Origin of the sequence: Robertkochia solimangrovi, from assembly GCF_007279655.1 — a bacterium.
GTDB classification, from domain to species: Bacteria; Bacteroidota; Bacteroidia; order Flavobacteriales; family Flavobacteriaceae; genus Robertkochia; species Robertkochia solimangrovi.
On the sequence record NZ_QKWN01000012.1, the window covers coordinates 115,343 to 156,729 of the forward strand.

30 protein-coding genes (1 of these 30 cut by a window edge) are annotated in these 41,387 nt (G+C 40.4%); 16 read left to right on the forward strand and 14 right to left on the reverse strand.

The genetic code is table 11. The features are described from left to right. Both DMZ48_RS15970 and DMZ48_RS15975 read left to right on the forward strand, forming a co-directional pair. Positions 1-846, forward strand: partial view of a glycoside hydrolase family 2 TIM barrel-domain containing protein gene (locus DMZ48_RS15970; RefSeq protein WP_143956172.1) — the end only. The gene continues 2,490 nt to the left of window position 1, outside the view; the window shows 846 of its 3,336 coding nt (coding positions 2,491-3,336); the start codon falls outside the window, past its left edge; its stop codon occupies positions 844-846. 165 nt (positions 847-1,011) lie between these two features. After that, entirely contained in the window at positions 1,012-2,373 is a 1,362-nt protein-coding gene (locus DMZ48_RS15975; RefSeq protein ID WP_143956173.1) for a Gfo/Idh/MocA family protein, read from the forward strand. Positions 2,374-2,544: 171 nt separating this feature from the next. Here DMZ48_RS15975 and bamG read toward each other — a convergent pair whose 3' ends face one another. Together bamG and DMZ48_RS15985 are read right to left on the reverse strand one after the other, a co-directional pair. Continuing rightward, on the reverse strand, positions 2,545-3,786 hold the full coding sequence (gene bamG / locus DMZ48_RS15980; RefSeq protein ID WP_143956174.1) for a BamG family beta-barrel-assembly machinery protein: 1,242 nt from the start codon (positions 3,784-3,786) through the stop codon (positions 2,545-2,547). Beyond that, on the reverse strand, positions 3,779-5,065 hold the full coding sequence (locus DMZ48_RS15985; RefSeq protein ID WP_162558743.1) for a DUF4270 family protein: 1,287 nt from the start codon (positions 5,063-5,065) through the stop codon (positions 3,779-3,781). The genes bamG and DMZ48_RS15985 overlap by 8 nt, the downstream gene beginning before the upstream one ends. A 286-nt stretch (positions 5,066-5,351) precedes the next feature. Here DMZ48_RS15985 and DMZ48_RS15990 point away from each other — a divergent pair, with 286 nt between their 5' ends. Genes DMZ48_RS15990 through DMZ48_RS16000 form a run of 3 tightly spaced genes read left to right on the forward strand, consistent with a single transcriptional unit; the run spans position 5,352 to position 7,512 of the window. After that, positions 5,352-6,359 carry a Kelch repeat-containing protein gene (locus tag DMZ48_RS15990; RefSeq protein WP_143956176.1) on the forward strand — a complete coding sequence of 336 codons (1,008 nt, stop codon included), beginning with the start codon at positions 5,352-5,354 and terminating at the stop codon, positions 6,357-6,359. 15 nt (positions 6,360-6,374) lie between these two features. Beyond that, on the forward strand, positions 6,375-6,737 hold the full coding sequence (locus DMZ48_RS15995) for a DUF4907 domain-containing protein (RefSeq protein ID WP_143956177.1): 363 nt from the start codon (positions 6,375-6,377) through the stop codon (positions 6,735-6,737). Between the two features lie 49 nt (positions 6,738-6,786). Then, positions 6,787-7,512 (forward strand): LytR/AlgR family response regulator transcription factor, encoded by a 726-nt coding sequence (locus DMZ48_RS16000; RefSeq protein WP_162558744.1) that lies wholly within the window; start codon positions 6,787-6,789, stop codon positions 7,510-7,512. Positions 7,513-7,946: 434 nt separating this feature from the next. Here DMZ48_RS16000 and DMZ48_RS16005 read toward each other — a convergent pair whose 3' ends face one another. From DMZ48_RS16005 to DMZ48_RS16030, 6 genes are all read right to left on the reverse strand, one after another. Continuing rightward, the gene (locus DMZ48_RS16005; RefSeq protein WP_143956179.1) at positions 7,947-8,720 is read right to left on the reverse strand and encodes a zinc-dependent peptidase; all 774 of its coding nucleotides are present in this window, start codon (positions 8,718-8,720) and stop codon (positions 7,947-7,949) included. 371 nt (positions 8,721-9,091) lie between these two features. Further along, positions 9,092-9,382 (reverse strand): GNAT family N-acetyltransferase, encoded by a 291-nt coding sequence (locus DMZ48_RS16010; protein ID WP_143956180.1) that lies wholly within the window; start codon positions 9,380-9,382, stop codon positions 9,092-9,094. Positions 9,383-9,400: 18 nt separating this feature from the next. Further along, positions 9,401-9,625 (reverse strand): (4Fe-4S)-binding protein, encoded by a 225-nt coding sequence (locus DMZ48_RS16015; protein WP_143956181.1) that lies wholly within the window; start codon positions 9,623-9,625, stop codon positions 9,401-9,403. Next, positions 9,622-10,203: a TMEM175 family protein gene (locus tag DMZ48_RS16020; protein ID WP_143956182.1), complete on the reverse strand. Its 582-nt coding sequence runs from the start codon at positions 10,201-10,203 to the stop codon at positions 9,622-9,624. Before DMZ48_RS16020 ends, DMZ48_RS16015 begins: the two co-directional genes overlap by 4 nt. Positions 10,204-10,219: 16 nt before the next feature. After that, on the reverse strand, positions 10,220-10,609 hold the full coding sequence (locus DMZ48_RS16025) for a DUF302 domain-containing protein (RefSeq protein ID WP_143956183.1): 390 nt from the start codon (positions 10,607-10,609) through the stop codon (positions 10,220-10,222). Positions 10,610-10,831: 222 nt separating this feature from the next. Then, on the reverse strand, positions 10,832-11,458 hold the full coding sequence (locus DMZ48_RS16030) for an RNA polymerase sigma factor (RefSeq protein WP_143956184.1): 627 nt from the start codon (positions 11,456-11,458) through the stop codon (positions 10,832-10,834). Between the two features lie 104 nt (positions 11,459-11,562). Between DMZ48_RS16030 and DMZ48_RS16035 the strand changes: the two genes are divergently transcribed. The 4 genes from DMZ48_RS16035 to DMZ48_RS16050 all read left to right on the forward strand — a co-directional run bounded on the left by DMZ48_RS16035 (position 11,563) and on the right by DMZ48_RS16050 (position 19,295). Beyond that, positions 11,563-12,708 (forward strand): FecR family protein, encoded by a 1,146-nt coding sequence (locus DMZ48_RS16035; RefSeq protein ID WP_143956185.1) that lies wholly within the window; start codon positions 11,563-11,565, stop codon positions 12,706-12,708. Between the two features lie 137 nt (positions 12,709-12,845). Continuing rightward, the gene (locus DMZ48_RS16040) at positions 12,846-16,331 is read left to right on the forward strand and encodes a SusC/RagA family TonB-linked outer membrane protein (RefSeq protein ID WP_162558745.1); all 3,486 of its coding nucleotides are present in this window, start codon (positions 12,846-12,848) and stop codon (positions 16,329-16,331) included. A gap of 19 nt (positions 16,332-16,350) precedes the next feature. Continuing rightward, positions 16,351-17,877, forward strand: coding sequence for a RagB/SusD family nutrient uptake outer membrane protein (locus tag DMZ48_RS16045; protein WP_143956187.1), 1,527 nt, complete (start codon positions 16,351-16,353; stop codon positions 17,875-17,877). A gap of 11 nt (positions 17,878-17,888) precedes the next feature. After that, entirely contained in the window at positions 17,889-19,295 is a 1,407-nt protein-coding gene (locus DMZ48_RS16050) for a TlpA family protein disulfide reductase (RefSeq protein ID WP_143956188.1), read from the forward strand. Between the two features lie 98 nt (positions 19,296-19,393). On the opposite strand, the gene DMZ48_RS16055 is transcribed toward DMZ48_RS16050, so the two are convergent. After that, positions 19,394-19,975: a hypothetical protein gene (locus DMZ48_RS16055; RefSeq protein WP_143956189.1), complete on the reverse strand. Its 582-nt coding sequence runs from the start codon at positions 19,973-19,975 to the stop codon at positions 19,394-19,396. A 373-nt stretch (positions 19,976-20,348) separates the two neighbouring features. Here DMZ48_RS16055 and DMZ48_RS16060 point away from each other — a divergent pair, with 373 nt between their 5' ends. Then, positions 20,349-20,792, forward strand: a complete 444-nt coding sequence (locus DMZ48_RS16060) for a toxin-antitoxin system YwqK family antitoxin (RefSeq protein ID WP_143956190.1) — start codon at positions 20,349-20,351, stop codon at positions 20,790-20,792. Between the two features lie 40 nt (positions 20,793-20,832). Here the strand turns inward: DMZ48_RS16060 and DMZ48_RS16065 are convergent, their stop codons facing one another. Both DMZ48_RS16065 and DMZ48_RS16070 read right to left on the reverse strand, forming a co-directional pair. Beyond that, the gene (locus DMZ48_RS16065; RefSeq protein ID WP_143956191.1) at positions 20,833-22,134 is read right to left on the reverse strand and encodes an APC family permease; all 1,302 of its coding nucleotides are present in this window, start codon (positions 22,132-22,134) and stop codon (positions 20,833-20,835) included. 132 nt (positions 22,135-22,266) lie between these two features. Beyond that, the gene (locus DMZ48_RS16070; RefSeq protein ID WP_143956192.1) at positions 22,267-22,536 is read right to left on the reverse strand and encodes a hypothetical protein; all 270 of its coding nucleotides are present in this window, start codon (positions 22,534-22,536) and stop codon (positions 22,267-22,269) included. A gap of 313 nt (positions 22,537-22,849) precedes the next feature. Here DMZ48_RS16070 and DMZ48_RS16075 point away from each other — a divergent pair, with 313 nt between their 5' ends. Beyond that, positions 22,850-25,222: a GAF domain-containing protein gene (locus DMZ48_RS16075; RefSeq protein ID WP_143956193.1), complete on the forward strand. Its 2,373-nt coding sequence runs from the start codon at positions 22,850-22,852 to the stop codon at positions 25,220-25,222. On the opposite strand, the gene DMZ48_RS16080 is transcribed toward DMZ48_RS16075, so the two are convergent. Beyond that, positions 25,223-26,419 carry a Pycsar system effector family protein gene (locus DMZ48_RS16080; protein WP_143956194.1) on the reverse strand — a complete coding sequence of 399 codons (1,197 nt, stop codon included), beginning with the start codon at positions 26,417-26,419 and terminating at the stop codon, positions 25,223-25,225. It lies immediately after the preceding gene. 17 nt (positions 26,420-26,436) lie between these two features. Here DMZ48_RS16080 and DMZ48_RS16085 point away from each other — a divergent pair, with 17 nt between their 5' ends. Next, positions 26,437-30,147: a metallophosphoesterase gene (locus tag DMZ48_RS16085; protein WP_143956195.1), complete on the forward strand. Its 3,711-nt coding sequence runs from the start codon at positions 26,437-26,439 to the stop codon at positions 30,145-30,147. Positions 30,148-30,298: 151 nt separating this feature from the next. Here DMZ48_RS16085 and gloA2 read toward each other — a convergent pair whose 3' ends face one another. Continuing rightward, the gene (gene gloA2, locus DMZ48_RS16090; protein WP_143956196.1) at positions 30,299-30,682 is read right to left on the reverse strand and encodes an SMU1112c/YaeR family gloxylase I-like metalloprotein; all 384 of its coding nucleotides are present in this window, start codon (positions 30,680-30,682) and stop codon (positions 30,299-30,301) included. A 168-nt stretch (positions 30,683-30,850) separates the two neighbouring features. On the opposite strand from gloA2, the gene DMZ48_RS16095 reads away from it, so the two are divergent. Both DMZ48_RS16095 and DMZ48_RS16100 read left to right on the forward strand, forming a co-directional pair. Then, entirely contained in the window at positions 30,851-32,167 is a 1,317-nt protein-coding gene (locus DMZ48_RS16095; RefSeq protein WP_143956197.1) for a sugar porter family MFS transporter, read from the forward strand. A gap of 10 nt (positions 32,168-32,177) precedes the next feature. Beyond that, positions 32,178-33,788: a glycoside hydrolase family 32 protein gene (locus tag DMZ48_RS16100; protein WP_143956198.1), complete on the forward strand. Its 1,611-nt coding sequence runs from the start codon at positions 32,178-32,180 to the stop codon at positions 33,786-33,788. A 45-nt stretch (positions 33,789-33,833) separates the two neighbouring features. Here the strand turns inward: DMZ48_RS16100 and DMZ48_RS16105 are convergent, their stop codons facing one another. Next, positions 33,834-35,039, reverse strand: a complete 1,206-nt coding sequence (locus DMZ48_RS16105) for an MFS transporter (protein ID WP_143956199.1) — start codon at positions 35,037-35,039, stop codon at positions 33,834-33,836. A 451-nt stretch (positions 35,040-35,490) separates the two neighbouring features. Here DMZ48_RS16105 and DMZ48_RS16110 point away from each other — a divergent pair, with 451 nt between their 5' ends. Continuing rightward, positions 35,491-38,439, forward strand: a complete 2,949-nt coding sequence (locus DMZ48_RS16110; RefSeq protein WP_143956200.1) for a M16 family metallopeptidase — start codon at positions 35,491-35,493, stop codon at positions 38,437-38,439. 249 nt (positions 38,440-38,688) lie between these two features. Continuing rightward, positions 38,689-41,238 (forward strand): mechanosensitive ion channel domain-containing protein, encoded by a 2,550-nt coding sequence (locus DMZ48_RS16115; RefSeq protein WP_143956201.1) that lies wholly within the window; start codon positions 38,689-38,691, stop codon positions 41,236-41,238. Positions 41,239-41,387: the final 149 nt, after the last annotated feature.

The following is a 41,387-nucleotide window of genomic DNA, read 5'->3' on the forward strand; positions in this document are numbered from 1 at the left end:
TGGAGAGCTCCTACCGATAACGACCTTGGTAACAGAATGCAGGAAAAGAATCTTGTGTGGAAAGAAGCTTCCCTGAATTACCGATCAAAGATCACCGCAATTGAAGAAAATAAGGATGGATCGGTGTCGATTAAGGTACAATTCGAATTGCCCGGTGTTGAAACTACCCAGCTAACTGCCTATACGGTTTTCGGAAACGGAATGATACAAGTGAGTAATCATTTGAATGCTTCAGAAATGGCCGCTGATATACCCCGTTTTGGAATGCGAATGAAATTACCAAAAGAATACAGCCATGTGAAATATTATGGAAGAGGTCCATGGGAGAACTATGCCGATCGGAGAACCTCCACTTTTGTGGATGTCTTTGAAACTTCTGTAAGCGATATGTATTTCCCTTATATCCGTCCTCAGGAGAATGGTTACAGAACCGATATAAGATGGGCCTTGTTCCAAAATACTATTGGAGAGGGAATCATGGTAGTCGCATCGGCTGACAATCCGGACAATCTGGGTTTTAGTGCACTTTTTATGGCACAGGAGGATTTTGATGTGACTGCCGGACTCAATTATCAAAAGGGGGCGGTAGGGACGAATTTCAGCAAACACACCACCGATATTACAGAACAGGAATTTATTGAATTGAAACTGGATATGCAGCAAAGAGGTGTTGCCGGAATCGACAGCTGGGGAGCACGACCTCTTCAAAAGTATACCATCGATCCGGCTAAGGATCATGCTTATACTTTTTATATAATTCCAGTGGATGCTCAATCAAAACAATCGTTGCTGACCCAGTTTAAGGCTGCCTATTATGCAGCCGGAAATACCAAAGGTGGAGAGTAATGAGTCTGAAAAAGAGAACACAAGCCATAAGGAACACTAATGAAAGCTAAAATGCTATTTAAACCCCTAAATAATTTTGTTTTTTAAATAAAAAAATTATTTTTGGAATATAAAACGAAATAAAAAAACTTTCTTTTACTATTTAAATTATAAAATCGGATAAAAATGAATTCCAGAAGAGACTTTATCAAACGAACTTCCATTGCGGGTGCCGGGTTGGCGTTTGCCCCGAATATTTCTTTCGGATTTAATCCTTTTAAAGGAGAAAAGCTAAAGCTTGCATTTATAGGGGTAGGCTTAAGAGGAACTAACCACCTGAACAATGCGATCAGAAGAAACGATACGGAGATCACCGCTATTTGTGATATCGATTCGGATCGTGTTGATATTGCCTTGAAGCTGCTGGAGAAAGATGGTCGTAAAAAGCCGCAGGTGTTTGGTAAGAATGAAATGGATTATCTGAATTTGCTGGCCTCAAAAGAGGTAGATGCAGTTATAATTTCTACTCCATGGTTATGGCATACCAAGATGGCTGTAGCTGCTATGGAAGCCGGAAAGTTTACGGGAGTGGAGGTGTCGGCTTCTCAGACCATTGAAGAATGCTGGGATCTTGTCAACACTCATGAACGTACAGGAACCCATATGATGTTGCTGGAGAACGTAAATTTTCGAAGAGATGTCATGGCGGTTCTCAATATGGTAAAGCAGGATGTTTTTGGTGAATTACTGCATTTTCGTTGTGGTTACCAGCATGACCTGCGTGGCGTTAAGTTCAATGATGGTAATTCAGCCTATGGTCCGGGAGTGGAATTCGGAGATAAAGGAATCTCTGAGTCAAAATGGAGAACGAAGCATTCGGTTTTCAGAAATGCAGACACCTATCCGACTCATGGAGTTGGTCCTATCGCTGCGATGTGTGACATAAACCGTGGTAATCGTTTTGGAACCATAACTTCTCATGCCACCAAGGCGGTCGGACTTCATAAATACGTTGTTGACAAAGGAGGGGAATCACATCCAAATACCAAGGTTAAGTTTAAACAGGGGGATATCATCACTTCTACGATTGAAACTGCAAACCAGGAGACCATCATCATTACTCATGATACGAACTCTCCACGTCCTTATTCACTTGGTTTCAGAGTGCAGGGCGTTAACGGACTATGGGAAGTCGATGGCAACAGGATTTATGTGGAAGGTAAATCGGAGCCACATCATTGGGATGATGCAACAGAATGGATTAAAAAATATGATCATCCGGTATGGAAAGAATATGAAGCAAAGGCTACCGGAGCCGGTCACGGTGGAATGGATTATTTTGTTATGCAGTCTTTTGTTGAGGCGGCGATGGCGAATGTTGCTCCTCCGATCGATGCGTATGATGCCGCAGCATGGTCGGCGATCACTCCGTTATCTGAAATTTCTATCGAAAATAATGGGGAACCTCAGGAATTCCCTGATTTCACAAGAGGTCAGTGGATCGCCAGAAAACCTTATGACTGGATGACCACTCATTACGGTAAATAAGAATTAGTTGGATTCAGCCATATTCATTTACACAATCAGATTAAGTTAGTTGGTGAAAACACCCGAAGGTAATTTCGGGTGTTTTTTTATGAATATAGGAAACCGGAAGGTATCGAACGTATAAAAAGAAAAAGCCAGGACCTCCTGGTATTTTCTTTAAGTATTCATCTATTAATTGATCCAGCGTTTCTGGAACCAAAGGTCTGTTAGATTCAGATTGATATTGATCGTATTGTAGTTCTCCTGAATCAGGAGGTTACCCGATTCTCCCGACAATCCGTGCGTATAATTGATATTGAGGATGGAACGACCACCGATTGGAATTCCGATACCAAAGGTTGCCGAAGTGTTCGAAATTGATTTATGATCGATCTCGAGATATCCAGTGTCATAATTAAATCCGGCAAGAAGGATAACACTTTCCAGATAATTTCGGGGTTGCGCATTGAAATATTTGAAACTGAAATTGTAGATAGACTGATCTTTGTAGGTTCCGATATCATCGGTTTGATCGGTGACACTCCAAAATCTTTTATTATAGTCGATATCTACGACAAATTTTTTCAGGAAACTGTAATTAAGTCCGAAGCCCATACGCCATGGTAAGGTAAAATCATCGATCTGTGTGCCTTCTTCCGACTCTACCTCTGAGGATACCCCATATTTACTTTTGGTGATGGTTCTGTCCATTCTACCGTTCATGGTAGTTTGGAGGTCTGTTAGTGCGCCAAAGGTTAGGTTCTTGGTGAGCTGATAAGTTGCGCCGAGTCTCAATCCTATTCCGCTATAATAATTTGTTTCATCGATATCGATACTGGCTTCCCAGGTTTCAATGGATTCTTCCTGCTTAATACTTCCGAAAAGATACTGCATGCCAAACCCAAGATTTAATTTATCGGTTAGTTTATAACCATAGCTCAGATTCAGTTCATTGATTCCCCCGGATCCGGAAACACTCGTGATATATTCTTCGGTACTTCCTTCGATATTATCCACTTGTCCGGTCAGAGAATAGCCTACTGTGGAAGAGGGTGTAAGCGAAAGACTTACACCGGAGCGCTGGCCGGTCTTAGTGGCAAAGGAAAGATTGGAGAAGTTGGAAACACTTACCGATTCCGAAGTGTCATTATTGGAGATCTTATTGAGCTCTGTTTTGAGGCCGATATCCATGATAAAGATCTTGTCTTGTAAGGATGAAAGGGTCGCAGGGTTAATACCATTGTAAAAATAAGCACTGTTCCAGGCCGTACCACTGAGGGAAGTACCCGTCGATAATCCTGAATTCGTATAATTTGCAGTTCCAAGTCCGAACAGCGAATAGGGTGATCCGGATAAATTGTTGGATTGTGCACTGATGCTTTGTGCGGAAATAATGGCTACTACCGCAAGCAGAAGCGTAAAATTTTTATTCATCGTAAATTCCGTATTTAACAATTAATTTGGGACGATATTCACCCTGATCGTTAATGATCAGTTGGTCTACCGTTGAATTAAATGAGTTAGGGTGGATAGTGATCGCGTCTTCGGTGATATAGGTTTCGTTCAATTTATCTTCGATATAACCATCGATTGGGAGTGTATAATAATATTGCTGAAATTCTTCGTCATAGAGCAGGGTGGCATAGACCGACCCAACGAAATCATCTGACAATTGAGATTCCACTTCATTGTGATTATTCAATAGTGATACCGTCAGGCTGTCCCGGAATACTTCGGTGTCATGAATCAATGGATAAATGGTAAGACTGGCATTTAGTACCACTCCTTTATTAGGGAGATCGAAAAGGTTTCTGAGAGTGGGGAAACTTATCGAGGTCATATAGCCTGTGCTACCTTGAACATAGCTCATGCTGTCGGTTTCTGAGGATCTAAGTGTGATATCCTGATCAGTAAGTTTGTTGAAAAATGAATTATCTCGTGTTGCCGAAGTTTTGTTATAGGAACTCACATCATTATCCAGGATATACATATCGTAGGTGAGTGATTCGTCCTGGATCTCTGATGGAATAGTGTAGTAAAACCGAAGATAGGTGTCACCTTGATCTTTTGAGTATCCAAGTACTGTTCCATCATCGTCGGTAGTTGGTTGAATGGTAAGACCTTTGAAAACTTCTCTCAAATCTGGCGTTTCATCAACGATACCGGATCGTATCGGGTCAAAGATGTTTTCACCTACTTCCCAGGGAATACGGATATAAAGAGAATCTGAGAAATTAGGTTGAGGATAGAATTCGATACTCGCGATACTGGTAGCATCATAGCCGAATACAGAAGTATTGTAAAGACTGTTGTCATCTGATGTGAGCTCATCCTGAATCAGATGTATATTATAGTGATTGAGTTTCAGGGTGTCTTTATAGTAATAGGTGTCAAATCCAAGGATCAACGCTACACTATCGAGAGTTGCCTGTTTAGGAATATCGAATGAAGAGGGTGAAAGCTCGAAATAGGCTTCCGATCGTACAGTTCCAAAATAGGGGTCCTGATATTGTCCGGCAAGTAATCTGGTAGCGGAGGAGGTTGCCAGACTGTCCAGTTTAAATGTGGAGACCGCAACGCTGAAAGTATCGATATAAATGATTCTTGCGGATGAATCAGTAAAATCTTCCCCGGCTGTGAAGTCGTCGTAGGTATCAGGCGAACAGGCTGTTAACAGCACGATTCCGAAGAGGATGAATATTGCATTTTTCATAGTGACCATGTTAATGAGGCTCAAAGAACCCTATTTGCCTCCGGCTATTAAAAAAGAATATACATATAGGGGTGAACATCCAACGAAGCCCTTAAAATCATCGATAAATCAGCAGGATTCGATTGATATGTGCCAGAATCCGGTTTGTAGACGGAATTCCCGTATTGGTATATCTTATTTATTCAAAAGAGGAATTTCTGATATGTTCGCTTCGTAAATCACAGTTTCGGTGAAATGGAATTCAGGTAAGATCTCACCGGACTTTAAAATTTAACCCCACAATAAAATGAAGGAGCTTTTACATTTAAGATTAAAATTTATTGGGCCATTGTTTGCATTGGCCGCGGTCATTACCTCCTGTTCTTCAGACGATGATGATGACGATTCAGGAAACTGGGTTGAAAAATCGGTTTTCGATGGTGTTCCCCGCAGTAATTCTGCTGCGTTTACCATTGGTAGTACCGGATATATGGGTACTGGTTATGATGGAGATGATTATTTAAAAGATTTTTGGGCGTATCACATGGGCGGTGACTATTGGGAGCAATTGCCGGAATTTCCGGGAGAGGCACGAAGCGCAGCCGTTGGATTTGCGATCGATGGTGCTGGTTATATAGGACTTGGTTATAACGGAGATACCAATAAGGAGCTTGGAGATTGTTATCGTTTCGATACGTCAGCAAATGCCTGGACTCAGGTGGCTGATTTCGGCGGAACGGCGAGAAGAGCTGCTGTTGCATTTTCTTCAGACTCCTATGGATACGTAGGTACCGGTTATGATGGTCAAAATGACAAAAAGGATTTCTGGAAATATGATCCTGCAAATGACACCTGGGAAGAGTTGGTTGGATTCGGAGGAACCAAACGTAGAGATGCTACTTCCTTTAGAATAGCAAATAAGGTCTATATGGGATCCGGAGTTTCAAACGGATTGAATCAGGATGATTTTTGGGTTTTCGACCTTGATGCTGAATCCTGGACCGCATTGAACGATCTCGATGAGGAGGATACTTATGAACTGGTAAGAAACAATGCAGTTGGATTTTCTCTGAACGGAAAAGGGTATTTGGCACTTGGTGTTTACAGTTCTTCCAGTACAAGTTCTGTATGGGAATATGATCCTTCAGATGATACCTGGGAAGAAAAAACTTCCTTCGAAGGAGTGTCAAGACAGGGATCAGTAGCTTTCTATAATGATGAAATGGCATTTATAGCCCTTGGAAGAAGTGGAACACTGTATCTCGATGATACCTATCAGTTCTTTCCAAATGAAGAATATAACGAAGACGATTAATCAGAATCGAGTATCATGAAGAAGTTAAAAAGATCTTCCGGATTCGTAGGGCCCATCGCAGTTTTAATTGCGTCGATCGCAATTCTGTGGGCGTTGGGAATTCTACTCACTAAAGAACCGGGATTCAACCTGAAACTTGATGAGGATCAAAGCGGTTGGTCGTATTCAGTGTTTTTCCATGAGAAACTTATGATCAAACAACGATATGTTCCTGGGGTCTCAGGAACCTACAAATTTGAAAACAAGGAAGGTGCTGAGGCTATAGGAATGCTGGTTATTCACAGACTTCAGGAAAAGACAAATCCCAGAATTACGGCTGCAGACCTAACCGGGATGCGTATTAAGATCAGGAGGGTTGCCTTGCTTGGGACGGACTAAAAGACCGTTCGGGGAATTTATTGGATGATTAATTCGAAAAATGAATGAAATGAAGATAAACTGTATTATTATCGATCCCGATCCGTTGGCGGTTCGGTATTTCAGGACCTATTGTAAATTATTAGATCAAATTTCATTGCAGGGAACCTATTCGAATGCACTGGAAGCGATCGAAAAGATCAATTCGGGAAGGATAGATCTTATCATTGCAGCGATAGATACACCGTTTATTAATGAAAGAGAATTTTCGGAGGCACTTGAATATAAGCCACTGTTCATATGTACGCTTCCCGAGCAAAAATTCATGTCCAAAGGAGTTGCCTGGCATCCGTTGGCCTATTTAAAGAAACCGGTGGAATTTCCGGAATTTGTAAAAGTAGTTTCTAAAGTTCTGGAAGTTTTTAATTCGGAGGGTACGGGTAGTAATCTGGTCTCTTCCGATGGAAAAGCCGTAAACTTCAATCAAATGCTTTATGTTCTTCAGGAAGAAAGCCAGATTCGAATCAATGTGAACGATATCGTTTATATACATGAATTTAAAGGTCAGCGTAGAATATATCTCGATTATGGCAAACCGGTGCTTACCTCCATGAGTTTCGATGAAATTGAAAATAATCTGAATGATTCTAAATTTATACGCGTTCATGATTCATTTATGATCAATACCTGTAAGGTTAAAAAATTCAGGGATACCAGAGTTGTGGTCAATGGCACCTGGATACCCCTGGGTACTACTTATCGCGATATGTTTCTGTCGCGTGTAGGTGTTTTTTAGAGTGTTAGTGAATTATTAAAGGAGTATTATGTTCAAACAAAGTTTTCATAAAGGTGTGGTTTAAAACCTGAAACAATCCCCAACCTTGACCGGATATACCTGACCAATATATTCGGCTTTAAGCACCCTAATGGAACTTCCTCCTTCACCTGAGCCACGCTGGTTACAAATCTTGCAGGCTGAGGTTGAAGGAGTTTTTTTATGATATGATTTCATATGTTTTAGTTAAGATCTTCTGGTCTGTTTGCGCAATGGATATCGACGATCCTGCTTACCGCAGGCAGGATCTATTGGCATTTGAATCTGATCCTATTTAAGGTGATTTTAGAAGTGAGTTAAATTATATGAGGACTTCTCTAAACAGCAATGAACTTCAGGTAGAAGGCAGCGAGAGGAAATAGATTAACTTAAAAAAAGAGAAGTAGTGACAGGGCTTAAAGGGTTCTCAATATTCGGGTTGGATTTTCGGTATGTCTGGGATCCTGTTTGAGCAAAAAGCACATACAGTTGTAGAATTCGGGAGCATCAGCATGAAAATCGAGAGGCCTTTCAAAGAAGGTTTCCAGTGCAACCGCAAACATTTCCATAAGGTTGGTACCACCATATTTTCTGAATACTGTGGTTTGTCCTTGTCGAATCCGGGCGATCTGTTTAATGCCAAGGCGTTCCCATTGCTTTAACTGGCCGGGATGAAGTATACGCTGAAAATAATTTTTCTTTGAATTTTCAAGGATAAGACAATGTGCAAATTCATGCAGAGCCAGATTGATTCCGTCACTACTTGATTTGAATCCACTTTCAATAGCCGGCCAGCTGAGGTTGACCGAACGGGTTAATGGATTTACATCTCCTTTTAAATAGATATTGCTGTTTTTGTAGGTGTAGTTTTTGGAGAACAGTACGATCCTGTTAAAGTATTCCAGTACATCGTGGTTCAAACCAAAAGTGATCTGTACAAAAGCACTTCCCAATAAAAGCTGCATTTCCCGCGTAACCGCAAAACCTTTTTCTGATTCGATTTGTGCAGACCCTAAAAAGCGTAAAGTTCTTATTACAAATTCCTTCTTTTCCCTTTCGCCCAGTCCTTTAAAATAGGAGTTCCACTGCATAAGAACATCATGACATTCCGCTTTGGATGTCTTGCTCAAAAAAAGATCGTATAATCGATACTTCAGATCAATAAATGTATATCTAACAGTGCTTATCATAGGTTGATCAGGGTTGTTGAATGTTGGCGGAACTCCGGGAACATTCCTCTAAAGATAGCACAAATTAATTATGTCGTTTATATTTTTAAATATTCCCGGAAAGGAGGCGACGAATTAACCCATAGCGAGCGTCAATGAACGAAGCTAAAGTGAGCGTCAGCGAACAAATCCAAGTGAGTGTCAGCGAACTAAATTCAGTGATGCGAAAGCGAACAAAGCGTCACCGAATTAACCCATAGCGAGGCGATAGCGAGCATTAAGGTCACTCAAGGGAGTTTTGCGTCAGCAAAACAATCCGCGACACTAGAGAACAGATTGCGGGAGCAATCAGGATCGACACTAAGCACCGTCAGGTGCCGACACTTCTAACGTTAAATTCCATATCTTACATCCGCAATCTCTGGCGTAGTATCAAACACCTTCTTCGCAAAGGGACATAAGGGGAGTATCTTCTGGTCGTTTTCTCTTGCATATTCAACCCCTTTCATCACGAGGTCGTTCCCATATCCATTTCCTGAGAATTTTTCATCGATCTCAGTATGGTCAATAATAAATTTAGAGCTGCCGGCCCTTGTATAGGTCATTTCTCCGGCGTGTTCATCATCGACATAGATGACGAATTTTCCTTTTCTTCCGTTGTCTTCCTGTTCAATTCTTGTCATATTAGTGAGGGGATGTAATTATGATTCTTTTTCAATTTTGGATTTAATGCTCAATGCCCCAGACGGACATTTTGAAACTTGATCGATCAGGGCTTCAGAGCTCGCATTTTCTATCTTGATCCATGGCCGATCCTTCGGATTGTAAACTTCGGGAAGCGTCTTTACGCAGATCCCGGAATGTTGACATAGTTCGGGTTTCCAGAGAATGGTGATCTCACCATTGCTGTATTCCAGTGTTTTCATAGTTCTTCTGATATTATCTTTTCGATTCTTTTGTCCGGGACGATCCAGATGATCGCAACCACTATATAAAGCATTAGGCTTATGATTGGTATCCAGAAAGATATGATCACGCCCAGTGCATAGAAAAGGATACTTATCAATCCTTTAAGATCTTTGCCAAAGGCCTTTTTCAACTTGGAATTGCTGCCTTCATATTTCATTACCTTCCATACCAGGATTCTGTAGGCGATTGCTGCCATCATCAGAACGATGCCGTAAAGAGCAACCGGATTTTTTTCAAAATGGTTTTCGCCCATCCAACCGGTTACAAAGGGAAACAGCGATAGCCAAAACAATAAATGAAGATTTGCCCATAATACATTTCCATTCACTTTACTTACTGCCTGCATCAGATGATGATGGTTGTTCCAGTAAATACCGATATACACAAAACTGCCAAGATACGTCAGGAAAACTGGCAAGACCGGAAGTAAAGTTTCAAATTCGGGTCCTTCCGGAACTTTCATTTCCAATACCATGATAGTAATTATGATGGCTAATACACCATCGCTGAACGCTTCAAGTCTTCCTGTTTTCATCGTAAGCGGCAGGGGGTTATAAGTTTGCGATTACTTTTTTTAGCTTATTCTGTACATCGGTTGCAATTTCACCGAGATCTGGATTTTCAACAGTACTCATTGAAGCGATCGGATCGACTGCGACAACCTCAATCGAGCCATCCTCATTCTCTTCTACGATCACATTACAGGGCAGAAACACACCAATTTTATCTTCACTGCAAAGAGCTTTATGCGCAAAATGAGGATTACATGCTCCCAGAATCGTATATTTTTTAAAATCCACATCAATTTTCTTTTTGAGTGTTTCTTTAACATCGATTGTGGTCAGCACACCGAAGCCTTCCTCCTTCAAGGCTGCTGTGACTTTTATAATGGCATCTTCAAAGGTTGTGCCTTTTAAATTCGTGTTAAAATAATAGCTCATGATTTCTCAAATTTAATAATAGAGGTATGTATTTTAAGAATAGGAAAGATAGTGATTTTAGGGCAGAAACAACAGTAGTCAGATCACGTAGCTCTTTGATTGGGAAGGTGTATAGTTTATGGCTAATAAATTAAAAACTTCCCGTTTTTAAACGGGAAGTTACAGTTGGTTAGGTTTATATAAATATGGTTGTGGTAATTGTTAATAAATAGCAGGATTGCATTACGCTGAGCGTACGGAATCTTTGGGAGGTGTTTGTGAAAATTCAGCCCAGAGAAAGAACAGGAGCTCCATACCGGCACCGTTTGCTCTAAGCACCTTACGTAATTGACGCAAAGCTTTTGACATTTGACCTTCTACCGTCTTAATGGAGATTTTTAAATATTCTGCTATTTCCTGATTCGTGAGTCCTTCTTTTTTACTTAGAACAAATATCTCTTTACATTTATCCGGAAGGGAATCAATCGCCTCATCGACCTGAGTCATTAAGTTTTTGAACTCGTGCTCCTCTACCAATTCAAAAGTGACGGTCTGGATAATTTTGACATGTTCTTCGTCAACTTCGTTAACTGTTGAAGATTTTTTTTTGAAATCCATACATTCATTAAAAACCGACTTGTATAAGTAGCTGTTAAGACTGGATTCTACTTGAATTTTATCTCTTTTTCTCCAGAGACGGAGAAAAACATTTTGAACGATATCTTCTGAGTTTCCTGCATTTCTAAGAATACCCGTAGCATAGGCGCACAGCCTGTGATGGTAGCGATCGATCAGGTATTTATATGCGTTGACATCACCATTACGTAATGCTTCGACAAGTATTTCATTTGTAGGAAAATCTTGACTCATACAGGGTTAGGGGGAATAAAACTTTTTCAATATTATAAAAAATTATAAATAAACGTAAGGGTTGTGAATTTTTATGTCGTCTTATCAATAAATCATGAACAGAAATGAGTAAAGAGCAGGTTTATCATTTAATTTTTAAATATTTATCAGGGGATATATCTGAATCGGAAAAGAATCAGCTTGCTGATTATCTTAAGGATCCTGTCAATAAAAAACGCTTCCGGCAATTGGTAAGAGCAGATTACCTGGCTGATTTAAAACTGGGTAATTATGACAGTGGTTCCCTCATGAAAGAAATACTCAATGCTTCAGAAAAAAGTAATGTACCTGTTAAAAGGATTAAATTTTCATCGATTCTTAAGTATGCCGCGATCCTGATACTTTTTGCTGGTGGAAGTTATCTATTGTATCTCCATAATGAGAATGATAATTTGAGTACTGACATTAATTATAGCAAATACGTAACTATTGAATATGATGATGGTAAGATCGATTCAATAAATACTGATATGACCAGCGATTTAGTGACCAGTAAGGGTCAGGTGATCGGTAAACAGGTAAGTACGAGAATAGCACTTTCAAACTTCGATATGTCAGTACCTCCGGTCACCAATACTTTACGGGTGCCTTATGGGCATATGATGGAACTTGCATTGAGTGATGGTACTTTGGTAATCTTGAACTCAGGTTCAACCCTTACTTTTCCGTCATATTTTAAGAATAGTGGAGCTCGCGAAATAATACTGGAGGGAGAGGCATATCTCGAAGTTTCCAAGGATTCTTTGAGACCCTTTCGTGTTCTTTCAGACAAGATAGATGTACAGGTATTGGGAACCCGATTCAATACTTCTGTTTATGAAGATGATGCGATCACTGCGGTGACACTTGAGGAGGGTAGTGTATTGGTAACTAGAGATGCAGATTCCATCAAGTTAGACCCCTTGGAACAGGCAACTCTGGTAGCAGGTCAAATGTATAAAAGACGTGTGAATGTTGATAGATTTACTTCATGGAAAGAGGGTAAACTGATTTTTTATAATGATCGGTTTTCAGATGTTCAGAAGAAGATCGAACGTTACTATGCGGTTAAGATCATTAATGAATATCCTGAAATAAATGATCTTTTATATACCGGAACCTTTGATGTGGAAACCATTGATGAACTGTTTCAGGCATTCCAACTAACGGTAGCCTTCAACTATGAAAAAGATAATGATGTAATAACCATTAAAAAACCAGCGCCTATGTAGATTACTCAATCAAAAAAAGGAACCGTTGGCACCGATTCCTTTACTATGATTTCAGCAACTAGTTAAATAAACCAAAATCATTCAAATTTATGAAAAAAAAGTATGACATCTCAACATGCCATAAAATAGGCTTTAAGATGAAAATATCCCTACTACTTTGTATTTTATCACTTTTTCAGATCCAGGCCGGATCCGGCGGACAGCTAACACGAATATCGATCGATATTCAGGGAGCTAGTTTACAGCAAATATTTGAGGAAGTTGAAGCAAAGACCGAATATAAGGTCTTGTTCAGAAATGATGATGTAAAGTACTTTGATGATATCACGATTACGGCTGAACAAATCCCCGTAGATGATATAATCATAAGAGCTCTAAATGGTACAGGGCTTGCCTATAAAGTACTGGCAAATCAGATCGTGATTTATAAACCCAGTACCATACACGACCGTAGAAAGGAGAATACCACCGAAAGCAGACAGGAGCAACGCAATATTACTGGTAATGTAACTTCAATGGACGGCGCACCTCTTTTCGGGGTAACTGTGGTTAACCAGAATACCGTTAAAGGGACCGTAACTGATGAACTGGGGCAATATTCGATCAAGGCTTCGATAGGGGATAGCTTGTCATTCAGTTATTTGGGATACGTCACAGAAAAGAGGGTCATTGGAATTGAGGTGCGAATCGATCTGACTCTTGAAGAGGATATCAATGAACTGGAGGAAGTAATGATAGTATCCACCGGTTTTCAGAAAATCGAGAAAGCAAGTGCAACTGGATCCTTCAGCTCAGTGAAGGAAGAACAATTAGGAAAGCCATCAACCAATATTTCTTCCCGTTTAATAGGGGTAGTGCCCGGGGTACAGGCTTTTGTTGATGAGAATGGCGATGCATCCTTTGAAATCCGCGGGCAGAGTAGTTTAAATGCCAATAGAGATCCACTTGTAGTCGTGGATGGTTTCCCGATACAGGGAGGGTTCAATTCCATAAACCCAAATGATGTGGAGACTGTTACCATATTAAAAGATGCGGCAGCGGCATCAATTTGGGGAGCTAAATCCTCTAATGGCGTAATTGTGGTAACCACTAAAAAATCTCATGGAAAATCACCGCTGAAAGTAGAGTTCTCAACCTTCACGCGATTTGCTGACAAACTCGATCTTGATTATGTGAATCCTCTGGCAACGTCTGAAGAGACCGTTGCATATGAAATCGAATCCTTTAATAACTGGAGAGCACCGATACCTGATCCGGTTGCTTTACCCTACTATTTTTTCAATTGGTCTGAAGTGGCGACAACGCTTCAACAGGCCAAATTGGGTAATATCCCGGAAAGCGAGCGGGACAGACTATTACAGCTTTACAGAACATCTTCCAATAAGGAACAGATTAGAAATAATCTGTTAGCAGCTCCTATGAGTAATCAGTATAATTTAAGTCTTTCAGGAGGAGGGGAAAGGATGAGTAATTTTCTTTCATTGATGTATGAGGAAAACCAATCTAATTATAAAGAAACCTATAGCAAAGAATACATGGTGAATTACCGAACCAATGCGGCGGTATTTAAATGGTTGGATCTAAATGTATCTGCGATGCTCCAGAAACAGGAGTTTACTAATAACGGTGTTACCTTAAGCGATATTCAAGGCTTATCACCTTATGAAATGTTGATCGATGAAACTGGGGGATTAAACAGTATAAATAGATATTATAAACCACTGCTGGATACCTATATTCCTCAGGGTGTTTTCCCGTTTGAAGATTGGGGATACAACCCCATTCAGGAAATTAATAATAGATCTGTAACTTCCGATCCCAGCAATATAAGATTGCAGGGAGGACTAACCTTTAAGATTCTGCCAGGTTTTAGCGTTAACACCCGTTTGCAATATGAAAATATAAAGACCAGTGGGAAAGCGTACTATGGAGAAGAGACCTTCTATGTAAGAAATCTACTTAATACAACCTCTTCATGGGATATGGCGACAAATACAGTAACCCCTAATTTGCCTATTGGAGGTGTTTTAAGTCGCAGTAGCAGCGATCTGGAATCCTATAATTTCAGAGCACAGATAAATTATGATCATCTTTTTAACCAAAAACATCGTATCAATTTCATTGGAGGTACCGAAATTATCGATACGAAAATCAAATCTTATGGATATCCGATTACATATGGATATGACCCAGTAGCATTAACCTCGGGAATCTTTCCGAACGGAGCAACAGGCACCAGGAATTTTTTGGGACAATCTCAGACCTTTTCATATGCATCTTCGTTCTCGAAGTCTACGGACCGGTACTTTTCAACCTATGCGAATCTTACCTATACCTTCGATGATAAATATTCCTTATCCGGAAGTTTCAGAACGGATGCTTCGAATTTGATAACGGATGACCCCTCATTTCGATATGACCCATTCTGGTCAGCCGGTTTTTCCTGGCGTGCCGGTCAGGAAAATTTTTTGAAAGACATTAATTGGTTAGCGGATCTTACGTTCAGGGGAAGTTATGGCTATAATGGAAATGTTGATAAATCGACATCCTTTAAACCGTTGATCAGTTATGCTTCAACGCCGAATATTTATACGGGAGATCAAACTGCAAGTATCAGCAATTTTGGAAATCCTTCACTTCGTTGGGAACGAACAAGGACAATAAATTTCGGACTTGATTTTTCTCTTTTTCGCCGTTCTGTGTTTGGCTCTGTGGATGTGTACAATAAGAAGAGTGAAGATCTTGTTGCCAGTATTTCTATTCCGGCTGCAAATGGAACAGATACACAACGCTTCAATAATGCGTCGATGTTGAACAAAGGTATTGAAGTAGCAGTGGGCACCTCTATCCCTGTTATCGGAAATAAGGTCCGCTGGACAGGAAATATAAACTTTTCCTATAATGATAATGAGATCACAGACCTGTATGTGGTGAATTATAACGCCTACACAATGATACGTGGAGGATCCGCTTCCTATGTGGAAGGAAACAATGCACAATCGTTATGGACCATGATCTATGGAGGATTAGACGAAGATGGAAGACCAACACATTTAGGTCCGAATGATGAACAATATAACTTTGTTTTGAGTTCTCTCCCGGGCAACGGACTCGATTACGTTGTAAATAAAGGTACTCTGGTTGCGCCTTATGTATTAGGTTTTACATCGGCTTTTGATATTTATGATTTCAATCTGTCGTTCATCGTAACCGGCAAATTCGGACATGTTTTTAAGAGACAGGCATTTAATTATCCTTCGCTGTTTACTACGAAATCGTTACCCAACAGCAGTCTCTCTGAAATTCGAAATTCAGATCCGTCAGAAGTGATTCCGTTACCTACGACTCCTGATGAATCCATGTACTATTTATGGGATCGTTACTATCCATATATGGATTACCTGGCCACCAATGCCTCCCATATCAGAATGCAGGAGATCAACCTGACCTATAATCTGCCACTTGACAGAATCATGAGATCTAATGCTAAAGTACAGTTCACTTTACAAGCCAACAATGTTTTTACGATTCTGGCTAATAATTATGGTGAAGATCCTGAATATCCGCTGGGTACCATTAACCCACAACCCACGATAACCTTAGGAACAAAATTTACATTCTAACAAATGCAATAAAAAGAAAATGGAAAAATCTATCTACTATATAAGACATGTTGTTGCTATTATCCTGTTTCAGTTCTTACTGGTATCCTGTAATGATTTTCTGGATGAAGCCCCTTCGGTAACACGGAATGCGGCCATTCAAACAGCTGCAGATATTGAGGCTCTGTTAAATAATTATTCGTCTTTTAATGAGGAGTCGAACCTCGCAGCGATCTATGGTCATGATGATTTTGCATTACCGATAAATCTTTATGATCGCAGTCCTAGAATTTTTACAATGAGTTTGATTCAAAATATGACCTGGGATATTGATAATATAGTGCTTCAGAATAATAATTTTTGGAATTCAGAATATACCAAAATTTTCACCGCAAATGTGATTCTCGAGAGTATCGATGAAGTTGATGCCACTGATGCGGAGAGAACACAATTGAGCAGTGAGGCACATTTTATTCGCGCTTACAGTTATTTTCAATTGGTTAATACCTTTTGTATGCCTTATAATTTAGCCAATGCAGGTGAATTAGGTTTGCCGCTGAAAACACTGCCTAACTATGAACAATCACTTGATCGTAATAATTTAGGTCAAACCTATGATTTTATCGAGGATGATATTCAAATAGCTCTGGATCTGGATGTCGACATAGATCCGTCTGATCAAAAAATCTATAGAGCGAATACGGCTGCAGTGAATGCATTGGCTGCAAGATTTTATTTGGCAAAACAGGATTATGAGCAGGCATTGCAATACGCAGAAATCGCCATCGCCAATCATCCCGGGCTACTGGATTATAACACAGACATGCGTTATGGAATGTCTGAAAGCTATGTCCTGGATTCCGGAACCTCCTCGGAACAAACCGTGGAGGTGGAGTATCCTTATACGCATGATAATCAAACCGACCCTTCCGATCGCCTGAACTGGAAGGAATATATGTATTTCAGAACACTTTATAATGGAAGCTGGTGGTTTGTTCCAAGTCAGGAACTGCTCGATCTTTATGATCATGAAAATGATTTGCGCTATCGATATCACATGGTTGAAGGGTATTCCTATAACCGAGGGATGACCAACCCATCGCTGGCCTACCCGGGTTATGTTTTTTTCTATAAATCGCATTTGCCGAACGGACCCACGATTGCAGAAATGTACCTTCTAAAAGCCGAATGTCAGGCAAGAACTGGAGATCTTTCCGGAGCTTTGGAGACCATTAATATTCTATATATGCATCGCACGCTGCCGGGAACACCCTTGCTTTCTGCTTCTGGTGCTGAAGATGTCTTAAGTGTGGTATTGGAAGAACGAAGAAGAGAAATGCCTTTTACACAGCGATTTTTTGATATAAAGAGATTTTCAGTAAATGAAACGACTTCTGATGATGTGGTACTGGAACGAACTTTTTATCCATACACCGCCACGGGGGTTTCCACAGGTGAACCTTTGATGATCTATGAGTTGCCTTTGGGGTCGAGAAGATATGCTGTTCCAATTCCTGCTGAAGAGATTCAGTCGAGTCAGGGACAAATTGAACAGAACCCATATTAAATATTGTAACTATGAAAAATTTTTTATTAGGGATAACTGCATATTTAGGTTTGTTTTCATCCTTATTCGGACAAGATATAAAAGGATCGGTAGGAGAAGGTTATAAATCGCTTCTCCTTACCGGAGGATCAAAGATCATCGAGATCGAAACAAATACGAAAGGGGAATTTTCTTTTACGTATGATAAATCGATAACTGGATTGCGCGAATTTGTAGCAGATCGCTTGGTATTTCCTGTTTACCTGCCTGGCGAAAACGATTTGATTATTGAAATACCCGAGAAGCAAAGTGATGCGCTGAAAACCTTAAAGCTTATTGGGGTTGAAGGAGATAATTCAGGATTGATCAGGCAACTTTTAAATTACCAGATCGAAAGAGATGAGAAATTTCCTTTGATTGAGGCGCAACTTTTCAGGGAAGGACCTAAAAACTTTGAAAGACTCATGAATGAGCGTCTTCAGAATATCCTTGATTTTACAGAAAGTTTTATAAAGGAGCAGAAGATTCGGGATCCGCATACCAGAGAATATTTGAAGCTCAGAGAACTCGTAGATGCACATTATTTGTTCTATTACTACCCCTCTGATCATAAAAGGTTCGTTCCCGAACATAAGGATACAATTCCTTCAAATTTCAGAGATTACTATAAGGGTAAGATCCCGCTCGATGACATAGCGATGTATAAGTCCAGTTCAAAATATGCTATGTATGTTCGCACAATACTTTTGAGAAAAGCAGATGATCGAATGCCGGATTCAATTCAGCCACGTTCCTTAGCTTATTATAAAGCGCAATATGAAGCCATAAAGAGTCTTGAAATTTCTGATTATCTCAACAGAGAACTGATGACTAAATTCTGTATCGATTATGCAAATAATACAGATCCGGAAGTGCGAAAATTTCTCACACAGATTATAGAATCTGAAAATGCATCTGGAATTCTTTATGAAAGATGGTTGGAATTCGTCAAGAATGACACCTCCCTGAAGAAAGGAGAGCAGGCGCCTGATTTTACCTATAATGACGTAAACGGAAATCCGGTATCATTGTCAGATTTTAAAGGGAAAATTGTTTACATAGATCTATGGGCTACATGGTGTGGTCCATGCCTGCGGGAATTACCCGCATTGAAACAAGTAAAGGAGAAATTCAGGGATCGAGAAATTGTGTTTATCGGGATCTCTCTTGATGATGATCACGATGCATGGGTTAAAAAAGTAAATGCAAATGAAGGAGATTTGCTTTCCGGTGTTCAATTAGCTACCGGATCCTTTGAATGTCAATTGAACACAGATTATAATCTAAATGGAATTCCCCATTATATCCTTATCGGAAAAGATGGAGAACTTTTGGAAAAAAAAGCTCCCAGACCTTCCCATCCTGAGCTGATGGACCTGCTTGAATCAAGTTTGCAATAGTATTTTGATACATAAGTTAATTGTGATTTAGTTAGGTGTTTTACATTGAAAAAAGGAGGTGCTATTTCTGGCACCTCCTTTTTGATTTTAACATCTTTTTACGGTACAAAACAAGCTTCAGCCGGTACTTCCGGATTCATGGCCATAAAAATTCCGGAGGGATTTGGCTTTTTGATCCAGCAGTGAAGTGTCCAGAGACTTAAATCTGAATTGTAAGACCAAACATCAGCGTCTCCGGAGAATCCTTCCGGAGGACTCGTTGGATCAGATGATGGGATGAGGTATTCAACTCCTACAGCTACCGGGTCTCCATTAGGAGCACAAGAGATCAGGATGGCTTCAGGTTGGTCGATTACGAACTCTCCGTCCAGCAGGTAGTCCATATTTCCATAATGATATCCCATATTTACCCACCAGTCGGTAAGCTGTGCATTCCAGCCTGCATCCATCACATCTTCAAAAGTTCGGATATTGGCCAGTGTAGTACGTAATAGACTTAATTCTTTGGCCACTTTAGGATTGTCAGCCACAAATCCCAGTCCTTTTAATGAAACCTCATCCTTAGAATCGATGAGTTGAGATGCTTCTGCTGGAATGGGTTCTGCAAGATCAGAAACATCTGTTGAGCAGGAACATAAAAACAGAATCAGGGCCGGCAAAATTAGTTTGGTTGTTTTCATAATGACATTGTTTATTTGGTTTATTTACCGAAGTTACGGCGTGTAATTATCTGATAGTGAAACAAATAACCCAACTACTGTCACATATCGATCATAATCTGTATGCTGGTTAAGATTCAGTTGGATCCCTGACATCTAAATAGGTATCTGACAGGCGGCTGGGACTTCCCGGTTTTGTTTCTTAATTCTTTAAAGTCTTTAAATAGAGAGCGGGATATCTTAAAATTTTACGTTCATCGATTTTATAAGTATCTGTAGTACAATATTTTTAGAGCTTGAAGGTTCTTTTTAGGTTCGTAAGAATTAATAGGGGAGAAATTGACATACCGCCTGGCTGTTCTTTCCTGCAGTAACAAACTTTATACAAGTAATCATGAAGATCTTCTGTTTATTTTTTGTGATGCTGCTTGCCTCTTATTCCTATAGCCAGGATCCGGATCAGCCGGATTGTAATTGTGCTGAGCTTACATTCAAAGGAAAGACCGGTAAGTCGGCATATAAGGGAAATATTCCCTTTTCCGGTATATGTGAAAAAACCCGAAGTGGTGCTATTATTCAGCAATCCGAATTTCAAAATGGTCAACTGGATGGAGAAACTAAGAACTATTATCCGAATGGTATTGTAAAAGAAACCTATACCTACAGTAAGAACCAAAAGCATGGTGTTTATCAACGTTATAATGATGAAGGTAAATTATTGACCGAAGGTTGGTACCTTAATGATCTTAAGCATGGAGAATGGTCTTATTATAACCCGAAGACAGGTATTGTTCTAAAAGTTTTGCATTTTGAATTCGGAAAACAAACCGATGAATAAACGAAACTTACGGGGTGATAATTTAATTTTTTTCAGATGATCATCCGAGATCATCGATCTTTTTTTCATTCTTTTTATAGAACCATTCAATGATCATACAAGCGATGATCAGGCTGACCGCGAAATATACTCCGAATCTGTTTGATTCATATTGCTGAATCAACAATGCGCCGAGAGCTATAAAGCATAGGATGAAGCCGATAAGAGGAATGAACTTTTTTCCCCCTGTCTGTGAATGGAGACGGTATCCTGCAAGATTGACTATAGCAAAGATCAGGAGAAACCCGGCACTTCCTGCCGTTGAGATACTTTCGAGTTTTAAGAAATTCGTCAATGCCAACGTACAGACTGCCGTTATCGCCAATCCAATGGGTTGATTCCATAATTTTCCGGTGATCTGATGTGGTAGTTCATCATCTTCAGCGATCTCAAAACTTACTCTGCTCCCCCCGTAAAGGGAAGCATTTATGGCAGAAAAAGTGGAAATAAGGGCGGCGATGGTGATGATCGTAAATCCGGCTTTCCCTAACATCGGCTTCGCAGCTTCCGCCAGCACATAATCCTGAGCTTTTGCGATCTCATCAAAGGGTAAGGAGCCCACGGTTACACCGGCGATGATGACGTACAACAGAATAACGAAGATCACTGAATAAAAATAAGCTTTTCGAATGTTCTTTTCCGGATCGATGATGTCGGGTGCAGCATTCGCGATTAGTTCAAAACCCTCGTAAGCAACAAAGATAACCATTCCTCCGGTGATCAGGTTGATCGGAGTCTCCCATGCTGAAAAAGATAATTGTGAAAGATTATCATTGCCGATTAATCCATACCCACCTATTCCTATGAAACCGATGAGAATGACTAGCTTGATGATCACTGCATAAGATTCTATTTTACCGACAATAGTAATACTGTAATAATTTATAAAGGTTGCCAGTAATACAATCGCACTGGCATAAAGATGAAAACTGACCGATGTATCTTCGATTTTTAGGAGGTTGGGTGCATACGACCCAAAGGCTGAAGCATACAGTGATAGCATAATGATATAACTGACCCATAATAGGTTATTAATACCGCCGCTAAAGGTGTTCCTGCCAAACCCTTCATTGATAAACTTTACGGTTCCTCCGCGATCCGGGAAGGTTTGGGATAGTTTGACATAACTGTAAGAGGTGATCAATGCCAGCATACCTGCGATCAGGAATGCTACGGGGGTGCCTCCTTTGGCCAGAGAAACTGCCAATCCGAGTACGGCAAAGATTCCGCCTCCAACCATCCCACCGATTCCGATGGATATGGCATCTTTCAGTCCTATTTTGTTATCCTTGTTTTCTGCCATGTGAGGTAGTGTTCCTGCTTCGAAACTAATTAAAAATAAGAGAAAAAGAAATAATCCAGATCAATATGCCGAAAATGAATTTAATAAAAGTCAGAAAAGTCAGTAGCTATGGATTAATACTAAAGACATCAACTATAACCAGAAATAGATAAACGCTGATGCGAGAATGGTGAAAGTGATCAACAACAGGATCAGGAGACGGATCGTCTGCTGCTTATGTTCCTTGATAAGTCTGTTTTTTATGACCTCCAGTTGCTCCGGAGTGGCATTCTTTGTTTTTATAAAGGTTTTTCTTCTGACCTTTTTATAAAACAGGTCCTTATTATCGTATAAGGTCTTCCGGTCACGTGCATTGTTTTTTAAGCTGGTGATCATGGAAGCCACTGCTCCGCCAAAACTCATAACAAGTATTTTAAGTTTATAACTGGGTAACGGATCGGGGGAAGATAATTGTGTAAAAAAGATTGAAATTGATAATTCAACCCCATAAATATAGCGATCTTTTTAAGAAAAAAGTAAGAATTTAACACTATATTTTAATTAGATATAAGAGCTTTGAATTGAAATAAGGTTTTTAGAGGAATCTGAAGAAAATTCTTGAAGAAATAAAATTCAGGTTGCCAACTTTTTAATAATTAGGATGAAAGTAAACTGTTTTTAATACGACCAACCATGATAAAATTACCGTATTTTTGTAAACTAATTCGGATCGTTCATGGGACTTATTACCAGAGAGACACCATTTGAAATTCAAATGAGCTTTAGCAAATTGGTTAAAGCCTATGAACAAATGGCTAAAGAAAATAATGGGTATCGGGCTGAAAGGGCTAAAAGGGTATTGCAGATCGCAAAGGATAATCCTGTACTTATCAATGGATTTACCGATTGGGATGTAGTGGATACGCACAAGGAAGAGATCGAATGTTTGCTGGAGGATACTTTTAGTCCCATATTATCTTCCAATGAAATAAAGGTCGCTACGATTCCATTTGAAAATGTTTATTTCAAGTCTTCCGAAAGATTTGATGAGATCATACAAAAGGCAGGTGCTGATTACGAATTAAAGATCCGAAATTTTGAAGAAGAGCATCTGTACATTCTGGCATGTTCTGTGATTTTGAAGGAAGTTTACGGAGTTGAGTTAAATTTTAAACGCCCTTTGTTCTACGATATTCCGGATGAGAACGGACTAATACGTCATTATAAGATTTTATATAATGCTGAGCTAACCGAATTGTATCCCACACGTCAGGCTAGAAGATTATCAAAAGAGGATATCGATCTCTTACTTGATAATTTCAATAATATTGATATCTGGCGCGAAAAAATACCTCCTCGTAGCTGGATTTTAAAGGGTTTTGTCATCGCCAACATGGTGGATATTACCACAGAAGAGTCTATTTCCACATTGAAATCCAATCTTTTGTACGCGAATAAGAACGGACCGGTGCAGAATAGTGTTCTTGATGGTTTTGAGTCTATTTTCCAAAGGTTGTTTCGTTCGAGGAATATTAGGGTTGGATTTTCAGTTTTTAATAAGAGTGAGGGCTGCCTCGAAAAGGTTTATAAGGATGGCATTGTAAGTTACCTGTTGAATAAACAGGAAGAGATGCCATGCAACAAAGTATTGTGTGCAAAAGCCTTTGATACGCTTTTTGAAAAGAATCAATTCTTTGCGATCTCTGATGTGGATAAGTATCTCGACCAAACCAATGAGGCGGAATATGAAATATTCAGGCAACAGGGAATTCGCAGTGCCATATTAGCTCCTATTACAAACAAGGGTGAGATGCTGGGGATCATTGAAGTGGTTTCTCCCGAAGTTGGATTCTTAAACAGTGTGACCGCCTATAAGCTCGTGGATGTTATACCGTATATCGTAGCTTCGGTAATCAGGGCTAAAGAGGAAGAATCAAACCTAATAGAGGCCGTGATACAGCACGAATGTACTTCTATCCACCCGAGCGTTCAATGGCGTTTCGAGAAGGAGGCCAGAAGGTTCCTGAAAGAAAGAATGTCCGGAAACGATGTGGCTTTTCGTGAACTTGTTTTCAAAGATGTTCTACCCTTATATGGGCAGGTAGATATTCGTAATTCTTCCATGGCAAGAAATGATGCGATTCGAAAGGATCTGATCATTCAGCTTTCTAATGCGGAAGAGATCATGGCGATGGCTTTTCAGGAAAACCCATTACCGATCTATGAAGAACTGTTGTTCCGTATGAAGAATTATATGGAAAGTATCCGGGAAAATCTTTTTACCTATAGTGAACAGAATATTCTGGACTTCATGAAAGAGGACATACACCCTCTTTTTGAGGAGATTTTAGAAGATGGTGGTGAGATCACCGAGCGTATAAATTATTATATGAGCACGTTGGATCCGTTGATCGGAAGCTTGTATGATCATCGTAAGAATTATGATACCACCGTAACTCAGATCAATAAGACTTTAGCAAGAATTCTGGACAAGGAACAGGAAGGAGCACAAGCAATGTTTCCACATTTCTTCGAGCGCTATAAGACCGATGGGGTAGAGCATAATCTTTATATAGGTTCTTCCATTTCCAGCCACAGGAAGTATTCTGAAAAATATCTGTATAATCTGAGATTGTGGCAGCTACAGGCGATGTGTAAGATGGAAAATGCCTATTACAAATTATTGCCGGAATTACCGGTAAAACTGGATGTAGCCTCTCTGGTACTTGTGCACAACACCCCGCTTTCTATTCGATTCCGTATGGATGAAAAGCGTTTTGATGTTGATGGCACCTATAATGCCCGTTATGAGATTCTTAAAAAACGACTGGATAAGGCTTTTGTCAAAGGAACTGATGAAAGAGTGACCCAGAAAGGTAAGATCACCATCGTTTACAGTCAGCGTAAGGAAGAGCGTGAATATATGCGTTACATCCGATTCCTTCAATCCAGGCACCAGCTCAGCAGCAATGTGGAGATCGTTGAATTGGAGGAGTTGCAGGGAGTAAGCGGGCTCAAAGCCATTAGGGTAGAGGTGTTGTATACCAAACCGGAAGACGAGAAGGAATACTATACGTATGAAGATCTGATGGCAGAATTGAGAAAGTAATCAGTTCTCCACAAACTGAAAAGCAATTGCAAAAGCGATAACCGATATGATTATGCCAATCATAAAGATGGTATAGGTGATTCTCAGGATGCGATATTTTCTATCCAATACTTTTCCTAGATAATACAGGTCTTTATTGAGCGTGCTGTACAGGTAATTCCTGTCTTTGATCATTTCGTTCATTCCCCACTCGAATTCATCCAGGTTCATCTTATGAAAATTACCGAAAAAGATAAGATTCACCTTTTTGTTTTTTACATCTTCCTTTGTGAATTGTCCGCTGGTAACATTTGGACGGGTTGCCAATACCGAAAGTATCATAGAGGTAACACTGAATATGATAAAGATGATAGTGGGGTAAATCAGATAGGCATTGGATGGATTGTCTAGTTTAGGAAACAGGTTTGAGATCGCGAGGGATATCACGATAGCATTTACCGATAGAAGGATGTTTGCCTTGGTATCTGCGATACTACTGAGTCCGATATGATTTCTCAGACTAACACGATACATGGTCTCGATTCCTCTTTCCGGAGATTCCAGCTTTCTTTTTTTGAGTTTTTGCTCTGAACTTTTCTTAACTTCGGAAGCCTGTTTCTCCTTTAATTTCTTTAACTGTTTAATCTGTTTTAAAAGGTTGCGACTTTTTACTGGTTGCCAGTAGGCAATGGCGTGTTCCGTATAGAATTTATGATGTTCGTTGAACATGGCAATGTTCGCTTCCAACCATTCTTCATCGGTATAGGTGCGAATATTCAATTGTTCCAGCTCTTCCCTCAACAAATCAGAGACTTCCTGGTAATTCTCGGAGGCGAAATGGGAAAAATCGGCATCGACGATCATTTTTTGTAATCGGGTCTCCGGTTCAATCCCGAGTTGGGTGGCTTTGATACATTCAACTACCTGATCGGTTTTGGAATCGGGAAAACCTTCTTTCTTCAGAAATTCACCTGCCATTCTTGCACTGATCGCCTCATGACCTTCATTTGCCTCGATATGTCCGATATCATGCAGCCAGCCTGCCAATTCAACGATCTCTGCATCCTCTTCGTTAAGTGATTCTGCTTCAATGAGTTCTCTGAGATGTTTTACTACCCTTAGCGTATGATTGTAATTATGGTACAGATAACCTGATGATAATCGCTCATTTAAGGTTTTTAGTACATATTCTTTCGTCTTTTCAATAAGATTAGTCATTTTTCAACTAAATTTGAATGGAAATAAAGGTAATCTTTTTCTTGTTTATGGTGAAAAAAATGAGGCTTTCACTTTCTTTGCTTTTACTCCTGCTCTGGTGTTCATGTGGAACTTTTAAGCTACAGTCAAGTCAGGATGCACTGCAGTTACCTCAAAAAGAGGTGGCTCACACATTCTATCTCATCGGGGATGCCGGAAATGCCGGTCCCGGTGAATCAACCCCGGCATTAATTGCATTAGGTTCCCAGGTATCAAAAGCACCAGAATCATCGACCACTCTTTTTCTGGGGGATAATATTTATGAATACGGCATGCCTGAAGAAGGTGCTGAAGACAGGGCAGCAGCTGAACATCGCTTGAACAGTCAGATAGAAGCAGTCTCGACTTTTAAAGGCAGGACCATTTTTATTCCCGGAAACCACGATTGGTATAATGGTGGACTTAAGGGCCTTAAAGCGCAGGAGAAATATATAGAGGATAGATTAGGAAAGAACAGTTTTTTGCCGGAAAATGGTTGCCCTTTGGTGAGGGAAAAGATCTCTGATGATATAAACTTGCTCATTCTGGATTCTCAATGGTTTATGGAAGATTGGAATAATCATCCTACTATAAATGACAAATGCGACCAGATCAAGACCAGGGAACAATTCTTTGATGAGGTCGAAAGTGAAATTAAGAAGGCTGAAGGTAAAACTCTGGTGATCGCAATTCATCACCCCATCGCAACTAATGGAGTTCATGGAGGAAAGTTCTCTTTCTATAAACATTTGTATCCGTTTCAGTCTCCCATACCTTTACCGGTGATCGGATCTGTAATCAATTATATACGTTTAACCAGTGGTGTATCCAATGCGGATCTCCAGAACAAATATTATACGGAACTAAGCAGACGATTGTTTACGCTGGTTCAGGGACATGATAATGTGGTATTTGTCTCCGGGCATGAGCATAATCTTCAGTATATCGTTAGTAATGATACTCCGGTGATCATCAGTGGGGCAGGTTCAAAAAGCAGTCCTGCTGCACTGGGGGCAGATGGTGTTTTTACCTATGGAAAGGCGGGCTTTGCAAAACTAACCGTCTTTAAGGATGGTTCTTCATGGGTGGAATTCTATGGAATGGCTAATGATTTTGAGTCACCGCTTTTTTCAAAGGAAGTCTTATCGGTAGGAGGAGATTACGTAGTTCCGGAATTTCCGGACACTTTTCCGGAGCAGGTCGAGGCTTCGGTCTATAATGAAGAGGATGTACAAAAAAGTAAGTTATATACGTCTTTCTGGGGCGATCATTATCGCAAGGAATACGGGGAAAAAATTGAAGTGAAAACAGCAGTACTCGATACGCTTTTCGGCGGATTAATTCCGGTTAGAAAAGGTGGAGGACACCAATCTAAATCTTTACGACTTGAAGACCGCGAAGGGAAGGAATACGTGATGCGGGCTGTAAAAAAGAGTGCGGTACGCTTCCTTCAGTCTGTGGTATTTAAAGATCGATATGTCGCTGACGACTTTACAGGGTCAGTTACTGAAAAGTTGCTGCTTGATTTTTATACGGCTGCTCATCCCTATGCCGGACTTACCGTCGCAGAGATCAGTGAGGCCATATCGGTACTTCATACCAATCCGGTTCTATACTTTATTCCAAAACATAATGCACTTGGTAAGTATAATCAGGATTTTGGGGATGAACTCTATGTCATCGAAGAACGAGTTGATTCAGGACATGGTGAATTAGCGAGTTTTGCAAATGCTGACGAGATCATCAGTACTAAGGATATGCTGGAGAAATTGAGGAGAAAGGATGATAATAAAATCGATGAAGCGCTCTATATACGATCGCGACTACTCGATATGCTACTCGGTGATTGGGATAGACATGAAGATCAATGGCGATGGGCAGAAACAGACCTTCCGCATGGAAAGAAATTATACAAACCGATTCCTCGTGACAGAGATCAGGTGTTCTCAAATTTTGATGGCTTTTTTGTAGGTGCACTTACCCGATTGATCCCTTCACTGCGATTGATGCAAACCTATGATGAAGAGATCAGAAATCTCAAATGGTTCAATGATGAGCCATTTCCATTGGATATGGCAGTATTGACCGCTCATACAAGAGAGGATTGGATCAACGCCGCAGAATATATTCAGTCACATCTTACTCCTGAAGTCATCGATAAAGCATTGGAGGCATTTCCGAAAGAGGTTCAAAATGAGAACAGAGACAGGATACGAAAGGTCTTTCTTGCGAGAAAGGATAATCTTAGAATGATAGCGGAGGAATACTATGAGCTTTTGAAAAGAAATGTTGTGGTCAGTGGTACCGATAAAGACGATTGGTTTTTGGCGACGCGTGAAGCAGATGGTAGTACCCGACTGGAAGGCTACAGAAATAAGGGTGGCGAAAAAAAGGATCGTTTCCTGCATGTAGCCTATAACCCTAAGGAAACCGAGGAGGTTTGGATCTATGCTCTGGATGATGATGATATCTTTGAAGTAAAGGGAGATGGACCTGCTAAAATAAAGCTCAGACTGCTGGGAGGACAGAACAATGATATCTATCGAATTGAAAATCGCAAAAAGGTAATCGCTTATGATTATCGTTCAAAACCGAATACCTTCGAGACACCGGTAAGAAAGAATATAACCGACGATTATAATCTTCATGTATATGAGTATACCAAGGTCGATAAGCATGTGAACACGATAATGCCTTTGATTGGTTATAATCCTGATGATGGGGTGATGCTGGGTGCGAGCTACAGCTATACGCATTATGGGGTGAACAGGGCTCCCTATTCACAATTACATCGCTTAAAGGCAGCCTATTTTTTTGCTACACAAGGGTTTGCTTTAAACTATAGTGGTGAGATCACCAGGGTCTTTGGAAACTGGAACTTTGGGGCGGATGCCGTGTTTACTAGTCCTAATTTTTCAATCAATTATTTCGGATTCGGAAACGAAAGTGAGAATGATACGGATAGGGATATGGATTATAACAGGGTTAGACTTAGTACGATCCGATTATATCCTAAACTAATCTGGAGAGGACATAACGGGGGGCATTTTAGTTTTGGTCCATTGTTCGAATCGATTGAGGTGGAAGGGACCGTTAACCGATTTGTAAATACCGGTGTGGTACCTGATGAGGTGTTCGAATATCAAAACTTTACCGGTTTAGAGTCAATTTACGGATACGAGAATTTCAATGATCCCGCTAATCCTTCTCAGGGAATGGGGTTCGAAGTTAAAGGGGGATATAAATTGAATACCGGAAATTCCGATAGTTTTTTCTATGTGATCCCACAGCTACGATTTACATCTCCAATTGGTTCTTCGGACCGCTTTGTTTTCGCGACCAAATTCAAAGGACATTTTAATATCGGTAATAATTTTCAATTCTATCAGGGTGCGATGATCGGAGGGGTTGACGGTTTACGTGGATTCCGTAATCAGCGGTTTAACGGAAGAACAGCTTACTACCAAAATACCGACCTCAGATGGAATATTACGAAGGTTAATACAGGTATTCTACCCTGTATGTTGGGGGTCTTCGGCGGATTCGATTATGGTCGTGTCTGGGTTGATGATGATCCATCGCGAAGATGGCACAGCTCTGTGGGAGGAGGACTTTATATGAATGCACTCAGCTTCTTTACCGCCAACATTTCCTATTTTAACAGTGCCGATGGAAACCGGATATCCTTTGCTCTTGCCTATAATTTCTGAAAGAACGAAATACATACCTGGAATAGTTTCAAGGTAATCGTACAGGCTTTATGATTGTAAATGGTAGATCGTCAATTTTCCAAAGTAAAAAAGAGGCCATCAACTCTCAATTCATAACTTATAACTTACAATCTACAACTTACATTTAGCCTTAGTCTTCATACAATTCCAGAGGAAGTCCGTCAGGATCCTCAAAGAAAGTGAAACGTTTTTCGGTATGTGGATCGATCCTGATCGGTTCGGTGATTACATTCATATGGTTTAAACGCGCTACACATTGGTCCAGATCCTTAACTGAAAACGCCAGATGCCGGAGTCCCCGGGCTTCCGGTCGGCTAACTCTTTCCGGGGTATTTGGAAAATAGAATAATTCGATAATGTAATAGCCGTTGAGAGACAAGTCGAGTTTGAATGAGTCTCTCTCCTGTCTGTATACTTCTCGTAAGATCTCTAGCCCTAATACCTCCGTATAAAACTTTTTAGAGGTCTCATAATCCGAGCAGATGATTGCGATATGGTGAACTGAATTCAGCAATTTTTGAAAATGGTTTAAGGGGTTAGAACTGTTTGTAAGAAACGGTAAATATCAACAGCAAGCAAATGATGTTGAGATATGTTAAATAAAACTTAATTAATTATAAGATTCTTATATTTAATGTGTTATTTTTAACAATCACTTACTATAATCTAACTAAAGATACGAATGAATAAAATACTGATCTGGTCGATCACGGCTGCACTGGCTGGATTCCTGTTCGGATTTGATACGGTTGTCATCTCGGGAGCTGATAAGAAGTTACAGGCCTTGTGGGAAACTTCAGATTCCTATCATGGTATTGTGGTTATGGGTATGGCCTTATGGGGTACCGTAGCCGGGGCATTGATAGGCGGATTTCCAACTAACAGGCTTGGAAGAAAAAAAACCTTATTATTGATCGGTATTCTCTATACCATTTCGGCAATCGGTTCGGCTTTGGCCAGTGATCCGGTCAGCTTTGCCATCTTTCGCTTTATCGGTGGACTTGGGGTGGGGGCCTCCACGATTGCTGCACCGACCTATATCTCGGAAATTGCTCCGGCGAAGGACCGGGGAAGGTTGGTGTCACTATATCAGTTTAATATTGTTCTGGGAATCCTGATTGCTTTCCTTTCCAATTATCTTTTAAATGGAATCAGCGAAGATGATTGGCGGTGGATGGTTGGAGTAGAGGCCATACCTGCTTTTATCTATACGTTGTTTGTATTTTCTCTTCCGATGAGTCCGAGGTGGCTGATCTCCAAAATGAGAATGGATGAAGCGAAGAAAGTCTTCGGGATCATCAATCCCGGACAGGATCTTGAGCACCTCATGCTGGAGGTTAGCGAGGCGAATAAGCATCCGGTTCATGAAACGATATTCCTTAAGAAATATCGTCGTCCACTAATGCTGGCCTTTCTGATTGCAGCTTTTAATCAGCTGTCCGGAATCAATGCATTCCTGTATTATTCTCCACGTATCTTTGAAGAGGCAGGACTTGTGGAGAGCCACGCATATTTGAGTAGTATAGGAATAGGTCTTGTTAATCTGATCTTTACCTTACTCGGAGTTTTTCTGATAGACAGATTGGGAAGGAAGACCCTGATGTATATAGGTTCGATCGGATACATTATTTCCCTGTCGCTCGTATCGATGGCCTTCTTTTTTGAATGGGGAGGGTTAAAGGTGCCTTTATTTCTTTTTATTTTCATCGCTGCCCATGCAATTGGCCAGGGAGCAGTTATATGGGTGTTCATCTCAGAAATATTTCCCAATCATCTGCGCGCATCCGGACAGGCATTCGGCAGTTCCACCCATTGGATCCTTGCAGCGATTATACCATCATTGATACCCCTGTTGTTTTCAACCATCGGACCCGGTGCCGTATTTATGATTTTTACCGCAGCCATGGTCTTACAACTACTTTTCGTGATATTCCTGATGCCGGAAACCAAAGGAGTACCACTGGAAGAACTCAGTAAAAAATTAATTAAGGAAGATTAGAACAAGCACTATGAAAAGCAACCTGTATTTTACTGCTCTTATGATACTGATGCTTATCAGTTGTAAGGATGATTCAAATAAGGACAAAATTCCTCTTACTTCAAAACAGGAATCTATAAGTTCAGATGACGAAAGGTTTCGGCCGTTCTTTCATTTTACTCCGGAAGCCAATTGGATGAACGATCCTAACGGAATGTTCTATCTCGATGGAGTCTGGCACCTTTTCTTTCAGTATTATCCTGAAGGAAACCAATGGGGGCCGATGCATTGGGGACATGCTGTTTCAACAGATCTGGTCAATTGGCAAGAGGAACCCATAGCTTTGTCTCCGGATGAAAACGGTTATATATTTTCTGGCAGCGCTGTGGTAGATCATGATAATACAAGTGGATTTGGTGATGGAGCTACACCTCCCGTAATAGCCATATTTACCTATCATAATCCGGAAAAAGAGAATACAGGATCGACAGATGTGGAATCTCAGGCAATTGCCTATTCTACGGATCAAGGTCGTACATGGATTAAATATGACGAAAATCCCGTTCTTGAAAATCCGGGTATCCTGAATTTTAGAGATCCGAAGGTCATTTGGGATACCATGCATAAGCAATGGGTGATGGCGTTAGCTGCAGATGACAGGACTTATTTTTATGGTTCTCAAAATCTAAAGGAATGGGAGTTTCTTTCTGAATTCGGGAGTGACGTAGGAGCTCATGACGGGGTTTGGGAATGCCCTGATCTTTTCCCCATGACGGTTGAAGGAACCGATACGACCAAATGGGTCTTACTCCAGAACCTAAATCCCGGTGGACCCAACGGAGGATCGGCTACTCAATACTTTATCGGCGATTTCAATGGTCGGGAATTTATGCTTGATAAAGCATTCCGTGACGAACTCAACGGACGTGAAGCAGTATGGCTTGATCAGGGTATGGACAATTATGCAACCGTTACCTGGGATAATGCACCGGAAGGCAGAAGGGTTTCTCTGGGGTGGATGAGCAATTGGTTGTATGCACAGGAAGTACCTACGAAAAAATGGCGTAGCAGTATGACCATAGCCAGAGATCTGTCTCTTGTAGCGACCGATGAGGGCTATCGATTAAAGACTTTGCCGGTCAAGGAATTGGATGAATTCATTACCGACAGAATTCAAAAGCAGGATCTTGAACTTAATGGTTTAACAACTTTGCTGACTAAAAATGAAATGGATCTATCATCTTCAGTTATCGATATGGAGCTCTCCGGATTAACAGATGCCAGCTATGTTTTTTTACTTTCCAATGAAGTGGGGGATACTTTGAGATTCGGTCTTGTCAATACAGATACTTCCATATTCATAGACCGCAGTAAATCGGGTATAATTGATTTTTCAGGAGATTTCACATCAGATATAACCCGGGCACCCTTGGCAGCTCCGATTGAAAAACTAAGTTTTAAACTCGTTTTAGATAAGACCTCAATGGAATTGTTCTATAATGATGGGGAGGAAGCGCTGACACAGATATTTTTTCCTCATAGCCCATTTACGAAATTCGAACTGCAGATTCCGGATTCAAATAGGGTACGTAGTTCCTTCGAAGCAGCATTGATACAAACTGATAAAAAAAAGAACCCCTGATACAGGAGTTCCAATTTAAATATAAATGGTTAGTATAGTTTTTAATTAACGCGCTGCCCAACGAAATTTCTGTCGGAGTAGTTGTGGATTATTTCTTAGAATAATAATGCAGGTGATGAGCACCCCTAATCCAGCAAGTATTGCTCCTACAAAATCTGCAGATGTAAAGCCATATCCCATGGCTATGGGGAGTCCGGCAAAGTAAGCACCGGATGCATTGCCCATATTAAATGCACTGTGATTCATAGAAGAACCGATCATTTCAGATCCTTTGGAGGCGTTTATGATCGCCATCTGAAGTGGTGTGGCAAGACTGAAACCGATCATGCCGATGATAAAGGTCATGACCAGGATCGCCAGCTTATGTTCTGCAAGAAATGCATTTGCGATCAATGCCGTAACCATCATGATGAGACTGATGAGTACTGCATCCATGAGTGCGTACTTCTCTGCAAGCCTTGCTCCCAGAAAGTTTCCGGCAATCATTCCAAAGCCGGTGATCACCATTGCATAACTGACAACATTCTCCGGATGTCCGGCTACCTCCGTGATCAGAGGTGCGATATAACTGTACCAGGCAAAGAATCCGCCTGTTCCGATCATAGTAAGCAGGATCAACGCCCAGAATCTTGGCTGCTTGAAAACTACCATGTCCTGTGCAAAACTTCCTGTTGAAGAACTCTTCATCTGCGGCATCCAGAAATAGACACCTGCCATCGCAAGAATACCGACGATTCCTACGATCAGAAAAGCAACACTCCAGTGATAGTTATGCCCGAAATAGGTTCCAAGTGGTACACCGATCACATTCGCAATCGTAAGTCCTGCCAGCATGGTCGCAATGGCTCTGGCAGCTTTTCCTTCCTTAGATAATTTTCCGGCAACAACGGCACCGATTCCCAGAAAGGCTCCATGTGGAAGTCCTGAAAGAAATCGCAGTACTAATAAGGTCCAGTAATTGCCAGCAAATGCAGACAGGGAATTAAAAATAGTGAACCAAAGCATGAGTAACAGCAGCATGCGATGGGAATGGAGTTTACTACCCATGGTCGTTAATAGGGGTGCCCCCACTACAACTCCCAGAGCATAGGCCGCTATAAAGTGTCCGGCCATAGGGATACTGATATTCAAAGCTGCCGCTACATCAGGCAAAATACCCATGATCACAAATTCCGTCATTCCTATACCGAATCCACCAATAGCCAGCGCTATCAGTGCTTTCCTGTTCGATGATCTTAAAATCTTTTTCATAGCAATTTTTTATTATCGTCAAACAATATTCTCAATATGTCAATTTCATCACCCTGTAGCGTTGGTATCGGAGGTTGGTTCAAAAATATGATGAATATCACGTTTCTATATGGCGTGGATTTGCAGATATCTATTCCGGATTACCCCGATTTAAATGTCACTAGGTTAATTTCAGGCAAAATTCTCACAATATATTATAAATATGAAAGATGCTCCTGAGCCTACGTTTTCATAAAGTCTTGTAATTCAATAGGAAATTCGGATATATTGGGAGTTATCTGAATTTTTGATGAAATTTTAAAATCTGACAATCTAATACCGTAAAATTCGTCTTATTTAGGAGAATTTTATGAATTGATCATCTTATAATATGAAGGGTTTGGTATATTTTCGGCATAGCTAAAGAGGTGTTATTAAACACGATGAACAATCAACATTAATTTAAAACTCTATGAACATTAAAAATCTTAAACTATTCCAATTGGCGGGATTGATCACATGTTTTTTTGTGAATGTTTCCCTTGCACAGGAAAAGTATGAGTGGAAGGAAGGTCAGGCAGATGGTTATACTTATAAGTATGTGACCAATGATCCGATGCAAACCCGATTCTATACCTTGAAGAATGGATTGCAGGTGATCCTTAGCGAGAACCACAGAGAACCAAGAGTGGCGGTAAATATTGCGGTTAGAGCCGGAAGTAATACCGATCCGGAATCGCATACCGGATTAGCACATTATCTGGAACACATTCTTTTTAAAGGAACCGATAAATTCGGTACACTCGATTGGGAAAAGGAAAAGCCACTTCTGGATAAGATCGAATCTCTATATGAGACGTATAACAATACCACTGATGAGGAGAAGCGTAAGGAGATCTATAAGGAGATCGATGCGGTTTCTAATGAAGCATCTCATTTTTCGATCGCTAATGAATATGATAAATTGATGGCTGATCTCGGTTCCCAGGGAACGAATGCTCATACCTGGGTAGAAGAAACGGTATATGAAGAAGATATCCCTTCCAATACCATGGATAAGTTTCTTTTAGTACAGGCCGAAAGATTCCGCAACCCGGTTATCCGCCTGTTTCATACGGAACTCGAAGCGGTTTATGAAGAGAAGAACCGTGGTATGGACAGCGATGGACGTAAAATGAATGAAGTGATGAACGAGGCTTTATTCCCAACCCATAATTATGGACAACAGACCACCATAGGTACGATTGAACATTTAAAGAATCCTTCGATCACGGCTATCAAGGAATATTATGATACGTACTATGTTCCCAACAATATGGCTGTTATCATGGTGGGCGACTTTGATTCAGATGTGCTGATAAAAAAGATAGATGAGAATTTTTCTTATATGAAGTCCAAACCTTTCAAGCCTTATACTCCTGCGCCTGAAAAACCGATAACTGCCCCTATTGTAAAGGAAGTATTCGGTCCGAGTGCAGAAAATGTAAGACTGGCCTGGCGTACTCCTGCTGATTACACGGAAGATACTCAGGTTTTGAATCTAATCTCAACCATACTGAGCAATGGAAAGGCAGGACTACTCGATATCAATGTTAACCAGAAGCAATTGGTGCAGGGTGCCTATGATTTCCTTTTACAATATAAAGACTATGGTATCTTCGGGATCGGAGGTTCTCCGAAACAAGGTCAGTCACTGGATGATGTAAAGGATATACTTCTTGCAGAGATTGAAAAACTTAAAAAAGGAGAATTCGATGATGCATTATTGAAAGCCATCATCACTAATTATAAGCTTCAGGAACAGGAAGCATTGAAATCGAATGCAAATAGATTGTCATCACTTATGAATACCTATATAAAGAGTAATAGTGATGCATGGGACGTGATGGTAGGGGAAGTTGATCATCTTTCCCAACTCGATAAGGAGGACATCAAACGTGTAGCGAATACGTATTTTACCGATAACTATGTTCTCCTCTATAAAAGACAAGGCGAAGACAGCAATACTGAAAAAGTGGAAAAACCACCGATCACTCCTGTTGAAACCAATGCAGGTAAAGAATCAGATTTCCTTACCGGGATAAAGGAGATGGAAGTTGCGCCCATCAAACCTCAATGGATCGACTTTAAAAAGGACATATCGAAAGGAAAGATCGGGAATGCAGAATTGCTCTATATTCAAAATAAGGAAAATGATCTGTTTTCTTTACAATACCGTTTCGATATGGGATCAAGGAATGATGAATATCTTCCGATAGCATTGCAATACCTCAATTATCTTTCAACGGATACCTATAGCAATGAAGAGTTGAATAAGAAATTATATGCATTGGCGAGTAATTACAGAGCAGGGGCAGGCGCAGAGAATACCAATGTTACCTTTTCCGGATTACAGGAGAATTTTGAGGAAGTTACCGGACTCTTTGAACATGTGGTAAGTAATTGTTTGCCCGATGAAGAAGCACTGGCTTCTCTGAAGGCCCGATTGTTAAAGGCACGTGCCGACAGTAAATTAAATAAAGGAAGAATTATGTCAGGATTGGTTAACTATGCGGTATACGGGCCGGTTAATCCATTCAATGATGTATTGACCGAAGCGGAAATACAAGCGATCACGTCACAGCAGTTGATCAGTATTATCAGGGATCTTGCTAATTATCCGCATACGGTGATCTATTACGGTCCGATGACTCAGAAGGAATGTATGAAAGCAGTTGGATCCATTCACAAGATGCCAAAAAAATTCAAGGCATATCCTGAAAAGACTGAATATGCGTATACTTCGCAGGATAAGAATATCGCTTACTTTGCGAATTATGAGATGGTACAGAGTGAAATCCAGTGGATAAGAAATGCGGGGCCTTATGATTCCTCCCAGGAAGCGGTGACTGAAGTTTTTAATCAATATTTCGGAGGAGGAATGGGATCTATCGTTTTTCAAACGATCCGTGAATCCAAGGCACTGGCTTATTCCACCTATGCCAGTTATGTAGTACCTTCCCGTAACGACAAGGATTTTCAAATGGTAGCGTATGTAGGAAGCCAGTCGGACAAGATGCTGGACGCAGTAGCAGGGATGAATGAATTATTGAATGAGCTTCCTCTGAACGAACAAGCTTTCAAAATTTCGAAAGAAGCTATCAGAAAATCGATACAAACACAACGACTTACTGAAAATATGCCGATCTATTTGTACCTTGATGCAAAAGAAAAGGGATTGGATTATGATATCAGAAAGAATATCTATGAAGCACTCGATACGATTACATTCGAGACCGTAAGTGATTTTCATAAAGCCAAGATCGCCGACAAGGCTTATGCATATTGCATAGTAGGATCTGAAGAACGAATCACAGAAGAAGATCTGGCAAAGATCGGTGAAGTTAAAAAGCTTACACTGGAGGATATCTTCGGTTACTAGATCTTGTTCCAAATAATTAAAAAAACGGACCCCAAAACCTGGGGTCCGTTTTTTTATGAACCCTGATCCATTCAGTTTAAAATAATTATATAAAAGCATAAGTCAATTGATATTTTTTTCACATATTTGATGTAAATGGCTGCAAATTAGCGTATTGTTGCTGATTGAGAGTTGGAAGTCATTTTTTATGGTTTTAAAAATTTCGCTAGTGATATTTTGTTAAGCCGTTTTAATCAATCTTATTACTCCATGACACTGCAAACAAGAAAACTAATCCTTTCCCTGTTTCTCTTACTGGGTATGGTATGGTTAGCCACAGCACAGACCGAAAAGGAAAAGAAGGTATTATTGGAGGAACAGCAGCAGGAACAGCAACAACTGCAACAGGACAATCCTGCAACCACTGAATTTACCGAGGAGCAAAAGGAGAATTTACGGGAATTCATGGATTTCTATAAAGCGAACCGAAAGACTCTTGAGGAAAACAGAAATTCATTCCTGCAGTCCAGGATCTACACAGAATTACGCGATGCAATCGGACAGGCCAAGGCAATCCTTGCTAAAGGACCCGACTCTCTCGTGATAAAGGCCGAATCTGACCGGTTCATAGATTATCATGAGATCGCTGCCATGGGATTGGGGAATGTTGATAGTACCCGGGTACATACGTATTCGAATCTTGCCATTTCAAAAACACTATTTGAAGAAATACTCGTCAAAGCTCAAAAACGGCTCGAACAGCTGAAGGCATATCGTTCCGATCTCGAAAATGTAATGCTCCATATCGATAGCCTTAGCAACGATGATATCATCTTTAAAGTGCCTACCAATAAAGAAGAAGAGACCTCCTTTTATACAAATAGTTTTCTTCTGTTGAATGATGTGGAAAATGTTGAACAGGTCTGTCATGATAATATCGTACAGATCAATGAACTCACCGCGATCGTAAGTCTAATCGTATTTGACTCGGACGCAAAGCTCGATCAGATCATCAAAAAGCAGGAAGAGCTTTGGAATACGGAAGACAGTACCTTGATTCGGGTCAATACAAAAATAGGGTTTCTCAAGACAAATACCTTTCCTTTTAAAAAGAGCTTTGACTTTTCGAAATCGAAGATCGGATTGGTTTTAGAGATCTTTCTTGTGAATCACCGGGGAATCTTCTGGGTGTTTTTGGGGATACTTTTATTTATGGGGATTTATCTGAGAATGCTGAAAAAGAGCTATGATCATGTGGTTAGTGATCTTGAACAGAAAACCGCATTTATGCTTTTGAAAAGACCGCTGTTAACAGCAGTATTTATAAGTTTGATCAGTATTCAATTCTTTTACCTGCACTTTCCAAGTGCCATTTATTCCTTTTCCTGGGTCTTTGGGATGATCCTCCTGCTGATCATTTATTATAACGAATTGCAACCTCAGGAAAAATGGTGGCTAAGTGGACTTACCCTTGCAATGATCCTTGCCTATATGGATAATATGATGCTGGCGCCCTATCACAAAGAACGCTATCTGATCGCTTTTATGAATGCAGGAGTTTGCGCCTTGTCTCTCTATGGGTTCTTTAAAATATCTGGTCTCGGCAATTTTAAAATGAAATTCATAAAGGTGAACTTTTTAGTCTCTATACTATTGGAGCTTATCTCCTTTTACGGGAACCTTAGTAATAATTATAATCTTGCTAAAAAAATGATGGTGGCAGGAGTCCTGGTAGTAGTGATCTTCCTGTTGATCATAATTCTGGTACGATTCCTCTATCAGATTTTCAATGTTTCCTATGAGGTGTATAAAGAATCTGATGAAGGAACCTTTAATATCAATACCGAAAAGCTCATTTCAGAATTGCCTTATAGTCTGTATGCATTGTCGTTGGTGCTTGCCGGATTTATATTTCTCAATTTCTTCTATTTCTTTCAAAGCATGTATACGCCATTCCTAAAGATTTTTAGCGAAGAACGAAGCATTGGGAATTTTACTTTTACTTTTTCATCGATACTTATCTTCATCAGTATTATATATGTTTCTATCTTACTTTCTAAACTACTCTCCTTTTTACTGGGAGATTCCTATCTGATCAAACAACGGCTGAAGAAGAGCAAACATAAAGGATTCGGGAATTCATTACTGCTTTTTAAGATCGCTATAATCGTACTGGGTGTATTGCTGGCCTTTGCATCGACAGGAATTCCCATCGACCGTATCACCATTATTATCAGTGCTTTCAGTGTCGGTATTGGTTTTGGTCTTCAGACACTGGTCAACAACCTGATCAGCGGTGTGATCATCGCTATCGAGAAGCCCATCAACGTAGGGGATGTTATCGAAGTTTCCGGCAAAATGGGGACCATGAAATCGATAGGGGTCAGAAGTAGTATGATGACTACCTGGGATGGTTCAGATGTGGTGATCCCGAACGGAGATCTGTTAAATCAACATCTAGTCAACTGGACACTGGGAAGTTCCAGAGCCAGATTCGATGTGGATGTGGGCGTTGCCTATGGTTCTGATCTTGAGATGGTCTATACGGCGGTCATAGAAATGCTTCGCGAACATAAAGAAGTCATGCGCTATCCTGTACCGGCGGTCTTCTTTAAAGAATTTGGAGGCTCTTCCATCGATGTCAGTATTCGCTTTTGGGTACGCGATTTTGAGAATGGGTTGAAAGTTAAGAGCGATGTGATCATTGCTATTGATAAATTATTTAAGGAGAAAGGAATCGAAATTCCTTTCCCACAGCAGGACGTTTATATTAAGGAGGCGGCTTTGATAAAAAAAGACGGCGAGAGTGACGTCACCTGATGGTGAATAGTGTCGATTCTGATCGCTGGTGCGATCAGTTCTCTAGTGTCGCGGTTTGATTTGCTGGCACAAATCTCCCTTGAGTGTCCTTACTGCTCGCTTCGCATTGCATTTTTTTGCTCGCTTTGCATTGCTTTTTTTGCTCGCTT

What these genes read in the sequence shown, in the direction of transcription:
- DMZ48_RS15975 (WP_143956173.1), top strand. Translation starts at nt 1,012, where the DNA reads ATGAATTCCAGAAGAGACTTTATCAAACGAACTTCCATTGCGGGTGCC.
- bamG (WP_143956174.1), bottom strand. Translation starts at nt 3,786, where the DNA reads ATGAATAAAAATTTTACGCTTCTGCTTGCGGTAGTAGCCATTATTTCC.
- DMZ48_RS15985 (WP_162558743.1), bottom strand. Translation starts at nt 5,065, where the DNA reads ATGAAAAATGCAATATTCATCCTCTTCGGAATCGTGCTGTTAACAGCC.
- DMZ48_RS15990 (WP_143956176.1), top strand. Translation starts at nt 5,352, where the DNA reads ATGAAGGAGCTTTTACATTTAAGATTAAAATTTATTGGGCCATTGTTT.
- DMZ48_RS15995 (WP_143956177.1), top strand. Translation starts at nt 6,375, where the DNA reads ATGAAGAAGTTAAAAAGATCTTCCGGATTCGTAGGGCCCATCGCAGTT.
- DMZ48_RS16000 (WP_162558744.1), top strand. Translation starts at nt 6,787, where the DNA reads ATGAAGATAAACTGTATTATTATCGATCCCGATCCGTTGGCGGTTCGG.
- DMZ48_RS16005 (WP_143956179.1), bottom strand. Translation starts at nt 8,720, where the DNA reads ATGATAAGCACTGTTAGATATACATTTATTGATCTGAAGTATCGATTA.
- DMZ48_RS16010 (WP_143956180.1), bottom strand. Translation starts at nt 9,382, where the DNA reads ATGACAAGAATTGAACAGGAAGACAACGGAAGAAAAGGAAAATTCGTC.
- DMZ48_RS16015 (WP_143956181.1), bottom strand. Translation starts at nt 9,625, where the DNA reads ATGAAAACACTGGAATACAGCAATGGTGAGATCACCATTCTCTGGAAA.
- DMZ48_RS16020 (WP_143956182.1), bottom strand. Translation starts at nt 10,203, where the DNA reads ATGAAAACAGGAAGACTTGAAGCGTTCAGCGATGGTGTATTAGCCATC.
- DMZ48_RS16025 (WP_143956183.1), bottom strand. Translation starts at nt 10,609, where the DNA reads ATGAGCTATTATTTTAACACGAATTTAAAAGGCACAACCTTTGAAGAT.
- DMZ48_RS16030 (WP_143956184.1), bottom strand. Translation starts at nt 11,458, where the DNA reads ATGAGTCAAGATTTTCCTACAAATGAAATACTTGTCGAAGCATTACGT.
- DMZ48_RS16035 (WP_143956185.1), top strand. Translation starts at nt 11,563, where the DNA reads ATGAGTAAAGAGCAGGTTTATCATTTAATTTTTAAATATTTATCAGGG.
- DMZ48_RS16040 (WP_162558745.1), top strand. Translation starts at nt 12,846, where the DNA reads ATGAAAATATCCCTACTACTTTGTATTTTATCACTTTTTCAGATCCAG.
- DMZ48_RS16045 (WP_143956187.1), top strand. Translation starts at nt 16,351, where the DNA reads ATGGAAAAATCTATCTACTATATAAGACATGTTGTTGCTATTATCCTG.
- DMZ48_RS16050 (WP_143956188.1), top strand. Translation starts at nt 17,889, where the DNA reads ATGAAAAATTTTTTATTAGGGATAACTGCATATTTAGGTTTGTTTTCA.
- DMZ48_RS16055 (WP_143956189.1), bottom strand. Translation starts at nt 19,975, where the DNA reads ATGAAAACAACCAAACTAATTTTGCCGGCCCTGATTCTGTTTTTATGT.
- DMZ48_RS16060 (WP_143956190.1), top strand. Translation starts at nt 20,349, where the DNA reads ATGAAGATCTTCTGTTTATTTTTTGTGATGCTGCTTGCCTCTTATTCC.
- DMZ48_RS16065 (WP_143956191.1), bottom strand. Translation starts at nt 22,134, where the DNA reads ATGGCAGAAAACAAGGATAACAAAATAGGACTGAAAGATGCCATATCC.
- DMZ48_RS16070 (WP_143956192.1), bottom strand. Translation starts at nt 22,536, where the DNA reads ATGAGTTTTGGCGGAGCAGTGGCTTCCATGATCACCAGCTTAAAAAAC.
- DMZ48_RS16075 (WP_143956193.1), top strand. Translation starts at nt 22,850, where the DNA reads ATGGGACTTATTACCAGAGAGACACCATTTGAAATTCAAATGAGCTTT.
- DMZ48_RS16080 (WP_143956194.1), bottom strand. Translation starts at nt 26,419, where the DNA reads ATGACTAATCTTATTGAAAAGACGAAAGAATATGTACTAAAAACCTTA.
- DMZ48_RS16085 (WP_143956195.1), top strand. Translation starts at nt 26,437, where the DNA reads ATGGAAATAAAGGTAATCTTTTTCTTGTTTATGGTGAAAAAAATGAGG.
- DMZ48_RS16095 (WP_143956197.1), top strand. Translation starts at nt 30,851, where the DNA reads ATGAATAAAATACTGATCTGGTCGATCACGGCTGCACTGGCTGGATTC.
- DMZ48_RS16100 (WP_143956198.1), top strand. Translation starts at nt 32,178, where the DNA reads ATGAAAAGCAACCTGTATTTTACTGCTCTTATGATACTGATGCTTATC.
- DMZ48_RS16105 (WP_143956199.1), bottom strand. Translation starts at nt 35,039, where the DNA reads ATGAAAAAGATTTTAAGATCATCGAACAGGAAAGCACTGATAGCGCTG.
- DMZ48_RS16110 (WP_143956200.1), top strand. Translation starts at nt 35,491, where the DNA reads ATGAACATTAAAAATCTTAAACTATTCCAATTGGCGGGATTGATCACA.
- DMZ48_RS16115 (WP_143956201.1), top strand. Translation starts at nt 38,689, where the DNA reads ATGACACTGCAAACAAGAAAACTAATCCTTTCCCTGTTTCTCTTACTG.